Here is a 57012-nt window from a genome sequence, read left to right as displayed (position 1 = left end):
AAAGCCGAAGGCGCATTCGCGCACGACAGCCGCATAGGGCGACTCGTCGCCGTCCAGTTGCGGCGGCGCGATCTGGTCGACCGCCGACCAGGCGCATGGCTGTTCGAAGTGCAGGCAGGTGCGCGCCTGCAAGACCTCGCCGAACCAAACGAGCTCGCGATCGAGCGTCGCCGCATTGGCCGCCATGTGCGCCGCTTGCGCTTCAGCGCCATTGCACATGGATCATCCTTTCCATCCACGGGTACTTGATCATGGAAAAGCCCCAGGGCAGCTGGTCCAGCAGCATGTCGTACGGGCCTGCCTCGACCAGAAGGTGCCAGTGCTCTTCCTGGCGCACGAGCCGGCCCTGGCGCTGCAGGAAGGTTTCGCGCAGGCCCTCCGGCGTCGTGCCGCCCAGCGCTTTCCAGTGCGCCAGCATGCCTTTGAGCATTCCGTCCACAGTCGCCTTGTCCGACTCCTCGAGCAGGGATTCGCAATCCACCGACTCAGCGAGCGGAAGGCCGCACAACAGCTTGTTCAACACCAGCTGATGCTCGCTGGACTCCTCCACGCCCGTCGCGATGAACTGCAGCAGGTTCACCGCCTTGCTCGCGCAGGCAGGATCGCGGAATGCGGCGCCCTCGGTCAGGCCCAGCATCGTGAACAGGCGCGGCAGGTAGGGTTCGCACAGCACCAGGCCGGCGTTGGCGACATAGATCGGCTCGCCTTGCGCGGGATCGGAGGTTGCCGACGCGCGCGAAACCGGTGGCGTGCGCCTCACCGGCTTGGGCGGGGTCGGGACTGCGGCCGGCCGCGCGGCGACCAGCGCAGCCGCCACCGCTTGGCCCACGGCCTGCCCCGCGCTGCGTTTGTCGCGCGCGGCTTGCGCGGCCACACTCGCCCGCCACTGCGCCGGCTGCGGCACGCGCAGCTGGCCCGCCAGCCATTCGGTGAAGCGGCGCGCGAAGTCGGCCAGCGTGAAGGATCGGCCTTCGACGAACAGGTAGCGAAGGATGAACTGCCATTTCAATGACTGGACACGCGCCCGCGGGGCCTGCGTGCCCACCGCAGCAGCGGCGTCGGCGATCAGGTCGGCGACGCGCTGCAACGCGTGGTGGTGTTCCCGCCGCAACAGCCATATCACGCGGGTCAGCAACCGCACAGGCAGCAGCGCGGCCAGGCGCGCGGCGCACTCGGGCGAGCGCAGCGCCTCTTCCAGCGCGCCCCGTACGCCGGAGTCTCCATGCGCAAGCAGCGCCTGCACGTCTTGCCCGAGCTGTTCGGCGTGCGCTGGCGACAGGGTGTTTGTGCTTCGCAGCGCTTGCATGAAACGCGCGGCCTGCGGCCCCAACGCCGATCGGCTCGCTCCGGCGGGACTGATCTGACCCAACAGCTCGGCGGTCAACCGCAGCATCTGGCGCTGCAACTCGCCTGCGGTGCCCATGGCGCGCAGGGTGGTGGCGAACGCGTCCAGCAGCTCGGCCAGGTCCATGCCCTCTTGCGCGGCCATCTGGCGCAGCAGGCTGCCGATGTACGAGCGCCGGTTGAAATCGCTGCCCCGCTCCACCACCAGGAACGTGAGCGTGAATTCCCAAAGCTGGATGCGGATGTCGCGGGCCATGCCGGCCGGCGCGACGCTGTCACGATGAAGCTGCATCGACTGGGAGAGCGCGGCCTCGATGAAACCGCGCTCGCCGGGGACCATCAGCGCCACCAGCGCCATCAACGCTTCCTCAGGCAGATCGCGCGCCATCCGGCGGCGAAGCGGCTCGCTCTGCGCGCGCACCAGGGTTTCCCGCAGCAGCCAGTTCGCGTCGTGGCGGACGAGATGGCTCCAGGCCAAGTGGGCGGCCGCCCCGCGCAGTTCACCGGTGGCCAACGCGGCCTGCCAACGGAAGCGAATGGCGGGCAGTTCGCGCTGCATCCAGATGGCCGAGCCGGGCACCGGGCCGCGCGCGGGCGCGGCTTCCTCGTCCTCGCGCACCAGCCCCTCGAGCAGTAGCAGCATCTGCCGTTGCAAACCCGTCGGCGCTGCTGCATCCCGCAGGACGTTCGTCATCGACCGCAGCAGTTCGCCATAGTTCAGGCCGCCGTGCCGGGCCATCTGGCGCAACATGCTGCCCAGGTAGGAGCGGCGGTTGAACTCGCTGCCGCGCTCGACCAAGAGGTACGCGAGCGTGAATTCCCACAGGCGCGGACGCAACTCGCCCGGCGGCGCGGCCTGCTCTTTCGCCTCGGCTTGGGCGCGCGCGAACAGGGTGGGCTGGCCCAACACCTCCTGCACGAAGCCGCGCTCGCCGGGCGCCAGCAGGCCGGTCAATTCCAGCAGCATCTCCTGCGCGAAACCGTGTGCCATGCGCCGGCGCACCTGGGCGTCCTGCCCGTGGAGGGTGGCCTGCTCGACCAGCCATGCCGCGTCCCACCGGACCAGCTCCGTCCAGGCGTGGTGCAAGGCGCCGCTCGGCGGCGTGTCCGCGAGCAGAGCGCCCTGCAGCAGCGCCCGAAACTGCTCGAGCTTTCGCTGTGCGGCCTCGTCGTCGGCTTGCCCGTATCGGTCGTACTGCGCGATGAGCTGAAGGCTTGCCGCCTCTTCGCGGTCCCGCACCGGCGCATGGCGGCCTTCGTCCTGCGCCAGTTCATCCAGCAACTGCAGCATTTGCCGCTGCAGGGCGGTGGGCGCGGCCACCCCGCGCAGCGCGCGGCTCATCGCATGCAGCAAGTGTTCGTAGTCCAGGCCTTCATGCCGCGCGGCCTGCCGCAAGAGGCTGCCCATGTACGAACGTCGATTGAAGTCGCTGCCCCGCTCCACCAGCAGGTAGGCGAGCGTGAATTCCCACAGCCGCGGACGCAGGTCACTCGGCGGCGCCGCGGGCGCGTGGGCCTGCTCAAAAACCGCGTGCTGGTCCATGACGTCCGCGATGAATTCACGCTCGGTCGGCACGAACAGGTCCACCAGGTCCAGCAGCATCTCGTGGGTAAAAGCGTGGGCCATCCGCCGGCGCATGTTCGCGGCCTGCCCCCGCAGGCGCAAGCGCTCCGCCAGCCACTGTGCGTCCCAGCGCATCAGCAGCGTCCAGGCCTGGGGCATGCGCGCGTCGAGCGCCCCTTGCGACATCATCGCGGACTCCAGGCCCGACCTCGCCTGCGCGAGTTCGCCCGCCAACAGGCGCAACAAGCGCTGCGACGTCTGCGGCGCTGCGCTGTCCAGCCATCGATCCAACGCGGGGCCCGAATCGCGCACGGTACGCCGGGCCAGCTCGTCCAGCCGGCTGGCGATGCCCGCACCCGCGCTCCAGGGCAGGTAGCCGCGCGCAAGGTAGTGCCTGAGCGTTTCCGCCTCGCTCACATCGGTCGTCAGCGGCGCAGGCGCGTCCACCGCGCCGGCACGCCGGGCACCCAGCTCGTTCAGCAGCGCATCCCGCAGACAGGCGCGCAAGCGCTCGGCCAATTGCGCCTCGAAATCGTTGGCGGCCAAGCGACCCAGATCGAGGGTCAGGCTGTCCAGCACCAGCACTTCGCCGGCGGCGTTGAGCTCGTCGAACACGGATGCGATGGTGTCCACGGCCGGCCCGCGAACCGCCTGAACCAGGCGCGGCTGCCACTCAAACGCTTCCTCTTCCGAGGAGAACGCGACGTTCCACTCCAGCGTCTCGATGACGTGTTCGCGGCTCACTGGACCACCCCCTGCGAGCCCGGATCGGCATGGTGCGCGCTCAGGTTCTGCACCAGTTCGGCGGCCGCGTGATTCAACCGGACGCGAGCCTTGTCGTCGTCCAGCGCGCCGCGACACCACGCCATGCGCGCGGCAAGCCATGCTTCGTACAGCCGCTCGAATTCGCCCATGCGGCGGAAGTCAAGCCACAGGCAGCGCGCGTCGACATGGGCCGGGCAATTGAGCTGCACCGTTTCACCCGCGAGCTTTCGAAAGTTCAGCTCCTGGCTGCGCGCGGGCCACAGCGGGAACACCGCGGTAACCCGCTGCGGCCAGAACTCGGCGTCCACGTCCGCCATCTGGTGCGACGCGCTCGCGCCGACCGGCCGCAGCAGCAGGTGCTCCACCACGTGCATGCCCTCGCTTTCGCGGTTGATCCGCAGCATCAGGTTGCGCACGGAGCCCGCGGCGCGGCGCGCGGCAACGGCGTCGTCGTGATCGCCCAGGCTCCAGTAGGCGCCGTTCTCGTCGGGGCCGAGCACCAGGTGATGCCGCCCGGGAATGGCCGCGTCCAGCCAGTAGCGGTCCGGGTGCGCGGCGCAGCGCAGCAGGGCCTCGTCGAGGTGTGCACCATCGACTGCGGCCATCCGGCCGAGGTCTTCTTTCGCCTGCGGCAGTTCCAGGTCCGCACGGTCCAGCGGCAGGCGCTGCAGCCTTTCGTGCGCCCCGTGCCAATGCGACCGAGCCTGCGGCCCCCGGCTCACCAAGCCAAATTCTCGGCCATCTCCCAGGCCGTGCATGGGCCCGGCCAACGGCCGCTCGTGGCCATGCCGGAACCCCAGCAGCAGGCTCGCGCGCTGCTGCAGCCCGCTGGCGTTGTCCTCGTGCTTCCAGCAGGGCTGGCTGTCGTCGAAGGCCGCCGCGCGGTCACGCCCGAGCACGATGATGTGCCTGGCAAACTGCGCCTTGTTTTCGTGCAGCACAGCCTGCAGCTCGTGCGCGGTGTAGTAGCCGCCGAACTGGCGCAACGAGTTTTGCGAGTAGGTTTCACCGTGAAGCGCCAGCAGGTAGTCCAGCACGCGGCCCTTGCGCTCGTAGAAGTTGTCCATGCGCCCATAGACGCCGTGCTCGATATCGTGGGCCGGGGCGGTGTACAGCTTGCCGGTGATCCCGGGCACGCTCTCGTCGTCCAGCATCTGCCACCAATACGTCTGGCGCGGCGCGCTGTCCACGGCGTAGAGGTCGCGCAGGTGCGCCAGTTGCGCCGCGCTGTGCGCGATCACCTGGTCGAACAGCGCCAGGTAGCCCTTCAGCTGCCAGGCCCAGGCTTTCTCCTGCGGCGTGGCCTGCAACCCGAGCCCGTGGCGGCCGATCCCGTAGGCCGCCGGAAACTGCTCCTGCGTCGCGCTGTAGGGCGTGGCCTCGTGATGGCGCCCGCGCGGGTGGGCCGGTGCAAAGCCGCTGTGGTCACCGCCGCGAAACTGCGCTCGCCGGCTCGCCTGCAGGTCTTCGTACTTGGCATGCACTTCGCCGGCCGGCAACCGGGCGGTGCTGCCGCGGCGCGTCACCACGACACCCGCGCGGCCGCCCTCGCTGCTGGGCACACGCAGCCGGAGCGCCCAGCCCGGGCCGCGGCGCAGCACCGACTGCATGTTGGCCACGTCCTGGCCCTCCGGGTACAGCGCGACCCGATTCACATCGGCAACGCCGTCGATCGCGCGCAGCGAAGCGATCAACTCGCTCATGAACAAGTGGTCGCCTCGCTGCACCGGCGACGCTTCGCGCGGCAGTCCGTGCCGCACCGGCGGTCCCTCGAAAATTTCCTCCAGCGAAAGCCCGCCGGCGAGCGCCTCGTCAAGCGACACGAAACTGCTGCCCCGCGCCAAATGACCGGCACAGGCGTAGTAGACGTCCGCCACGACGTCGACCGGGTCGCGCGCGCCGGCGACCTCGATCTCGGCGAACAGGTCGCACGGGTACTCCCGCACCACCCACAGATCGTCGATGTCCTCGCACAGGTTGCGGTTCGCGCGGAGCAGCGCGCGAGCATCGTGCTTCGCATGGTCCGCGTGCTCGCCGGCGCCGTCCCGCAGGCGCAGCTCGATTCGCCACAAGCCGCTCGCCGCCTGTCCGGCCACGGGGGTGCAGGCAGCATCTTCGACATCGGCAAGCCGATCCAGAAGGACCCGGCGCAGGTCTTCGCCGGTGACGGGCCGGCAGGGGAACACCACTTCGGGCGGATGCAGCGCCAGGCCAACGAAATCGATGTGGCCTTCGGGGCCGGTCAGGTGGTCCGCCACCGAGCGATCGGCGCGGAACACGAGATCGGTGAGCGCGTAGCACACCTGTTCGAGGATGGTGACCCCGGGGTCGTGCAGGTTGTAGTCGGTCCAGACCTGCCCGCTCAGGTCTTGCGTCGCGGCGATGCCCTGGGCCCGCAGGCCCCAGAAGCTGTCGGGCTCGGCTTCCTTGGGCCGGCGCGCGATGAACGGCGCTTCCTTCATGACGCAGCGCCCTGCGTTGAATCGAACCACAGCTGCGTCAAGTGGCAGCGGATCGGCGTGGGCTTGCCGTTGGCCTGCTCGGGATAGGCGCAGTTGGTGCGAATCTGCAAGCAATACTCCGCGTGCTTGCCGAACTTGCCGTTCAGGTTGAACCAGCGCAGCTTCAGCTTGTCGCAGCGCTTTCCGTAGTAGGCGTCGGTCGAGCGGACCGACCGTTTGCCGTCCAGGAACCCGAAGGGCCAGGGGCGGGGGTTGAACGCGTTCATCGCCACCGCATGCAGCATCCCGTAGCGGCCGCTGTTCTCGTTGCCCGCACCCGCCATGACTTCGAACGCATGGCAGCCACGCAGCGGCCCGGTGATGTCGTGCCACTCACCGTCGGCGACGACCAGGCCGTCGGCGTCGACGCCCGCCTCGGTCTTCTTTCCCTGCGCGTCCAGCAAGTTCCTGGGCACGTAGCCACCCAGGCGCCCCCTCATGTGCACGACACCAGCCACGTCGAGTTCGTGCTGGGGATTGGCGGTGTTGATGCCCACGCGCGCGGCGCCCAGCGCGAGCACCGGCTCATTGCTGCCCGACGCCGGCCCCGGGCGGAACACCAGGCGCTGGCTCGCATCCGCGGCGACCGACCACACGGCCGAATTCGCATCGGGCGTGCCGTAGAAGCTGATGAAGGCGGCCTTATCCTTGAGTTTGGAAATCTCGACGCCGTTCTCGGGCGAGCGCCGGAAGCCCTCGTCCTGCATGTTCAGCATGGACTCGATCAGGTCCTCGAAATGCTTTTGCGTCGGCAGCGAGCCGGCGGCAAAGTATTTCTTGAGCGTCTCGCGGTTGTTCATCGCGCCGCCCCCACCACGAAGGTGTTGCCGATTTCCAGCCGGTCGATGCCGGTGGGCACCGGCCCTGTCGGCTCGGCCGCCTCGATGGATCCGATCAGGTGCCGCCGCATCGGCACCGCGATACTCCACGGCCACCGAAAGCGTACCGGCCCGTTCGTGAAGCGGGCTTGCGGCATGCCGGGCCGTGCCGTGTCACCGAGCGAATAGACGTTGTCGTCGCTGGAAGCCACGTGCAGCAGGGACACCTGGCTCACCCCGCGCACGAAGTCCAGTTCGCGGATGCGCGCTTCCAGGTCTTCGGGGCGGATGGTCCACTCGAAATTGGCGCGGTAGCCGTTGTCGTTCCAGGGCGAGAGGTAGTCGAACAGGGCTTGGTTCAGGCGCCGGATGCCGTAGCCCGCGTGCGCACCGGTCGCCCACTCGATGGCGCATCGAACCTGGATCAGTTCGTAGCTGGCGTTGCGCACCTCGATGCGGGCTTGGGGCGGCGCCAGGGCACGCAGGTAGTCCGCGATGCGAAGCAGCTCCACCGCGTTCAGCCGGGGGCCGCGCACGTTCTTGAGCTGGTCGACCGAGCCCAGCTGCGGCACCACCACGACGAGCACGTCGCCGGGACTGCGAATCGCATCGGGTGAGCGAAGGTTGGGAAAGCAGCGCACCTTGAACACCGCGGGAAAGCGCTCGAGCACCAGGCGCTCGTAGTCCCACGGCAGCAGCGCGCGGTTCTTGTGTTTGAGCCTTTCCCCGGTGCGCACCCGCAACTGCTGCAGGTTCTCCTCGGGCCGCATGCCGAACGAGTTGCCGACCTGCGTGACCCGTGCCAGGCCGGGAATCGAGGCGGCTGGCCCCGTCACGCTGCCGGCGGGCAGCACCGTGTACTCCAGCGGCATCGGGGAAGCGGCCGAGCGAACTGCCGACAGCGCCTGCGCGCGCACGCTGTACAGGCCCGCGAAGGCGTCGAAGTCCGCGTCCGCCGAAAGGCGCAGCCAGTAGAGATGCGCGGGCATCACGGTGTTGTTGCGGTCGATGGCGCCCGGAATGTCCAGCCTGACGATTCCGGAGGTGAGGAAACCGTCGGTACTGTCGCCCAGCACCTGGGCGGCCGCGAGTTCGCACCACCGGTTGGACGCGAGATAGGCCCAATGGAGCTTGGCGCTGCGGCGCGCCCGCGGAACAGCCGACTCGCTGCGCAATTCGAACAGCAGGCTCAAGCCCCCCTGGACCGCTTCGCCCGACAGGCCGATGTAGAGGTTGCCGTCCTGCGGCCAGGCGGGCAGCAAGGTGATGGGCGTGGCCCGGCCCGCGGACCGCAGCTGCTCCACGCCGAACGGATGAAGGTGGAACACGGGCGCTGCCGCATCCTGCTGGTGCAAGTGAATGCGGGCCCGCGCTTCGTAGTCGAGTGTCGCGCGCTCGATGGTGGGCGTGTACGGGGGGCGCGGCAACGCCAGCGGCTTCTTGCGCCTGGCATTCGCCGAGACGACGCGCGTGAGCACTTGCGAATACTCCGCGTGGCCGAAGGCCGCATCGGGCTTGCGCAGTTCCAGCCGGAAGAAACCGTTGCGGCTGGTAAGGTCATAAGCGAAACCGTCCGTACCCATCGCCGCCGGCTTGAAATGGGCGCGCAGTGCCGAGGGGCTGACCTCGATCACGCTGCAGCTCTCCAGGCGGCCGCCCGGCCGCTGCGTGAAGAGCGACTGGCCGGTGGCGCCGTCCGGTGCGGTCCGCCACTCGCCGTCCTGAAGCACCGATACCGCGCCGCGAAAACCCGCGTTCGTGAATTCGGAGTCGTAGCCGTCGTAGTACTCGGGAAAACCACCCAGCTCCTGCGGCAAGCCGCTCCAGTCCACATGCAGGCGCAGGCCCGTCAGCGGTTTGCGCGCGGCTTCGGCCGAGCCGAACACCAGGTAGGAGCCTTTGGCGGGCAGGGGGCCGAAGGGCATGAAGGGCTTGGACGGATCGAGCCGGCCGGCGTTGTTGCCCAGCGTGATGTCCCTCGCACCCCGGACACGCACGTCGACCTCCACCTCGAGCAGCTCCTTGTTCTCGAGCAGCGAATAGGCGCACAGCGCGGCCTGCTGGCGCACGCGGATGCACATCAGGGGCTGGCCAGTGTTCCACTGGGCACCGTGCAACGCCGCGGCGCAGCCGGTGATGGCCGGAGCGTCGGGGCCGAGCCTCACCGTGATCTCCAGGCAATCCAGCGCCGCGCCGACCGGCTCGCCCGGGCGGCTGACGAAGGCCTCGGTCGCCTCGTACCAGCCGGTTGCCGTGGTGAGGCTGATGGCGAACAGCTCGGGCAGCGCGCGTTCGAGCTGCCAGCGCACGCGGTCGTCCGCGTCGCCCATGCGCGACCAAAGCTCGCTGGCCTCGTGGCCCGGCGTTTGCAGGGCACGAAAAACGAGGCGGACCGCGATGTCACGCTGCCCTTCCTTCAACCAAAGTAGCGGGCTCGCCACCGCGAGGCCCAGCTCGCCGTCAACGACTGTCTCCGTGCCATGCGCCTGCGCGCCGCCGAACAGCGGCCAGTAGCGCTGCGCCGAGCCCGCGGGCGCATCCGCCGCCGGCATGGGCGCGTCGACGCGCACGCGCTTGACCGGGTAGGCGGTGCGGTCGTCACCCAGCACCATGTTGGCGGTTGCCAGACGCACGGTGCGCAGCGCGGCGACCTTGATGTCGGTGACGGCCAGATCCGATTCGGCGAGGAACTCGATCGGCTGCCGGTTCGCGTCGAAGCCTGCCGCAAAAGCGGTGCCCCGCGCGAGCAGCACATCCAGCGAGGCGCCGGCCACGGGTTCGCAGACGACGTGGATACGGTCGGGCCGCGCGCGGCGCGGGCGCATGTCCAACACATCGTGATAGTAAAAATCGGTGTGGCGCGCGGTGAACCGGTTGACCCGCTCCTGCACCGTGCCGAACAGCTCCAGGAAAGCGATGAACAGCCCGGCCGCCGGGTCATGCCGCTGGCTGGTGCGGGTGGCGGCCAGCTGCTCGCGCACGAGGCCCTGGATGCGCGCGACGCCGTCCTTGAAAGCAAAAAACCGCGAACGCAGGCCGTCGCGCCCCGTGCGCCCGCGCTCGGGCGGCGCCGACGCCCGGGCGTCGAACCACGAAGCATCGAGGCGCTGCAGCTCGTAACCCTTGATGTCGCCGCGCCAGCCGGGCGCCAGCGCATGGCGCGCCACCCACTGCAGCTCGCCGGCCAGCTGCTTTTCGATCAGCGCGGAAATGGCGCCGGCCAGCGTGTGCGCGCCCGGCGCGTCGATGGCGCGCAGCGTTTGCAGCCAGCGGTCGATCACCGAAGCCAGGCGGACGGTCTCGGCCGCAAGGCGGATGGACGACGTGGCGCCGAAATCGCCGAACAACGTGTCCTGCGCCGGCTGGGGATCGTAGTCCAGCATCATGGCCATGACGAGGAGCTCGTCCGCACGGAAGAAGTCGGCCCAGGTGGCATGCGCGCTGCTGCCCTGCTCGTCCACCTCGTGCAAGCGCAGGTGCGCGGCAAGCCGCGCGCTGGCGGCGGCCAATTGCTCGAACCGGGTTTCGTCCACGCGGAAGTAGCCGCCGTCCAGCGCAGAGGGCAGGCGTTCGCGCTGTTCGGTTCCACCGCTCATGCTGCCCCCGGCCCCACGCCCGTGCCTTCGCGCAGGTACAGCGGAAAGACGATGTTGGTGCGGCTGTTGGTGGTGCGCACCGTGTAGTCGATGTGGATCGGCAGAACCCCTTCCAGCAGCTCGGAAGTGTCCAGCACGACCGCGTTGACGGTGATGCGCGGCTCGAAGAACAGGATGGCCTGTTCGACCAGGTGGCGGATCTCGGTGAGCTTGCTCTCGTTGAGTTGCTCGAAGACCATGCGCTTGATGCCGCAGCCATAGGCCGGCTGCATCACGCGTTCGCCAGGGTTGGTGGCCAGCAGGATGCGCAGGCTCTGTTCGATGTCCCGCTCGGCCGAGACCAGCGCCGCGCGAAACTCATGCCCTTCCTGCGCCGCAGCCCCGCGGCGCAGGCGCTCGAAGGCGGGCGGGAAACTCCAGCCCGTGCCGAGAAAGCTGCGGTCTTCCTCTCCGACCCTGGCGAGCTGCACGTCCTGCACGGTCATCGCATCATCCGCCGATCAGGACGGTGGGCAGGCCCATCACGATGGAGCCGCCGTGCGCCGTGCTGTCGCCCATCCGCGCCGCCGGCTTGCCGCCGATCAGCACCGTCGTCGACCCCATGATGATGCTGTCCGGCGGGCCGACGCACACACAGTTGTCGCCGATCACCGCCGCGGGCAGCATGCCGATCAACACCGTGGGCACGCATGGGCCTATCACCGGCCCGCCCACGTGCGGAACGGGCGGCAGGCCGGGTGTGACCATCGGGCACACGTGCATGTCGGTGATGCGGGCGGCGGGCGGCATGGTTCGTCCTCGCGTTCAATTGATCATGACCAGGGCGCCCTTGACAGTGGTCTGGCCGGTGGCGGAGAGTTCGGCGGTGGCGGCGCCCTTGGCGGAGAAGCCAACCTGGGCTACACAGTCCACGTTCAGGCCCGAGGTCTTGACGTTCGACTTGGAGGTGACGGTCACCGCGCCCACGGCGTCGAGCGTGATCGTTCCCTTGGCGGTGACCAGGATATCCTTGGGGCTGTCCAGCGTGATGCCCGAGGGATTGAGCTCCACCTTGTTGTTGTTCTGGTCCTTCATGAGGATGGACTTGTCCTTGTCGCTCAGCACGATGGTGTTGCCGGCGGGCGTGAGCACGGTGATGATCTTGTCCTCTTCGTTGAACTCGATCTTCGACTTGCAGCGCGTGACGACGGCCTTGATGTTGTTCTGCGCCGTGAGCTCGTAGGGCGGCTTGCGCTTGCTGCTGTAGACGCTGCCCAGGATGACGGGATAGGACGGGTCGTTGTTCAGGTAGCCGAGCAGCACCTCGTCGCCGATCTCGGGCACGAAGAAGGTGCCGAAGCCGTCCGAGGCATGCAGTTGCGCGAGCCGGGCCCACACGCCGTCGGTCTCGGCCTGCATGACGGGAACGGACACCTGCACGCGCTGCTCGCCCTCCGGGTCGGCGTCGAGCTTCATCACGACGCCGATCTGCAGGCCTTCCACGCCCGGCAGCAGCCCGGCGGCCGAGGGCCCTTGCACGTCGGCGCGCTGGGTGAACCACATCGGCGACATGCCGAACTCGACTTGCGTCCACCAGTTTCCGTCGGTCAGTTCATGATCGACGGCGGTGACGAAGACCGAGCCCGAGAAGCGTGTGCCCACGCCCGCGAGGTCGATCAGCCCGCCCACCTGGGCCAGCGCACTGCCCTGGAATTTCATCCGCCCCCGCACGCGCGCCAGCCCCGCCTTCAACTGCTGCGCGTCGGCCCAGGTCTTCAGGCTGGCGGACTCCAGGGGCGCGGGCGTCTGCAGCCGGTACGTTTCCACGCCCAGCACCTTGGCCAGATCACTGCCCTTCAGGTCGCCCTGTTTGTTGAGCGATGGAGGAGTGGCCGCCGTCCCTTGAATCGTGGCCTGCGTCTTCGGATCCCAGGCAAAGCCCTGCGCGGAAGCGAGCTGCGAACGCGCGTCGATGTCGGCGTCGAACTCGATGAGGTCGATGCCGTAGGTGACACTGAGTGCCGAGGCGGCGCTCATGTCGGGCACCTTGACCACGGCCTTGCCGTCGGTCACCACCACCAGCATGCCGTTGGCTTCTGCCCGGGCAATCGCGAAGTCCCAATCGGTGCAGTAGTACTGCACCAGCTCCTTGTGCTGCAGGGCCGTGGCGCCGATGTCGGTGGCGAGGCCGGCGTCGGAGAACAGCGTCGAAAGGATGTCGCTGTCCTTCTGGTCGACGTAGTTGGCGTTCTTGCGCCCCACCGTCATCACGGCGGCCTTGTCGCGGCATTCGATGACCAGGCGCGAAAAGTTCTGCCCGGTGATCTTCAGGCCCTGGCGCACCACGATGCCTTCGAAGATGGTGGACTCCTCGTCCTGGTAGCCGGCCTTGATGGTGATCGCGCTGCCGGGTTTGAACAGTTCGCCGTCGCCCACCGGAAACAGCTGCGCCGCCATGTCGCCGTCGGCCACGACCAGGCGTGCGAAGGGGATCGCATTGGCCGCCCGGCTGACGGTGACCGACACCAGGCCCACGGTTTCGGGCAGCTTGGTGCCATTGCTGGACACCGTGATCCGCATCACGCCTTCGGCGGAGACGTTCGGCGAAGGAGCCATGGCCTACCCCAACGGCGGAAAGTGCAGGCGCATCCCCGGCGTGAGCCGCCGGAAGTCGCTCAGGTTGTTGAAGCGGGCGACCTCGGGGTAGTAGGACGAATCGCTGTAGATGCGATGGCACAGCAGCGGCAGCGTATCGCCCTCCACCACCAGCACGGAATGGCTCAGGTCCGGCGACGAGCGGTTGGACACCAGCTCGTTCTCCTTCTTGCTCATCGTGCCGACCACTTGCATGTCCACCTTGGCGCGCAGCGGCTCGCCGCTCGGCTTGAACAGGGTGTACTTCGTGGTCATCGAAGCCATGCGGCCGAAGAAGATCAACGAACCCCACAGCACGCGCACGTGGCTGGGCTCGTGCTTGTCGCTCACATAGGTGTAGACGACCTGGTTGAGCTCCAGCAGGGAGGTCTTGACGTCCTTGGGCGCGCCCGTCGGCGTCGCGGGTGGCACGACACCGGTGCCGTCCAGCACGATCGAGAAGCGCAACCTGTCCGGGTTGATCGCGCTGAACTTCGCGTCGGAGCCCAGCTGCCCCAGGATGGGCCGCATGTTGTAGCTGATGGAGTGCTCGTGCGTCACTTCGGCCGGATTGACCATCGCCGTGAACGTGACCGCGCTGTTGATCGCGATCGACCCGCCCGGGCTGACGGTGTAGCGCGTCAGCGTCATCTGGGTCTTCTGGCCGGCGGTTGCGGAGGTAGCCATGGAGGACTTGCGCTATCGCTCGGCCATGTCGCGCAGCTTGGACTCCAGCAGCGCTTCGCACTCGGCCAACAGCTCCTCGCGGAACTGCCGCAGGTCCGGCGCGCGCGGCGCGTCGGCCGGGGCCGGGGCGTGCTCGTCCCCGACGGACGACTTGATCACCATCTGGCGTACTTCTATGGTCATCTTCTAGACTTCCCGAACGGAATACGCGTAGCTCAATTCGATCTTTTCCATCGCGACTTCGTTGCGCGTCGCCTGGAACGGCCCCACCTCCCAGCGCACCGGCCACGCGTTCTGGAACGACCAGGCGCGCAGCGCCTCGCCCTTCTCGTCCAGCAGGAACACGTGCAGCATCTTGGGATAGATCGGCTTGACCAGCCCGCCCTCCAGCGCCGCCTTGCACCACGACACCAGCCTCGACTCCAACGGCGCGATGCCGCGCTTGAGCGTGAGCTTGGGATAGCGCACGGCCTTGGGCACCTGCAGGGTGTAGCGGTTCTCCCCGCCTTCGGGCAAGGCCTCGGTCTCGAACTCGGGACCGATGCCGCCCACCTCATTGAACGCCGCGTCGCCGTCCGCCGGCTGCGTGCCGAACGTCACGCAGAAGGAGAAAGCAACGGGCGGATAGACGCTGGCGGCAATGGGCATGGACGGCTCGTCAGGCGTTGGCGATGGTCAGCCCTTCGTGTGCGATCTCGATGGTTTCCACCGCGACCTCGTTCCCCTCGGCCTTGAGGTCGGTGCCGGTCACCTTGGTCGGCCAGGCGTTGGTGAGCGTCCAGACCATCGTGGGCTTGCCGTCCTGGTCGAGCAGGCTGATGGTCACCGGTTTTCGCTTGATCGTGTTCATCTTGATCTCGTTGAACCAGTCCCAGAACTTGTTGTCCGACTTGAACACGCCCTTCTTCATGGTGACGTTGCTGTACTTCTTGATGCCCGGCATCTTGACCACCGAGAAGGCCTTGCTGTCGCCGCTGCGGTACTCGATGGGCTGGGCTTCCACGTCGAGGCCCGAGACTTCCTGGAACGACATCACCGCCGAATCCCACTTCACCTCGAAGCGGAACTTCGGGATGGGCCAGACCGATGTCGATTGTGCTGATCCGTCATCTGCCATTTTTCACCTCCGCAAGTTGATTGAGTCCTGATGTTTTGCCGGTCACGACTTCTGCATCTGCTGCTGGAAGGTGATCTCGATGAATTCCGCCGGGCGGCTGATGGCCACCAGCACCGTGACGCGCAAGATGCCTTCGAGGATGTCCTCGGGCGTCATGGTCTCGCCCAGGCCGACGTGCACGCTGAACGCGTCCTCCGGCACCGCGCCGGCGAGCCCGCCGCGCTTCCAGATGCCGGTGAGGAAGTTGGAGATCATGCTTTTCATCGTGACCCAGGTGTTGGCCACATTGGGCTCGAACACCATGGCCTTGGCGGCCAGGCGCACCGACTCCTCCAGCATGATCATCGTGCGGCGCACGTTGATGTAGCGCCAGTCGAGGCTGTTGCCGTCCAGCGTGCGCGCGCCCCACACCAGCGTGCCTTCGCCCTTGAAGCTGCGTATCGCGTTGATCGACTTGCCCTGCGGCGTGACGTTCAGGTCTTCCTGCTGTTCGCTGGAGATCGGCACCGTCGGCGAGACGACGCTGTTCAGGCTGACGTTGGCCGGCGCCTTCCAGACGCCGCGCGCGTTGTCGACCATCGTGTAGATGCCGGCCATCGCGGGGCTGGGCGGCATCACGTTCAGGCGCTTGGCCATCTCGCCCATGATGGCGTTGTAGAACGGGCTGAGGGTGGCCAGGCTGCGGGCCAGGAGCCCCATTTCCACGCCCTTCGCGGCGGGAACCGAGTCGATCTGCTTGGCGACCTGGTCGAAGCGGGACACCGCGGCCTGATCTTCCTTCGGGATCTGGTCCGGCCGCTTGAAGTCGGCCTTGCTGGAGTAATACGTCGCCGCCTTCGGGCCGAGCAGGCTGCGCGCCGACTCGCCCTTGAGCGCGGTAGTCAACACGGCGCGGTTGCCGTCGTCATCGTCGGGCGTGAGGTTGACGTAACTCAGGTCGCGGTCCTGCACGATCGCGGTGTTGACCCAAGGGTAGTAGGCCGCGCCGAAGGCAAGGTAGTTGCTGCCGAGCGCGTTGCGGAAGTTGTCGATGACGTTGGCCGGCGCGTTGCGCTCCTGGTAGCCCTCCCACACGTCGAGGATGGCCACGCGGTTCTTCATGACGTTGCCGCAGTGCATCAGCGCCGCGACCTGCACCTTGGCACACTCCGCGTCGCTGAGCAGGACGGCTTCGGGCATGACGATCATGGTGGGCTCGAGTTCCTTGGTGAGCTCGTCGAGCGCCGCCGTGAACTTCGAGCCGTCGATCTGGATGCCCGCATCGCGCGAATAGCCGCCGGTGGACACCACATAGCAGGGCCCGCCGCCGTTCTGGAAGAAGTGCAGCATGCTCAGGTACAGCAGGTAGAACCCGCCGTTCTGGGTGAGCGTGTACTTGTCGCCGCCGACATTCAGCGAGACGGTGTCGCGCTGGGCGAAGGGCTTGAACACCGGCTTGCCGTCGGCGGGCGCGGACGTCGGTGCGGGTGTGGCGCCCGGGGTCCCGTCGGCCGCCGGCGGCGCGATCTTTTCCAGCTTGAAGCTGGTGTAGGGCGCACCCTCCGACGGCTGCAAGGGGCCGTACCCGAAGTACTGGTGGTACTCCGCCATGGAGGTGATCCGCCACGGCTTGTTGGTGAGGTCCAGGCCGCTGTTCACGGCCCTCTCGGTGTAGCCGATGAAGGCGGGCACCGCGGTGGCCACTTCGACCACCGAGTTCGGGAAGGCATTCTTCTCCAGGATATAGACGCCTGGTGTCTTCATGTTACCCATCACTTCCTCCTGTCAAACGATTGAGCTGTCACACGTAGATTTCCGAAACGGGAACACCGCCTTCACTGCCGCCGAGACTTCCGGGCGAGGCAAAGGGCAGGCGATCGATCAGGACGGCCGCGTCCTGGCCTTCTTCGCGGCTTCGCAGCTGAAAGCGCTGCGTCGGCCGCTGCTGCAGCACGATGGGGCCCGAGGACCTCACCGTCACCGCCGCACGGCCATCGGGAAGGCTCTCGGGCCCGGGGGCGCCGAAAGCGACTTGCCGCGCGAGATCCACCACTTCCACCCCGGAAGCGCTCCACGGCCCGAACAGAAAATATTTCCACAGCGTCGCGCGCGCGGCGAAGCGGATGCGAAACCGTTTGCCCTGCTGCTGCGCGGGGGCCGGCTCCTGGCCCGGCGCGTCGCCGGGGCCGAACGCCAGTTGCACCACAGGCGCAGGGCGCATCAGTCTTTCATGCGGCGCCAGCACGGCGGCGACGCGTTCGTCCGTGCGCGGCAGGTATTGCGCAGAACCCACTTCGGGATCGGGATGCAGGCGCCAGGTAACGGCGTCATCACCAGTGTCGTCGGCCACGGCTGCGGCGCTGGTGAGGAGCAGGACGCGGTCCGGCTCGGACGGGGCACCGCCGGTATAGCTTTCGAACTGGCTGTCGTGCGAGAGCAGCCGGTACGTGAGGCGAAACGGGTCCCGCTCGTCGCGCAGGAAAGCCCGCAGCGCAGGCAACCGGGCCTCGTCCGCATACACGGCAAGGCCGCCTCGCGACCGGGCGGTCCGGCATCCGGCCCGCTCCAGCAAGCTCGCAGTGGCCGGCGTGGGCTGCCACTGGAGCACCGGGCAATGGCCGTCGGCAAAGTAGCCGTGTTCGACCGCCACGCTGAAGAAGGGAAGGAAACCGGCCGCCGTGCTCATGGCATGACGGCGGCTTGCGGCCGCAGAATCGGCGTGTCCTGGCCCGTGACCCGGCCTTCGTCGATGGTCACCATGCGCATGCGGTAGAGGATCGACGGCAGGTACTTGCCGCCGAGGATGCCCCACAGGTTGCTCAGGTCCGCTGTGTTGAGGTTCTCGATCTCCAGCGTCAGCTTGTCGATGCGCGGATCGAGCCCCGGGCTGCTCTGGGGGTCGAAAGCCGGCCGGGCCTGGAAAAACCCGATGGTGCCCGAAAGGAATTTCAGCGCTTCGGCATAGTTGCGCCCACCGAAGTTGGCGGCGAACATCACCAGCAGGTTCAGGTAGACCGGCGCGTTGGTGACGACCGAACGCGCCGGCCCGCCGTGAGGCGCGCCCACGCGATAGGGCATGGTCTCACGCTCCACGTTCACCAGGAAAGCGACCACCTTGTTGGCCACTTCGGGAACGACGCTGCCGTCCTGCTCCAGCAAGCTGGAAATGGCGACCAGATCCTCCGCCACGCCGAACCGGCTGCGCAGCGACTGGTTCAACTGCGCGGCAACGTGGCTGATGGCGACATCGATCATGGGGCCGACGATAGCCAGCCTCATCCGTCCGGTTAATCGGCAAATTGCTGAGATTGGGCTTCCAAACATCCTAGATCGCACTTCCGCGAACGGCGGCCAGCAGCACCGGAAGAGGCTCGCTCTTGAGAACATGGGCACAGGCACCCGCCTCGCGCATGGCGTCGCACAGGCGCGGGTCGTCGTGCATGGAAAGCGCGATGATGCGCAGGCCCACGTGTTCGCGGGCGATCCTTCGGGTGGCGGCGATGCCGCCGCCGCGCGGCATGTCGACGTCCATCAGCACCACGTCGGGAAGCCCGCCGGGCGGCAGCGCGTTCAGCGCATGGGCCGCGGCCACGCCGTCCGCCGCTTGCATCACGACCGAGAGGCCGGGTTGCCGCGACAGAACGTCGGCCAGGTAGTTGCGGAACTGCGTGTGGTCGTCGACCAAAGCGATTCGAATGCTCACCTGCGCAGCATGCGCGGGCAGCCCCGCAGCCGCCATCGGTCAAAGGCTGAGATTGGCGGTAACGAATGCCGAAGTTCGCCTCAGGCCGCGGGCAGCGCCGAGGCTCCGCCGCTGTCAAGCGAGCTCAGTCCCTCGCGCAGCGCATAGCGCGTGAGTTCGGCCATGCTGCCGATGCGCAGCTTCTGCAGGATGTGTTGCCGGTGGGTCGCGACCGTCTTGGCACTGACATACAGGCGCTCGGCGATCGCGTTGGTGGAATACCCTTCCGAGAAAAGCTGCACCAGCTCGCGCTCGCGCGGCGTCAGCACCGAAGCGCTGTCCTGCGGCGCGCCGCCGGTCACGCGGGCTCGATACTCCTGCACCACGACGCCCACCAACTGTGCGCTCAGATAGACCTGCCCCGCAACCACCTGGCGGATGGCCTGGACCAGCTCCTCGAACGAGCATTCCTTGAGCACATAGCCCGAGGCGCCCGCGTCCAGCACGGCCAGTACGAGCCGGCTTTCCGCGTGCACCGAGAGGCAGAGCAGCTTGACCCCCGGTTCGTCGGCGCGAATGCGGCGTATGGCCTCCAGCCCGTTCAGGCCGGCCATCGACAGATCGGTCACCGCGATGTCGGGCTTCAGCTTTCGCGTCAGCCGGGCAAGTTCGGCGCCGTCGGGGGCTTCACCCACCACTTCGAAATCGGGTTGGCCGCGCAGCAGGGCCACCAGCCCGTCGCGCATGATGCGGTGATCGTCGGCGATCACGATTCGGATGGTCATTCGTGTTTCTCCCCATTCGCCAGTGGCAGCAGGATGGTCGCGCGCGTGCCGCGGCCGGGCGCCGATTCGATGTCCAGGCGGCCGCCGATCGCCTGGACCTGCGCCTCGGCGCTGAACAAGCCGTAGCCGCCTTCCGGCCCGAAGCCGATTCGCGATCGTGCCGTGTCGAAGCCGGCGCCGTCATCGGCCACGGCCACGCTCAGCCTGTCTGCCGTGGCATACAGCTGTACCCGCGCCGTGCCGGCCCGCGCGTGCCGCCCGACGTTGGCAACCAGCTCGCGCACCACGCGAAAGACGACCGCCAGCACCTGGTCGGGCAGGTTGAGAGGCGGCAGCGAGCCGCTGACCACCAGGTCGAGGTTGTTGGCCGCCTTGGCCCGCGGGGCCAGACTTTCGATGGCGGCCTGCAGCCCCAGCTGGTGCAGCACAGGACAACTGAGCTCGAAGGTGGCGGTGCGCGTCGCGCGGGACGCCTGTTGCACCAGGCCGCGCAATTCGCCGACCAGCTCGGCACGCGCTGCGGGGTCGGCCGATTCGCCCAGTTCCCCCAGCTTCAGGCCGACGATCGCCAGGACCTGGCCGATGTCGTCATGCAGCCCTGTGGCGATGCGCTCCCGCTCGCGCGCCTCGGCCAGCGTCACCTCGTACGCGAGCGTGCGCAGCTGCTCGTCGGAATGGTGCCCCTGCGGCCGCAAGCCTGCGGCGGGGCGCCCCGCCGGGAGGCGTTCGGGGACATGCAAGCGCGCGGGCGTCGAAGCGGCCGCTGCCGGATTGAGACATGACAAAGCTGATTCCTCCGCTGTGCCCGGTGGGTCAAGGCCCCCGGATCTTGCATTCGACGCGTAGCGTAGCAAAAAGCCATCAGCTTGTCGCCCCCCTGGTTGCCCGCCTCCCCAGCCGCCTTCCCGCGCCCGCATATCATCCAGCCATGCTTGCCAAGCTCATGAGCCTGTTCCTCCTCGGGTTGATCCGGACGCTGACCGGTGCCCAGGCCCGCTGGTACGGCTGCCCGCCGAAAGCGGAACAACGGATCTACTTCGCCAACCACCAGAGCCATGCCGACCTGGTGATGATGTGGGCCGCGCTGCCGGAAGAACTGCGCAGCATCACCCGGCCGATCGCGGCCAAAGACTACTGGACGAAGACCCCGTTTCGCCAATGGATCACGACGGCGGTGTTCAACGCGGTCTATGTGGACCGGGAACGCAAGGGCGACGAAGACCCGCTGCAGCCGCTGGCCGATGCACTGGAACGGGGCGACTCGATCATCATCTTTCCCGAAGGCACCCGCGGCAACGCCGAGGAACCGCAGTCCTTCAAGTCCGGCCTGTACAGCCTGGCGCAGAAGTTTCCCCATGTCGTGCTGGTGCCGGCGTGGATCGACAACATCCAGCGCGTGATGCCCAAGGGCGAAGTGGTGCCGGTGCCGATCCTGTGCTCCGTCACCTTCGGCACGCCGATCCAGGTGGAGCCCGGGGAAGAGCGCCGGCCTTTTCTCGACCGCGCGCGGCAGGCCGTGATCGCGCTGCGGGAAGTCTGATCGCATGAACCATTTCCTTCGCAGCCTCACGCCCAGCCAGCAGGTGGCTGCGCTCTTCATCATCGTCTTCGGCATCCTTATCGCCGTGAGCGTGACGGCGTTCCTGCTCACGTTCCGCGAGAATGCCGACGCGCACGATGAGGCCTGGCACGCCGAGCTGAAGAATTTCAGAAAGCTGCTGGGCACGTCGTGGTTCATGGTGGTCGTGTTCTGGATGGCCTGGGCCCTGGGCGACACGGTGGCGACGCTGCTGTTCGCGCTGATCGCCTTCTTCGCGCTGCGCGAGTTCATCACCCTGTCGCCGACGCGGCGCGGCGACCACCGCAGCCTGGTGCTCGCGTTCTTCGTCGTGCTGCCGATCCAGTTCTGGCTGGTCCGCGCCGAGCATTTCGACCTGTTCACCGTGTTCATCCCGGTCTACGTCTTCCTGGCGATTCCCGTGGTGAGCGCGCTCGCCGGCGACTCGCAGCGCTTCCTGGAGCGCAATGCCAAGCTGCAGTGGGGCATCATGGTGTGCATCTACGGCATGAGCCACGTGCCCGCGGTGCTGCTGCTGGACTTCCGGAACTACGAGGGCAAGGGCGCCTTCATGGTGTTCTTCCTGGTCATGGTGGTGCAGACCTGCATGCTGGTGCAGCACCTGGTCACGCGGCGGCTGAAGCGTCCACCGAGCGCACCCGAGGTCAGCAAGAGCTTCAACTGGTACAGCTGGATGGTGGGGATGGTCGTCGGCAGCTTCGCCGGCGGCGTGCTCTCGTTCATCACGCCGTTCAAGCCCGGGCAGGCGCTGGTGATGGCATTCATCGCCTGCGCCGCCGGCTCGTTGGGACACCTGGTCATGAAGGCGCTCAAGCGCGATCGCGGCGTCACGGCCTGGGGCCAGCGTGGGATGTCGGTCACCGGCGCGAACGGGTTGCTGGATCGTGTGGACGCCCTGTGCTTTGCCGCACCGATCTTCTTTCATTCGGCACGCTGGTATTTCGGGGCCTGACGATCATGCGCATTCTCGGCATCGACCCTGGCCTCCAGACCACCGGTTTTGGCGTGGTCGACATGGCCGGCCATGCACTGACCTACGTGGCCAGCGGAACCATCACCACCACGCACCTGGATCGGGGCAACTTGCCTGCGCGGCTCAAAGTGCTGTTCGACGGCATCGCCGAGGTGAAGGCGCGCTACCAACCCGATTGCGCCGCCGTGGAAATCGTCTTCGTCAACGTCAACCCGCAGGCCACGCTGTTACTAGGGCAGGCGCGGGGTGCCTGCGTGACAGCGCTGGTGGCTTGCGACCTCGCTGTCGCGGAATACACGGCGCTGCAGATGAAGAAGGCCATCGCAGGCCATGGCAAGGCGGCCAAGGGGCAGGTTCAGGAGATGGTGAAGCGCCTGTTGAAACTGCCCGGCCTGCCTGGCAAGGACGCCGCCGACGCATTGGGACTGGCCATCACGCACGCGCATGCGGGTGCGGCCATGGCGCGGATCGCTGAGGCCACAGGTACGGCACGCAAGACCAGCGGGATGTTCAAGGGCGGGCGGACTTACTGACCGTTGCGCCCGGCTGTCGCGCCGGCATCGATGCCGCGTCGAAGTACAGGCGAACGGGATGCGTCATAGTTGGGACTCCAGTGCCGCATGCGGCTTGCGATACATCAGCGACATGGGAATGGCGCCGCCGTGGCCTTCAGGCGTACCAGCTCACGATCGAGTACCTGTCGCCCCAGGCCACCGGCATCACTTCGTGGGTCGTGTCCGCCGTGAACGCGACCAGCATCCCGGCTTCCGCGGAAAGGCTGTAGCGCCCGGACTTGTGGCCTGGGCGCCATTCGGTGAAGACGAGCGCACCGCCGCCATGGGTTCCGGGCCGCGGCGTTTCGGATTGGTGGCTGAGAAAAATCACCACCGAAATCTTGCGCGACTGCTCGGTGTCAGACAACAGCATGCCGGTGTTGCCGTCCTGGTGGGCGACGAAGAAGTCGCCTTCGCGGTAGCGCAGGAACTGCGGATCTTCGCAAGTGGTGAGGGCCACGCCGAAGTGGGCCGCGACCGCGTCGCGCGCATCGTGGAGGCGTTGCGTGACGCGGGCCACGGTTTCGGGCGAGGGGGCGAGGCGTGCGACCTTGCGCACCCGCTCGTCGACTGCCCCTGCCTGGCCGCGGCCGTAGACGGTCGCTGCGGCAGCGGGCGCGACGCGAAGTTCAGCGAGCAGCGCACCGCACTGCCGTTCATCGAAAAACGCCCCGTCCCGGTAGAGGTCGAATGCGGCTGCGTCCGGGCTCATCGCACGCCGGTGCCTAGGCCAGGCGCTCGAGGATCAGCACCGCGAAGAAGGCGAACGCGGCGATCAACGTCCACTTCAAGGTGATGAGGCCGTAGCGTTTGAAGCGCGCCTGCCCTGTCCCCGCATAGAACGCGAAACACACGGCCGATGCCAGCAGCAGCATCAGCATCGCCCAGCGAAACAGCAGCATTGCGGCTACCAGGCCCGCGCCACCTGGGCAAAGCCGGCAGGCGCGAGTTTTTCGTTTTCGAAAGTGACGATCTCGTACGAGCCCGGCTGCGCCAGCAGTTCACGCAACAGCTTGTTGTTGAGCGCGTGGCCGGAACGAAAGGCGCTGTACGCCGCCAGCAGCGGACGGCCGATGAGGTAGAGATCACCCATCGCGTCGAGCATCTTGTGCTTCACGAACTCGTCGTCGTAGCGCAAGCCCTCGGTATTGAGCACGCGGTAGTCGTCCATCACCACCGCGTTGTCCAGGCCCCCGCCGAGGGAGAGGCCGTTGGCGCGCATCATCTCCACGTCCTTGGTGAAGCCGAACGTGCGGGCCCGCGCGATGTCGCGCGCGTAAGAGCCGGTGCCGAGGTCGAATTCCACCGACTGGCCCGTGGAACTGACCACACGGTGATTGAACTCGATCTCGAAACGCAGTTTGTAGCCGTGGTACGGATCCAGCCGCACCCATTTGAGGTTGTCGCCTTCCCCTTCGCGCACTTCCACCGGTTTCAGCACGCGGATGAAGCGGCGCGGCGCGTTCTGCGTCACGATGCCCGCGCTTTGCAGCAGAAACACGAAGGACGCCGAGGAACCGTCGAGGATGGGTGTTTCTTCGGCGGTGATGTCGACGTACAGGTTGTCGATGCCCAGGCCCGCGCACGCCGACATCAAATGTTCGACCGTCATCACCTTCGCGCCACCATTCGAAATGGTCGACGCCATGCGCGTGTCCGTCACGACCTGGGCCGACACCGGGATGTCGACCGGGATCGGCAAGTCCACGCGCCGGAAAACGATGCCCGTGTCCGGCGGGGCCGGACGCAGCGTCAGCTCGACCCGCTGGCCGCTGTGCAGGCCCACGCCGACCGCCTTGGTCAGGGTCTTGAGGGTGCGTTGCTGGAGCATGTGGCAATTTTAAGGGGGCAGGGCTGAAGGCACCATGAAGGGCTGGTAAACCCCTTGTGTTGCGTTCTTGGACCTCGCGGCAACGCCGCACACGGCTGGGCCGCGGCGCGATGGCTACGACGTCCGGCAGCGGTGCTTCGCACCTATGGCCGGATTCCCCACGCTGAACGGTCTTGCGGCCCGCGCGGCGCAACTCACCGAGCTTCGCTCGGTTCAAACAGGCGCCGCGAGCATGAGACTGTCGCGTCGCAAGCGACGCTGGGCCGCAAGACCGTCCACCGCGGGCGTCTGGGCTTTACTCGCGCCGCGGCCCAGCCGTGTGCGGCGTTGCAGTGAGAGCGTGGCGTGCCGGCGTGGCGCGCCGAAAATCTGGGCAGAAGACGCAGGGGTGGCACCTCACCGGTGGCGCGCCGAAATGGTGGTTGCAAAGCTGTGCGTGGGCGGGCTGCGGCGCGAATAGAGCCCAGGCGCCTGCGGCGGGTGACCCCGCGGCCCAGCATGGCTACGAGGAGCGCGCACAGCGCGCGGATCGAGCCATGCGACCGTCTCATGCTCGCGGCACCTGTCTGAACGGCGCTTGCGCCGTGAGTTGTGCCGCGCTGGGCCGCGGGGTCGCCCGGCGCAGGGGATTCGGCTGGAGGGGCGCAGCACCGAAGCCGAACGCCGTAGCCGCGCCGCAGCCCGCTTACGCACAGCTTTGCCGCGAGGTCCAGGAACGCAAGAACACGAAACGCACGCCCGCGCCGGAACAGAACAAAAAAATGGGGGTGGGCCACTTGCAAGACCCACCCCGAAGCACTCCCTCTTGGAGAACACTCTTCTAGAACGTTGTCAGGCCATCCCTTCGCGGGCCACCGCGGAACCGGCTTTGCCGGGCCGCTGGTGGCGCCCCTTGAGGGGAGGCGGCCGCAGGCCGCTTCGGGGTGGGCACTTAATCCGCCTGCTTGCGCAGGAAAGCCGGGATCTCGAAGTCGTCCATGCCGCCGTTGGACAGCGCGTCGACCTTGGCCGCGGCCTGCGTGCGGTTGGTGCGCCACACGCTGGGCACGGCCATGCCGCCGTAGTCCGGCTGGTTGGCTTGCTGCGCTTCGCGCGTGATGATGGCGCCGGGGCCGGCCACGGCGTTGTGGACCGTCGGCACGTTGAACGGCACGTTGTCGGTGCCGGTGCGCAGCACCTGCAGCGGCGGGGCCGTGCGGCGCTGGCCCTGGCGGGACAGGCCGGTGGCGACGACCGTGACGCGGACTTCGTCGCCCAGGTTGTCGTCGTAGGCTGTGCCGTAGATCACGTGCGCGTCGGGAGACGCGTAGGCGCGAATGGTGTTCATCGCCAGCTTCGACTCCGACAGCTTCAGGCTGCCCTTGGCCGCGGTGATCAACACCAGCACGCCCTTGGCGCCCGACAGGTCGATGCCTTCCAGCAGCGGGCAGGCCACGGCCTGCTCGGCGGCGATGCGCGCGCGGTCCGGGCCGTTGGCCACCGCCGTGCCCATCATGGCCTTGCCGGGTTCGCCCATCACCGTGCGCACGTCCTCGAAGTCGACGTTCACATGGCCGGGCACGTTGATGATTTCCGCGATGCCGCCGACGGCGTTCTTCAGCACGTCATTGGCGTGCGCAAAGGCTTCGTCCTGGGTGATGTCGTCGCCCAGCACTTCGAGCAGCTTCTCGTTCAGCACCACGATCAGCGAGTCGACGTTGGCTTCCAGCTCCATCAGGCCCTGGTCGGCGTTGGTCATGCGGCGCCCGCCCTCCCAGTCGAAGGGCTTGGTCACCACGCCCACGGTGAGGATGCCCATCTCCTTGGCGATGCGCGCGATCACCGGCGCGGCGCCGGTGCCCGTGCCACCACCCATGCCGGCTGTGATGAAGAGCATGTGCGCGCCGGCGATGGCTTCGCGAATGTTCTCCACCGCCGCTTCGGCGCATTCGCGGCCCTTCTCCGGCTTGCTGCCCGCGCCCAGGCCGCTGCCGCCCAGCTGGATGGTCTTGTGCGCCGACGTGCGGGCCAGGGCTTGCGCGTCGGTGTTGGCGCAGATGAATTCCACGCCCTGCACCGAGCGGCCGATCATGTGGTCGACCGCGTTGCCGCCGCCGCCACCCACGCCGATCACCTTGATCTGCGTGCCCAGGTGGAACTCTTCCACTTCAATCATTTCGATGCTCATGTGAATCTCCTATATCCGTTGCAGTTGCCTATTTCGTACATCGTTGTCTTGTGAGTCATGAACGTTTGACTGGCGGATCGGTGCACCGCCATCGCTCCTTTCTCTTTGGATGGGGACTTCCTCTTGCGAGCCAGAGCTTGCTGGTCATGGTCAAAAGTTCCCCACGATGAAATCCTTGAAGCGGCCAAAGGCCGTCTTCATCGATCCGTTCTGCTGTGCCACCTTGAAGCCGCGGATGCGCGCGATGCGCGCTTCTTCCAGCAATCCCATCACGGTGGCGGCGCGCGGCTGCGTGACCATGTCGGCCAGCGCTCCCGAATACCTCGGCAGGCCGCGGCGCACCTGCTTCAGGAACACGTCCTCGCCCAGTTCCACCATGCCCGGCATCAGCGAACTGCCGCCGGTAATGACGATGCCCGACGACAGCACTTCCTCGTAGCCGGTGTCGCGGATCACGTTGCGCACGCACAGGTAGATCTCTTCCACCCGCTTCTCGATCACGTACGACAGCGCCTGGCGCGCCATCTGGCGCGGCTCGCGGTCGCCGAGGCCCGGAACCTCGACCTGCTCGTCGGGGTTGACCAGCAGTTCCTTGGCGTAGCCGTTCTCGACCTTGATGTTCTCTGCGTCCTTGGTCGGTGTGCGCAGCGCCATGGCGATGTCGCTGGTGATCAGGTCGCCGGCGATGGGGATCACCTCGGTATGCCGAATCGCGCCATTGGTGAAGATCGCCACGTCGGTCGTGCCGGCGCCGATGTCCACCATCGCCACGCCCAGTTCTTTCTCGTCGTCGGTCAGCACGGACTGGCTGGAGGCCAACGCGTTGAGCAGCAGGTGCTCCACTTCCAGGCCGCAGCGGCGCACGCACTTGATGATGTTTTCCGCCGCGCTCTGGGCGCCGGTGACGATGTGCACCTTGGCTTCCAGCCGGATGCCGCTCATCCCGATCGGTTCCTTCACGTCCTGGCCGTCGATCACGAATTCCTGCGGCTCGACCAGCAGCAGGCGCTGGTCGGTGGAGATGTTGATGGCGCGCGCGGTTTCGATCACGCGGCCCACGTCGGCCTGCGTCACTTCCTTGTCCTTCACCGCCACCATGCCGCTGGAATTGATACCGCGGATATGGTTGCCGGTGATGCCGGTGTAGACGCGCGTGATCTTGCAGTCGGCCATCAGCTCCGCTTCTTTCAAGGCCTGCTGGATGCTCTGCACCGTGGCGTCGATGTTGACCACCACGCCGCGCTTGAGGCCGTTGGACGCGGACACGCCCAAGCCGGCCAGCTTGAGCTCGCCGCCGGGCATGACTTCGGCCACCACCACCATGATCTTGGCGGTGCCGATGTCGAGGCCGACGACCAGGTCCTTGTATTCTTTTGCCATCTTCTCCGCCTTCTTTATCTTTTCGGTGCGTCCGCACTCGTGGTGCCGACGCCCTTCAACCGCACTGCATAACCGTCGCCGTGGCGCAAATCGGCCGACACCAGCGCATCGGGCCGACGGCTGTAGCGCGACGCCGCCTGCGTCAACGTCTGCACGAACCGCTGCGTGCGCGCCACGATCTCCTCCGGCGTTCCCCGCCCCAGTTCCACCTGTGCGCCGTTGTCGAGCTGTGCCTGCCAGCTGCCCCGCGAGGTCAGCGTCAAGTCGTTGATGCCCAGGTCCACCGTCCCGAACATCGGCTTGAGCGCCTGGTACATCGTCAGCACCAGCGCCGACATTTCCTTGGGTCCGGCCAGCCGCGGCAGTTCGTCGGCTTCCACCTCGCCCGCGTTCGCTTCGAACACCTCACCGAAGTTGTTGACCAGCCGGCCTTCGCCTTCCGCCCCCCACAGCGCCACGGCCTTGTGTTCCTCCAGCGACACGCGCAGCCGGTTCGGAAACTCCCGGCGCACCACGGCGCTGCGGACCCAGGGCACAGCCTCGAACGCTTCGCGCGCCTCCACCAGGTTCACGGTGAAGAAGTTGCCGGCCAGGCGCGGCGCCACATTGGCGCGCAGCGTGACCGCATTGTTGTGGGCCACTTCGCCCTGCACCGTGATGCCGGCGATCGCGAACAGCGGATGCCGCACCGCCCACCAGGTGCCTGCCGCCAGCAGCATGACGATGCAAAGCGCGAACAGCGCCGTGGCGGCGAAGTTCATCAGCTTGACGTCGACCGGTGCCGGCACGGCTTTCATTTGCGTTCCGCCCCCTTTTGTTGGTCCAGCGTCGCCGAAGCCAGCAACTGCACACACAGGTCCTCGTAGCTGATGCCGGCAGCGCGTGCCGACATCGGCACCAGGGAATGCCCCGTCATGCCGGGCGAGGTGTTGATCTCCAGCAGGTACGGCTTGCGCGTGGTGCCATCGATCATCACGTCCAGGCGGCCCCAGCCGCGGCACCCCAGCACGCGGTAGGCCTTGAGCACGATCTCCTGGATCGCCTGCTCCTCGCCCTCGGGCAGGCCGCACGGCACCAGGTACTTGGTGTCGTCGGTGAAGTACTTGTTCTGGTAGTCGTAGTTGCCTTCGGGGGCAACGATGCGAATCACAGGCAGTGCGCGGGCTTCATCGCCGGTGCCCAGCACCGGGCAGGTGACTTCGTCGCCGCTGATGAACTGCTCGCACAGCACGTCGGCATCCAGCGCGGCGGCCTGGTTCACCGCTTCGGCCATTTCCGAATAGCCCTTCACCTTGGCCACGCCGATGGACGAGCCTTCGCGTGCGGGCTTGACGATGAGCGGCAGGTTCAAGTCGTCCGGCACGGTGCGCACCTGTTCGCGAGTGAAGGAACCGCGGCGCAGCAGCACGTACTTCGGCGTCGGCAAGCCCTCTGCCAGCCAGACTCGCTTGGTCATGACCTTGTCGATCGAGATGCTGGACGCCATCACGCCCGAGCCGGTGTAGGGAATGCCCAGCAGCTCCAGCGCGCCCTGCACGGTGCCGTCCTCGCCGAAGCGGCCATGCAAGGCGATGAAGCAGCGCTTGAAGCCCTTGCGCTTGAGTTCCGAAACGTCCCGCTCGGCCGGGTCGAACGCGTGCGCGTCCACGCCTTTGGATTGCAGCGCCTTGAGCACGCCGCTGCCGGACATCAGCGAGACTTCGCGCTCGGCGGAACTGCCGCCCATGAGGACGGCGACTTTGCCAAATTCGTTGGTCGACTTGTTCGCGCTCATGCCCCGCCTCCTGTTTCCACCAGCTTGGCCGGCACGCCCCCGATGGAGCCTGCGCCCATGCACATCACCACGTCGCCGTCGCGCGCCATTTCCAGGATGGCGGCGGGCATGTCGGCGATGCTGTCCACGAACAGTGGCTCGACCTTGCCGGCGATGCGCACGGCGCGCGCCAGCGAGCGTCCGTCGGCCGCGACGATGGGCGTCTCGCCGGCGGCGTAGACCTCGCCCAGCAGCACTGCGTCGGCCTGGCCCAGCACTTTGACGAAGTCCTCGAAGCAATCGCGAGTGCGCGTGTAGCGGTGCGGCTGGAACGCCAGCACCAGGCGGCGGCCGGGGAAGGCGCCGCGCGCTGCTGCCAGCGTGGCCGCGAGTTCGACCGGGTGATGGCCGTAGTCCTCGATGACCGTGAAGCGCCCGCCGCCGTTCTCGGCCTTCACCGCAATGTCACCGTAGCTCTGGAACCGGCGGCCCACGCCCGTGAACTCAGCCAACGCCTTCTTCACCGCTTCGTCCGGGATGTTCAACTCCACCGCGACAGCGATGGCCGACAGCGCGTTCAACACGTTGTGCATGCCCGCGAGGTTGAGCACCACGTCCATGTCAGGCAGGGTCACGCCGTTGCGCCGTTGCACCGTGAAGTGCATCTGCGGGCCGGCAGCGCGCACGTTGACGGCGCGCACTTGCGCGTCTTCGCCGAAGCCGTAACTGGTGATCGGGCACTGCACGTCTGGCACGATGTCTCGCACGGCCGCATCGTCCGTGCACAGGATGGCCGTGCCGTAGAACGGCATGCGATGCAGGAACTCGACGAACGCGGCCTTGAGCTTGTTGAAATCCTGCCCGTAGGTTTCCATGTGGTCCGCATCGATGTTCGTCACCACCGCCATCACCGGCATCAGGTTCAGGAACGAGGCGTCCGACTCGTCGGCTTCCACCACGATGTAGTCGCCACCGCCGAGCTTGGCGTTGGCACCGGCGCTGTTCAGGCGGCCACCGATCACGAAGGTCGGGTCCAGGCCGCCTTCGGCCAGCACGCTGGCCACCAGGCTGGTGGTCGTCGTCTTGCCGTGCGTGCCGGCGATGGCGATGCCCTGCTTCAAGCGCATCAGCTCGGCCAGCATCATCGCGCGCGGCACCACCGGGATCTTGCGCTTGCGCGCGGCCAGGACTTCCGGGTTGTCGCTTTGCACTGCCGTGGAGGTGACCACGGCGTCGGCACCGATCACGTTGCCCGCCGCGTGGCCGATGTAGGTCTTGATGCCCAGGCCTTCGAGGCGCTTGAGCGTCGGGCTGTCGGAGAGGTCCGAGCCCGAGATCAGGTAACCCAGGTTGCGCAGCACTTCGGCGATGCCGGACATGCCGGCGCCGCCCACGCCCACAAAGTGAATATGCTTGATAGCGTGCTTCACGTCCTGCTTTCCAAGCTTTCGGGAGCCACCGTGGAACCGGCTTTGCCGGGCCGCTGGTGGCGCCCCCTTGAGGGGGAGGCGCCGAAGGCGCTTCGGGGGGGAGCTTTGCTCACGTGTTTCATGATCTCTTCTTTCGCACCAGCTCTTCGCAGGCTCTGACGACCTCGGCCGTCGCATTTGTCTTCTGCATGGACTTCGCGGCCATCGCGCGCTGGATCAACTCGCCGCGCTCCACCACTTGCAGCAGGTGAGCCAGCCATTCCGGCGTCAGGTCGCTCTGCTGCACCAGCCAGCCGCCGCCCTTTTTGACGAGAAACTCCGCATTCGTCGTCTGGTGATCGTCCACCGCCGCCGGGAACGGAACGAACACCGCGGCGGCGCCGACGGCGGCGATCTCGGTGACCGTGCTGGCCCCGGCGCGGCACACGATCAGGTCGGCATCGGCGAACGCCTGGGCTGTGTCTTCGATGAAGGGTGTGAGTTCTGCCAGAACGCCCGCGGCGGCGTAGTTGGCCCGCAATTCGCCGATCTGTTTGGCGCCGCTCTGGTGCAGCACCAGCGGCCTCAACCCTTCGGGAATGAGCGCCAGCGCTTTAGGCACGGCTTCGTTCAACGCCCTTGCTCCCAAGCTGCCGCCCACCACCAGCAGGCGCAACCGCCCTGCCCGTGCACCGAGCCGTTCGACGGGCCCGGGCTGCTGCAGGAACGCCACGCGCAGCGGATTGCCAACCCATGCCGCCTTCTTGAACACCTTGGGGAAGGCCGTGAACACGCGATCCGCGACGCCCGCGAGGATGCGATTGGCCATCCCCGCGACCGAGTTCTGCTCGTGCAGCACCAGGGGTTTTCCCAGCGCCACGCTCATCATCCCTGCGGGGAACGTGATGTAGCCGCCCAGGCCGATCACCACGTCGGGCTTGACGCGGTGCACGACGCTGATGCTCTGCGCGAAGGCCCGGAGCAGGCGAAACGGCAGCAGGAACAAAGTGGTGAAGCCTTTGCCGCGCACGCCGGAGAAATCGATGGTCTCGTACGCGAAACCGCGTGGCGGAACCAGCTGCGCTTCCATGCTCGACGGGCCGCCGCCCAGCCAATGCACGCGCCACGAGCGTTCACGCAGCGCTTCGGCCACCGCAAGCCCCGGGAAGATGTGACCGCCGGTGCCGCCGGCCATGACGAGTGCGCAACGACTGCTCATGCTCTTCCTCCGCGCATCATCCAAGCCGCGTTCCGCGTCTTGCAGCGCTTCGCGCTGACCTTGTTGTGGCGAAACAATGTCTTCATGCGCGGCCTCCGCGCATCATGACCTTGTTTTCGTAGTCCACTCTGAGAACGACTGCAATGGCGATGAGATTCATCAGGATCGCCGACCCGCCATAGCTCATGAGCGGCAGGGTCAGGCCCTTGGTCGGCAGCGCGCCGAGGTTCACACCCATGTTGATGAACGCCTGGAAGCCGATCCAGATGCCGACGCCCTGCGCGACGAGGCCGGCGAAGACGCGGTCGAGCGCGATGGCCTGGCGGCCGATGTGCATGATGCGGCGGGTCATCCAGAGGAACAGCCCCAGCACCAGGATCACGCCGACCAGCCCGAATTCCTCACCGATCACGGCCAGCAGGAAATCGGTGTGCGCCTCGGGCAGCCAGTGCAGCTTTTCCACGCTGCCGCCCAGGCCGACGCCGAACACTTCGCCCCGGCCGATGGCGATGAGCGAATGCGACAACTGGTAGCCCTTGCCGAGCGCGTGCTTCTCGCTCCATGGGTCGAGGTACGCGAAGATGCGCTCGCGCCGCCAGTCGGAGAGCGCGATCATCAGCACGAAGGCGACGAGCATCACCGACGCGATCAGGAAGAACATGCGGGCGTTGACGCCGCCCAGGAACAGGATGCCCATGGCGATCACGGCGATCACCATGAAGGCGCCCATGTCGGGCTCGGCCAGCAGCAAGAGCCCGACCACGGCCACTGCCGCGGCCATCGGCAGCACGGCGCGGAAGAAGCGCTCTTTCACGTCCATCTTGCGGACCATGTAATCCGCCGCATAGAGAAGCACCGCGAACTTGGCCAGCTCCGAGGGCTGGAAGCTCATGAACCCGAGCGTGAGCCAGCGGCGCGCGCCGTTGACGCCCTTGCCCAGCTGCGGAATCAGCACCAGCATCAGCAGCACCAGCGAGAGCACGAACAGCCACGGTGCGACCTTCTCCCAGGTCGCGACCGGCACCTGGAACGCCAGCAGCGCTGTGACCAACGCCAGCACGATGAAGATGGCGTGCCGCACCAGGAAGTGCGTGTGGGCATAGCGTGCGAATTTCGGGTTGTCGGGCAAGGCGACGGAAGCGGAATAGACCATCACCAGGCCGAGCGCCAGCAGCGCCACCGTCACCCACAGCAGCGCCTGGTCGAATCCCGCGACGGACGCCGATGGCATCGAGCGGGCATAGCCCGCGCCATGGCCGCGCCCGGTCATGTCGTCGATGGGCGCGAGCCCGCCGAACCAGCCCGAGATGCGCTGCAGGGCCGCGTTCATGCGGAACCCTCCATCTGCACGCCCGCGTCGTCGGCGATGGCGCGCACCGCCGCGCGGAAGACCTCGGCGCGGTGCGGGTAGTTTCTGAACATGTCGAAGCTGGCGCAGGCCGGCGACATCAGCACCGCATCGCCTGCGTGCGCGCGTTGCGTGGCGAGCGTCACGGCTTCTTCCATCGACGCCGCGTCCATCAGCGTAACGCCGGCGGGCTCCAGCACGGCGCGGATCAGCGGTGCGTCGCGGCCGATCAACACGGCGGCACGCGCATAGCGAGAGACCGGCGCCGCCAACGGCGAGAAGTCCTGGCCTTTGCCGTCACCGCCCAGGATCACCACCACCTTGCGTTCCGCACCCAGCCCCTGCAAGGCCGCCACCGTGGCACCTACGTTCGTGCCCTTGCTGTCGTCGAAATATTCGACGTCGTGAATCACGCCGATGGGTTCCACGCGGTGCGGCTCGCCACGATACTCGCGCAGCCCGTAAAGCATCGGCCCGAGCGGGCAGCCCGCGGCCGTCGCCAGCGCCAGCGCCGACAGCGCGTTGACGGCGTTGTGCCGGCCGCGGATGCGCAGCGCATCGGCCGGCATCAGGCGCTGGAAGTGCAGTTCTTCGTCGTTGTCTTTGCGCTTCTTGAGCGTCTCGTCGGCCTCCAGCGCGCGCACCAGCCACGCCATGCCGTTGACCACCTCGATGCCGAAGTCGCCCGGGCGTTGCGGCATGTCACCGCCGAAGGTGACGTACGCGCGCTGATCCATTTTTCCACCCTTGAGCCTCACCGGCTCGGGCAGCATCTTCATGACCAGCGGATCTTCGCGATTCAAGATCATCAGACCGTTCTTGCCGAAGATGCGGGCCTTGGCCTGGCCGTAGGCACCCATCGTGCCGTGCCAGTCCAGGTGGTCTTGCGTGAGATTGAGGACCGCAGCCGCGGTCGGCTCGAAATCACCCGCCGCCTCCAGTTGGAAGCTGGAGAGTTCAAGCACCCACGCTTCGGGCAGCGCACCCTCGTCGAGATTTTCCGCCAACGTGTCCAGCAGCGTCGGGCCGATGTTCCCCGCAACAGCGACCGTCTTTCCGGCGCGCTCGATCAGCTGGCCGGTGAGCGCGGTGACGGTGGTTTTCCCGTTCGTGCCGGTCACGGCCAGAACTGCGGGAGCGTAGCCCTGCTCCGCGCGCAGCGATGCCAGGGCCGCCGCGAACAGGCTCAATTCGCCGCCGATGTGCAAGCCGCGCTGCGCGGCGGGCTGGACCACGGGTGCCACCTGCTCAGGCGACAGCCCGGGGCTGCGGAACACCGCCTCCACGCCTTCGAGCAGCGCCTCGTTGAACTCACCCGGGATGAACTTCGCGGCAGCCACGTGCTCACGCAGCGCCTCCAATTGCGGCGGCGCCTCGCGGGTGTCGGCCACCGTCACCTGCGCGCCGGAGCGCGCGCACCAGCGCGCCATCGCCAGCCCGGACAAGCCGAGGCCGAGGATGAGGACGGGCCGGTCTTTCAGAAATTCCACAAAGCCTCCGACGGGCCGCCCCTAGGCGGCTTTGGCCCCCTTGGGGGGCAGTGCAGCGGCGTAGCCGCAAACGTGGGGGCAAACATTTTCACCTCAGTTTCAATGTCGACAGGCCGAGCAGACACAGCAGCATGGTGATGATCCAGAAACGGACCACGACCTGCGTCTCTTTCCAGCCGCTCTTCTCGAAGTGATGGTGCAGCGGCGCCATCTTGAGGATGCGCCGGCCCTCGCCGTATTTCTTCTTCGTGTACTTGAAGTACATGACCTGGGCCATCACCGACAGCGCCTCGACCACGAAGATGCCGCCCATGATCGCAAGCACGATCTCCTGGCGCACGATCACCGCGATGGTCCCGAGCGCGCCGCCCAGCGCCAGCGCACCGACGTCGCCCATGAACACCTGGGCCGGATGCGTGTTGAACCACAGGAATGCGAGGCCCGCGCCCGCCATCGCGGCGCAGAAGATCATCAACTCGCCCGAGCCCGGGATGTGCGGGAAGAACAGGTACTTCGAATACACCGCGCTGCCGGTGACGTAGGCGAACACGCCCAGCGCCGAGCCCACCATCACCACCGGCATGATGGCGAGGCCGTCCAAGCCATCAGTGAGGTTGACGGCGTTGCTGGAGCCCACGATCACCAGGTACGTCAGGATCACGAAGCCGAACACCCCCAGCGGGTAGCTCACCTCCTTGAAGAAGGGCAGCAGCAAGCCGGCCTTGGGCGGCAGGTTCACGTCGAAGCCCGACGCCACCCAGGTGTAGAACAGCTGCAGCACGCGCCAGTTGGAGCTTTCCGAAATGCTGAACACGAGGTACAACGCGGCCACCAGACCGATCAGCGACTGCCAGAAGTACTTCTCGCGCGAGCGCATGCCTTCCGGATCCTTGTTCACCACCTTGCGCCAGTCGTCGGCCCAGCCAATGGCGCCGAAGCCCAGCGTCACCACCAGCACGATCCAGACGAAGCGGTTGGTCAGGTCGAACCACAGGAGGGTGGACACCGCGATCGACAGCAGGATCAGCACGCCGCCCATGGTCGGCGTGCCAGTCTTGGTCAGATGCGTCTCCATGCCGTAGCCGCGCACCGGCTGCCCGATCTTCAGGTGCGTCAGGCGCCTGATCACCCAGGGTCCGGCGATCAGGCCGATGAGCAGCGCCGTCATCGCGGCCATCACCGCGCGGAAGGTGATGTACTGGAACACCCGCAGGAAGCCGAATTCCGGCGACAGGGTCTGCAGCCATTGCGAAAGGCTAAGCAGCATGGCCGGCCTCCTTTTCTTGTTGTTGTGGCTGTGCCTGGATCGCCTCGACGACGCGCTCCATCTTCATGAAGCGCGAGCCTTTCACCAGCACGCTGGCCACCTGCGGCAATTGCGCCAGCACGGCGGTGTTGAGCGCGTCGATGCCGTCGAAGTGCCGGCCCTTCATCGCGACGGACTGGTCACCCAGCGTGAAGAACTGCTCGATCGCGCAAGCGCGCGCATGCTCGCCGACTTCGGCGTGGAACTGCGGACCCTGGTCGCCCACCTCGCCCATGTCGCCCAGCACAAGGAGGCGCGGGCCGGGCAGCTCGGCCAGCACGTCGATGGCGGCACGCACCGAGTCCGGATTGGCGTTGTAGGTGTCGTCGACCAGCGTGATCGTGCGCCCGCCCACCTGCACGGCCAGCGCGCGCGAGCGGCCCTTCACGGGTTCAAAAGCCTCGAGGCCCTGCGCGATGTGAGCGAGCGGCACGCCCGCGGCGAGCGCGCAGCCCACCGCTGCCAGCGCGTTGCGCACGTTGTGGCGGCCGGCGATATGGAGGCGGAAAGTCACCGGGCCGGCGGGCGTTTTCACGCTCACCTGCCAGAGTCCGCCTTGCCATTCAGTCCCGGCCAAAACGATATCGGCATCGGCCGGGGCCCAGGCTTCTTCGCCCTCGCCCTCGCCTCCGCCGAATGTGATCCAGGCACGCGAGCCCGCCAATTCTTTCCAGAGCGGCGTGAATTCCTCGCCGGCGGGGAACAGGGCGATGCCGGTAGGGCCCAACGCCTGCAGCACCGAACCGTTCTCGCGCGCCACCGCTTCGACAGTGGCCATGAATTCCTGGTGCTCGCGCTGCGCGTTGTTGACGAGCGCCACCGTCGGCCTGGTGATGCCGGCGAGATAGCCGATCTCGCCGGGGTGGTTCATGCCCAGCTCGAGCACCGCCACACGATGTTCGGCGCGCAGGCGCAGGAGTTGCAGCGGAAGGCCGATGTCGTTGTTGAAATTGCCTTGCGTGGCCAGCATCGCGTCAGGCTGCCACGCACGCAGGATAGCCGCGATCATCTGCGTAACGGTGGTCTTGCCGTTGCTGCCCGTGACAGCGATCAGCGGAAGGTTGAACTGCGCGCGCCAGTTGGCGCCCAGCGCGCCGAGTGCCAGCTTGCTGTCATCGACTTCGATACCAGGGAAGCCGACCGGCAGCTTGCGGTGATGCGCGATGGCCGCAATGGCGCCTTTGGCCTGCGCCTCGGCAAGGAAGTCGTTGGCGTCGAACCGCTCGCCTTTCAGCGCCACGAACAAGTCGCCGGGCTGAAGGGTGCGCGTGTCGGTGTGCACACGCCGCACGGGCGTCGCGCCATCGCCAACGAGCTTGCCGCCCGGAATCCAGGCCAGCGCTTGCGCGAGTGTGAACATGGCGCTCATTGCGTCCCTCCACCCTCACCCCGGCCCTCTCCCGCAAGCGGGAGAGGGAGGGAACTGCGCTGCGCGTAATTCAGGAGGGCCGCTTGCGCATGGACCTGGTCGGAGAAGGCGTGCTTGACGCCGCCGATCTCCTGGTAATCCTCATGGCCCTTGCCGGCCACCAGCACCACGTCCTGCGGCCCCGCGGCGGCGATGGTCTCGGCGATCGCCAGCGCACGGTCGGCCTGCACGTGCACGCATTCGTGGTGCGACAGGCCCAGCAGGATCTGGCTGATGATGTTCTCGGGCTTCTCGCCTCGCGGGTTGTCGCTGGTCACCACCACGCGGTCGGCATTCTTCTCGGCCACGGCCGCCATCACCGGGCGCTTGGTCGCGTCCCGGTCGCCACCGCAGCCGAACACGCACCAGAGCTTGCCACCGCGCTGGGCCGCCAGCGGCCTCAAGGCCGACAGCGCCTTGTCGAGCGCGTCGGGCGTGTGCGCGTAGTCGACAGCGATGACGGGCTTGCCCGCCTGCTGCAGCCTTTCCATGCGCCCGGGCACGGGCAGCAGGCTGCCGCATGCTGCCACGGCTTCAGCCAGCGGCACGCCCACCGACCGCATCGCGGCGATCACGCCCAGCAGGTTGGAGACGTTGTACTGGCCGATCAATTTCGTGCCGAGCAGGTGCCGCTCGCCGCCCTCGACGACGGTGAAGCGCAGGCCCTGTTCGTCGTAGCCGACCTCCTGCGCCATGACCCGCGCCGGCCGCTGGCAGGACACTGTCCAAAGGTCCAGGCCCCGGTCCTGGAGATGCTGCGCGAGTGCGCCGCCCTTTTCATCATCGGTATTGATCACGGCCGCCTCGAGGCCCGGCCACGCAAAGAGCTCCATCTTGGCGTCCCAATAGGCCTGCATCGTGCCGTGGTAGTCCAGGTGGTCCTGCGTGAAGTTGGTGAAGATCGCGACGCGGATGTGCGTGCCGTCCAGGCGACGCTCCACGATGCCAACCGACGAAGCCTCGATGGCGCAGGCCTTCAGGCCCTCGTCCAGGAAGGCGCGGAACTGCCGCTGGAGCAACACCGGGTCGGGCGTGGTGAGCCCGTTGAATTCCACGTTCGGCGGACGGCCGGTGCCCAGCGTGCCAACGACGCCGCACGGCATCGCGTGGGCACCCCGCACGTTCGACAGCGCCTGCGCCAGCCACCAGGCCGTGGACGTCTTGCCGTTGGTGCCCGTCACCGCCAGCAGCTGCAGCTCTTCGCTGGGCTGGCCGAAGTAGGCCGCGGCGATGGGGCCGGTTGCTGCCTTCAGGCGCGCATAGGCAGCCGTCGCCTCGCCCGCGAAGCCGAACGCTTCGACGCCCGCCCGCTCCACAAGGCAGGCGGCCGCGCCGCGCGACAACGCGGACGACACATGCATGCGCCCGTCGGTTGCCGCGCCGGGCCAGGCGATGAAGCCGTCGCCCGGGGAAATCTTGCGGCTGTCGCAATGCAAGGTGCCGGTGACGCGGCTCTGCAGCCACCGGGCTGCTTCCTGTGGATCGTGGAGTTCGCGCATCAGAACGACTCCTCCACGGCCTGCACCACGATCTGCGGCTTGACGTTCATGTCGGGCTGCACGCCCATCATGCGCAGCGTCTGCTGCACCGTCGTGCTGAAAATGGGAGCGGCGACGTCGCCACCGTAGTACTTGCCGGCGGACGGCTCGTCCACCATCACCGCCACGATGATGCGCGGCTTGTCGATGGGCGCGATGCCCACGAACCAGGAGCGGTATTTGTTGGAAACGTAGCTCTTGCCTACCTGTTTGTGGGCCGTGCCGGACTTGCCACCGACCGAATAGCCCTGCGTTTGCGCCTTCTGGCCGGTGCCGCCGGGGCCGGCCGCCATCTGCAGCATGGTGCGGATTTCGCCGGCGGTCTTCGGGGAGAACACCTTCACGCCCGCGGCAGGCTCGCCCGTCTTGAGCAGTGTGGCGGGGATGATGTTCCCATCGTGTGCGAACACCGTGTACGAACGCGCCATCTGGAACAGCGATGCCGACAGGCCGTAGCCATACGACATCGTCGCCTGCTCCACGGGCTTCCAGGTCTTGTAGGGGCGCAAGCGCCCGGTGACAGCGCCGGGGAAGGTGATCTGCGGCTTCTGGCCGAAGCCGGCCTGCGTGTACAGCTCCCACATGTCCTTCGCCGGCATTTGCAGCGCGAGCTTGAGCGTGCCGATGTTGCTGGACTTCTGGATCACCTGCTGCACCGAGAGGACACCGTGCGGATGCGCATCCGAGATCTTCCTGCCACCCATCATCACGTAGCCGGGCGCGGTCTGGACCGGCGTCTGCGGTGTCACGAGACCCGTTTCCAGTGCCAGGCCGATAGTGAAAGGCTTCATCGTGGAGCCGGGCTCGAACACGTCGGTCATCGCGCGGTTACGCAGTTGCTCGCCCGTCAGGTTCTGCCGCCGGCCCGGCGTGTAGCTCGGGTAGTTGGCCAACGCCAAGACCTCTCCGGTGGTCGCATCCAGCACCACGACGCTGCCGGCCTTGGCCTTGTTCTCGATCACCGCGTCGCGCAGCTTCTGGTACGCGAAGAACTGCACCTTGCTGTCGATCGACAACTGCAGGTCGCGGCCCGGCACCGGGAGCACCTGTTCGCCGACGTCCTCGACAACGCGGCCCATGCGGTCTTTGATGACGCGGCGCATGCCGGGGCGGCCGGCCAGGTCTTTCTGGAAGGCCAGTTCCATGCCTTCCTGCCCGCGGTCCTCGACATTGGTGAAACCCACCACATGCGCCGCCGCTTCGCCCTCGGGGTACTGGCGCTTGTATTCCTTGCGCTGGTAGACGCCCTTGATGTTGAGCGCGGCGATCTGCTTGGCCGCGTCTTCGTCGACCTGGCGCTTGAGCCAGACGAAGGTCTTGTCCTCGTCTTCCAGCTTCTTGTTCAACTCGGCCAGCGGCATCTCCAGCAGCTTGGCCAGTTGGCCGAGCTTCGCGCGGTCGCGTTCCACGTCTTCGGGAATGGCCCAGATGCTGGGCGTGGGCACACTCGATGCCAGCAGCAGGCCGTTGCGATCCAGGATGCGGCCGCGATTCGCGGGCAGTTCCAGCGTGCGGGCAAAGCGAACCTCACCCTGCTTCTGGAAGAAGTCGTTGGCAAACACCTGCACCCACGCTGCACGCCCGGCCAGCACGACAAAGCCCAGCGCAATCATCGCCACGATGAACTTGCTGCGCCAGACCGGCGTCTTGCTCGCGAGCAGCGGGCTGGAGGTGTAGGCGACGCTTCGGGTCATTGCGGCGCGGCCGGCGCGGAGGCCGGTCCCTTCTGGGTGACGTACTGCGTGATGGCCGGTGAAGCCGTGCGCATCTGCAGTTGCTCTTTCGCGAGCTTCTCCACGCGCAGCGGCGTGGCCTGCGCGCGCTTTTCGACCTGCAGGCGCTCCTGCTCCAGCGCGTGCTTGCGTGCCTCGCCCTCGGCCCTGTCGATCTCGGCATAGAGACGGCGCGACTCGTACTGCATGCGCACCAGCAGCAGCGCACTCGCCAGTACGGCGACGAGCAGGACGAGGTTGAGCCTTGTCATACTGCCGTCCTCCGCGCCACGCGCATGATGGCGCTACGCGAACGCGGGTTGCGCGCAATCTCCTCGGCCGTCGGCTTCACCCGCTCCAGCGCTTCCAGCTTCATGGCTTTCGGCGCGGCGAACGGCGCGCGGCGATCGAAGACTTCCTTCGAATGCTTCGCGATGAACTGCTTGACGATCCGGTCTTCCAGCGAATGGAAGCTGATCACCACAAGCCTGCCGTTCGTGTCGAGGATGTCCAAGCTGGCCTCTAGCGCCTGTTGCAGCTCTTCAAGCTCGGCGTTGATGAAAATCCGAAGAGCCTGAAATGTGCGCGTTGCAGGATCCTGGCCCGGCTCGCGGGTTTTGACCGTGCCAGCCACGAGTTGGGCCAACTCGGCGGTGGATGCAAGAGGGCCCCGCTCTTGTCGGCGAGCCACAATCGCCTTTGCAATCTGAACAGCAAACCGTTCTTCGCCGTATTCACGTATCACCTCCGCGATTTGCCCGGCTTCCGCCGTGGCGAGCCACTCGGCCACGCTCTCTCCCCGCGTGGTGTCCATGCGCATGTCCAGCGGACCGTCGCCTCGAAAAGAAAAGCCGCGCGCCGGGTTGTCGATCTGCGGCGAGCTCACGCCCAGGTCCATCAGGATGCCGGTGGCACTGCCCGCTTCCATGTCGCGCAAGCCGGAAAAGCCCTCGTGCCGGATGGAAAAGCGCTGGTCCTCGATGGCATTGGCCACGGCCACTGCTTCGGTGTCCTTGTCGAAAGCAATCAGCCGGCCTGTCGGGTCGAGCTGCGAGAGGATCAGCCGTGAGTGGCCGCCGCGGCCGAAGGTCGCATCGATGTAAGTGCCATCCGGCTTGGTGAAAAGAGCGTCTACTGCTTCGTTCAACAAGACGGTGGTGTGTTGCCATGTGCTTTCCACCGCTTGCTCTCAGAAAGAGAAATCCTTGAAGACACCGGGCATATCGCCGCGTAGCGCCTCCGCTTCCTTGGCCTCGTACATCGCCTTGTCCCAGAGCTCGAAGTGGTTGCCCATGCCCAGCAGCATCGTTTCCTTCTCGATGCCGGCTGCGGCACGCAGTTCGGGCGAGACCAGCACACGGCCCGTGCCGTCGAGTTCTACGTCCATTGCGTTGCCCAGGAAGATTCTCTTCCACCACTGCGCTTCCATGGGTAACGCGGCGATACGGTCGCGGAATTTTTCCCATTCCGGCCGGGGAAAGATCATCAGGCAGCCATGCGGATGGCGCGTGATGGTGAGCTGGTTCTCGGCGGTGGCGGCCAGCACGTCACGATGCCGGGTCGGCACTGAGAGCCGGCCCTTTCCATCGAGACTGAGTGACGACGCGCCTTGAAACACCTGTGTGAGCCCTTGCTACAAATGCAGCGCAACCGTGGAGTGCGAACGCACCATTCACCACTTAATTGCACTTTTTTGCACTGTATCAGGAAAACTCTGCAGCGCAAGCTGGGTTCTGCTGAAAATTCGCAATGAAATCAAAGACTTAGAACGATATTTTAAGCTCGACCGTCACTGAAAATCGTTCTAAATTAAGCACTTAGCTGTGGCTCTGCAAGTGATACGTGAGGCCCCGACACAGTGTTAGCGAATGTGAGCGCTGCCTTGCCGAGCCTTTGCAATCCACGGCGTTGCACCCCCTGCTTCGGTGCTCTCTTCCTGTTTTCTATTCTATTTGCTATTCTCCAGGAGGCAGGTTGCCTTTCGGTATCTATTCACAAATCGATTCAGGGGAGATTTCTTGGACGCTGCGCTGGTTGATCGGGTGCGCCAGGCCATGAAGGCGGCGGGGGCGGCGCGCAGTGCGCAGCTGCAGGACATCTGCCAGGCCAGCCAGGCGTCGGTCTCGCGCGCACTGGCGCCGCTCCTCGCGGCGGGCGAGGTACTCAAGGTGGGCCGCGCGCGCTCCCAGGCCTATGTGATGCCGCGCGGCGTCGAAGGCGCCAGCGCCACTGCGATCGTTCCCATCATGAAGGTCGACGAGCGGGGCGATGTCTCGCCGTTTGGCACCCTCATCCCCGTGACCGAGGGCCGGTTCTGGGTGGACGAGGACGATGGCCCTTCGGCTTTGCACGCCGGCCTGCCCTGGTTCCTGGCCGACATGCGCCCCCAGGGTTTCATGGGCCGCACCTTTGCCCATATGCATCCCGAACTCCGGGTGGCGGCCAACCCCGACCACTGGAGCGACGACGGCGTGCTCAAGGCGCTTTGCCTGGCGGGTGACGACCTGCCCGGCAACCTCATCATTGGCGCCGAATCCTTCGAGCGCTACCTGAAGCTCGGGCCGCCACCGCGCACCGCCGACCGCGACTACCCGGCGCTCGCCGATGCGGCGATGCAAGGCGCCCTGCCCGGCTCATCGGCTGGCGGCGAGCAGCCGAAGTTTTGTACTGTGCGCGAGCGCGACGGCGCGCACGTGATCGTCAAGTTCTCGCCTGCGGGTGCATCGCCCGTCGAGCAGCGCTGGCGTGACTTGCTGGTGGCCGAACACGTGGCGCTGCAGACGCTCGCAACGGCGGGATTTGCGGCCGCGCCGTCGCAAGTGATGGTCGCTTCCGGACGCGTCTTTCTCGAAGTGCGGCGCTTCGATCGCACGGAGGAAGGACGCATCGGCATGGTGTCGCTGCTCGCCTACGACAGCGAATACGTCGGCCAGATCGACAACTGGGCGGCTACCGCCACCCGCATGGCTGCTCGCAGCCTGCTGAGTGACGGCGACGCCGACCGCCTGCGCTTCCTGGAAGCCTTCGGCCGGCTGATCGGCAACACGGACAGGCACTACGGCAACATATCGCTGCTGATCGAACGCGGCGACTGGATCATGGCACCGGCCTACGACACGCTGCCCATGATCTATGCACCGGTGAACGGCGAACTGGTGGAACGCGACTTCGATCCCGGCGCGCTCGCGCCCACGGCCGAGACGCTGCGCCCGTGGAAGCAGGCCGGCGAGCTGGCCCGCACGTATTGGCAGGCCGTCGCGCAAGACGAACGCGTCTCCGGCGAGTTTCGCGCGCTCGCCGAACGTCACGCCGGCCAGCTTGCGCGCGGGCGGCGCGTGGCCCGCGCCACGTCCGCCGAACCGCCTTTCCAGCGGCCTGGCTAAAGGATGTACCGCGACAGGTCGTCGTCGCGGCTCAGGTCCTTCAAGCGGCTGTCGACGTAGTCGGCGGTGATCAAAGTGTGGCCGGCGTGCTTGAGCGCGTTGAAGCTGATGTCGTCGAGCAAGCGCTCCATCACCGTGGAGAGGCGCCGCGCGCCGATGTTCTCGGTACGCTCGTTGACGTCATAGGCGATCTGCGCGAGGCGGGTGATGGCGGCCGGCTCGAACTCCAATTCCACGCCTTCCGTGGCCAGCAGCGCCTGATACTGCTTGACCAGCGACGCATGCGTCTGCGTGAGGATGGCCTCGAAGTCCTGCACCGACAGCGACTGCAGTTCGACGCGGATCGGCAGCCGCCCCTGCAGCTCGGGGATCAGGTCGCTGGGCTTGGAGAGGTGGAACGCGCCGCTCGCGATGAAGAGGATGTGGTCGGTCTTGATCGGGCCGTACTTGGTGGACACGGTCGTGCCTTCCACCAGAGGCAGCAAGTCGCGCTGCACGCCCTGGCGCGAGACGTCGGTACCGCCGCTCTCGCTGCGCGAGGCCACCTTGTCGATCTCGTCGATGAAGACGATGCCGTTCTGCTCGGCGTTGTGGATCGCGGCCGTGCGGATCTCGTCCTCGTTGACCAGCTTGGCGGCCTCTTCTTCCGTCAGCAGCTTCATCGCCTCCGGAACCTTGAGCTTTCGCGTCTTGCGCTTGGTGCCGCCCAGCTGGCTGAACATGCCGCGCAACTGCTCGGTCATTTCGTCCATGCCGGCCGGGCCCATGATTTCCAGCTGCTGGCGCGGCTCGGCCACGTCGATCTCGATCTCCGCAGCGGCGAGCAGACCTTCGCGCAGTTTCTTGCGGAACGATTGGCGCGCGGTGCTCTCGCCGGACGGCTCGCCCATGCGAGGCGGCGGCACGAGCACGTCGAGGACGCGCTCTTCCGCGGCGTCTTCGGCGCGCGAGCGGACCTTGCGCATCTCGGATTCGCGGGTCTGCTTCACGGCCATCTCGGCCAGGTCGCGAATGATGGAGTCGACGTCCTTGCCGACGTAGCCGACCTCGGTGAACTTGGTCGCCTCCACCTTGATGAAAGGCGCATCGGCCAGCCGCGCAAGGCGCCTGGCGATCTCGGTCTTGCCCACGCCCGTCGGGCCGATCATCAGGATGTTCTTCGGCGTGATCTCGCCACGGAGCTTCTCATCCACTTGCTGGCGGCGCCAGCGGTTGCGCAGTGCGATGGCGACAGCGCGCTTGGCGTCCGCCTGGCCGACGATGTGCCGGTCGAGTTCGGAAACGATTTCCTGCGGGGTCATGCTGGACATTAGAGCGTTTCGATGGTGTGGTGCATGTTGGTGTAAATGCACAGCTCGCCGGCGATCTCGAGCGACTTCTTGACGATGTCCTTCGCGCTGAGCTCGGTGTTGTCCAGCAGCGCCTTGGCCGCGGCCTGCGCATAGGCGCCGCCGGAGCCGATGGCGATGATGCCGTGCTCGGGCTCCAGGACGTCGCCGTTGCCGGTGATGATGAGCGACGCCTCGGTGTCGGCGACCGCCAGCATCGCTTCCAACCGCCGCAGCACGCGATCGGTGCGCCAGTCTTTCGTGAGCTCGATGGCCGAGCGCACCAGGTGGCCCTGATGCTTTTCCAGCTTGGCCTCGAAGCGCTCGAACAAGGTGAAGGCGTCGGCCGTGGCGCCGGCAAAGCCTGCCACCACTTTGTCGTGGTAGAGCTTTCGCACCTTGCGCGCCGTGCCCTTGACCACCACGTTGCCCAGCGTCACCTGGCCGTCGCCGCCTATCGCCACCTGCCAGCGGCCGGACGCGTCCTTGCGCCGCACGCTGACGATGGTCGTGCCGTGAAATTGTTCCATCTTGTCCAGTTTGGGATAGGCCCCGCGAATTGCAAGGCTGTGCCTCGCGCGAAGCGTTTCAGTCCGTGCGCGCCAACACCCGCGCGTGTTCGCTGATGCCGATGACGTTGAAGAACGCGGCCACGAGGCGATGCACCTCGACGAACTGTACCTGCCGCCCTTCAGCCTGCCGCGCGGTCACCCAGTTGAGCAGCGTGCCCGCCGCGGAGAAATCGATGCGGATCAGCCGGGCGCAAGAGATGATCATGACATCGGCGCCCATCAGCTTGTTCTCGAGCATGCCCAGCGCCTCGGTCGCGTCGCCCAGGATCTGCCCCGCCAACTCGACGGTGGCGATGTTGGACATCTGCGAGTTGAGGGCAGCCGCGTGCGTGTCGCTGTAACCCATGCTCATGCCGGAGGACAGCGAGTCGCGGAAGGCTTCTCCGATGACCGTGTGGCCCGCGACGTAACTGCCGTCTTCGCTGAGCGGCTTGTATTCGCAGCGCGCACTGTCCCACGAGGGTGGGGACACTTCGTAGGTGACACAGTAATCCAGCGCCACCAGTTCGAACTCGTCGGGCCGGTGCATGACGCGCAGCACTTCCATGCGCAGCTTCCACCACGAAGGGTTGACGCCCTTGTCACCCGAAGGCGTGGCGTTCTTCAGCACCCTCTCGAAATTATCGGCGCCGATGAACCGCAGTTGGACCGGCTGCCCTGCCCACTGGGTGAACAGCTTGGTGAGCGGCTCGACCGCGGCCTCGTCGATGGCGTTGAGCTTGACCCACGACAGGCGCCACGGCGGCGGGGCCTTGCCGAGCGCCACGGTCATCGCGACCACGGTCTGTGTGCCCATGGTGGCCGGGCAAATCCAGTTGGGGGGTGGTTGCTTGGCGTCAGAAGGCGCAGCGGGCGCAGCGTGCATGCGCCCGACGGCCTCGGGAATCGAGAACCACTGGGGGGCCGAGCGGCCAAAGCGGCCCGCGAAATCGATGGCCGCGGTCTCGAAGCGGTCCTGCTGCCCGGTGGCACGGTACAGGTCGAACAGCGTGAGCCAGGTCTCGTCGTGGTCGATGCGCGCGCCTTGCGGGCTCAGCACTTCCATCAGCCCCGCCTCGGCGCCGTTATCGTCGCCATTGGCAAAGCGGATCGAGGCTTCCTCGAGTTCGGGGTCGTGCGCGAATTCGTCCACGTCGATCGCGAACAGCTTCGATGCGGAAAACCCTGTGCTGGCGTTGCTGCCGGGCTCCGACACCGGGCCTTGCGCGGGCGTCGCGGCCGAGACCGCAGGGGCTGCCGGCGGGCGCGCCACCGGTGCCGGCGCGACGGGTGCGGGAGGCTCGGGGACCGGGGGCGCGGCCCGAACCCGCGGCGCCGGCTCCGGCGGCGACAGGCTGCTGGCCCCAAACTGCGCCGAGAGCGAATTCGAGGCGACGGAGTCAAGCATTTGCTCGAGCTCGATCGGGGTCGTCTTTTCCTCGCCCTTGCCCGTATCCAGCGGTGCCGGCTCCGTCCGCGTGTAGGCCGTCGACCGCATCGGCGGCGCGCCGGCCGGGCGGCTCGCCGCATCGGGCGGCAAGTGCGACGACATCGGGAAATTGGTGCTGCTGCCGCTGCGGCTGGTGGGGTCCCCATGCTTGGTCTTCCACCACTGCATGGACATCTGCGCCTCGATCTCGTCGATCTTCTTGAGGGTGGTGGCGCGGTCGTCCGGCTTGGACGGCATCGAGCTCTGGAAGAAGGACGGGCGCGCCGCCGGGTCCTGCCCCGCCATCACTTCGCTGCGGCGCATCTTGCGCAGCATGTCGAACTCGCGCTTGCGGACGAAATCGTTGCGCCGCTTGCGCTCGATCATCTCCTTGAGCATCTGCTTGGAGTAGCTGCTCTCGCGATCGGACTCCTGCTGGTCCAGGTCAGCCCAGTTCGTCGTCGGGTTCTTGACGAACTTCACTACCTTCGACAGCAAGCCGGTGTTCTCTTCCTTCGGCGGCATGGCGGGTAGTGTGGGCTGGGGTACTGCGGGTAGGAAGAAGGTGGGGCCTTGTTCAGTCCCCGAACATCTTCTGCTTCAATTCGCGGCGCTGCTGCGCTTCCAGGGACAGCGTGGCCGTGGGCCGCGCCAGCAGGCGCCCGACGCCGATGGGCTCGCCGGTTTCGTCGCAGTAGCCGTAGTCGCCGGCATCGATGCGGCCGATCGACTGCTCGATCTTCTTGAGCAGCTTGCGCTCGCGGTCGCGGGTGCGCAGTTCCAGCGCATGCTCTTCCTCGATGGTGGCCCGGTCGGCCGGGTCCGGCACGATGACGGTGTCTTCGCGCAGGTGTTCGGTCGTCTCGCCGGCGCTGTTGAGGATGTCCTGCTTCAGCTGGGTCAGCTTCAGGCGGAAGAACGCCATCTGCTTGTCATTCATGTATTCGCCATCGGGCATGGCGAGGACCTCGGCGTCCGACAGCTCTTCGACCGGCTTGGTCTTCCAGTTGTTGGCGAGCTTGGGATCTTTCTTGATGGCCACGAGGGGGGGAGGAGTGAGTACGGAGGGTGCCATTGTCTGGGTATAGCTTGCTTTGGCGGCTGTGGAGGCCACGGATTGCGCCATGGAAGGCACCGTGATCTGCGCCAGGCGCGCCGATGGTTTGGTGGCCCGTGCCGGTTCGGCGCCCAGAGTGGCGGCGTCAGGACGGGGGGGCATCGCTCTAGGCAGTGCCGGGCCGGCGGGTGCGGCGGCGGGAGTCTTCACAGGGGTTGCCTTGGGCTGTGTGGCAACGGCGGCTTTGGCTGCTGGTTTGGCGGCTTTGGCCGGCGCGGCCGGTTTCTTCACTGCGGGCTTGGTGGCCTTGGCAGGCGTTTTGGTGGCGGTAACCTTCTTGGCAGGCGCCGCTTTCACGGCGGCTTTCTTGGCCGGTGCGGCTTTCTTCGCCGCTGGCTTGGCCGCTTTGGCCGCGGGTTTGGCCTTGACGGTTGGCTTGGCGGCCTTGGATTGAGGCTTCACATCCGGTCTCCTCGCGGCCGTGGCGCCCGCATGTTCCTGACGCGCATCGGTCGACTGTCGTTTTTTTGGTGATCTGTCGCCTTCATGAGAGCGAGTTATACCCTGATTGTCGCCCTCCGCGCGCCTGCCGTTGGGGTTTTCACCCCCGCCACCGGACGCTCTGGTGCCAAAGGGGAATCCCATAAGTTGCAGAATCGAGACAATCATCTGCCAGCCCCGCCTTATTTTTGGAAGGCGCTAGCCTACCCGATAAATCCCCCAAAAATCGCGGCGCCGATCACAAAGACAGGGCTACTGGACAAGGCACTGTTCAAGGCCCTGCAGGAATATGTCTTTCGGCAGCTCGATGCCGATGAACACCATCTTGCTGTTGCGCTTTTCGCCTTCGGCCCACAGCGGGCCCAGGTCGCTCCCCATCAGCTGGTGCACGCCCTGGAAGATCACCTTGCGATCGGTGCCCTGCATGTGCAGCACACCCTTGTAGCGCAGCATGCGCGGGCCGTAGATGTTGACGATCGCGCCCAGGAAGTCCTCCAGCCGGGCCGCGTCGAACGCCCGCTCGGACTTGAACACGAAGCTCTTGACGTCGTCGTCGTGGTGATGGTGGTGGCCATGGCTTTCACCTGCGTGCGACGGGTGGTCGCAGTGTTCGCCGTGCTCATGGTCGTCATCATGGCCATGGGCGTGATCGTGCCCATCGTCCTCTTTCAGGAAATCCGGGTCGATGTCCAGCTTGGCGTTGAGGTTGAAGCCCCGCAGGTCGAACACCTCGGAAAGCTTCACTTCGCCGAAATGCACCGCCTTCTGCGGCGCGCGCGGGTTCATGTGCTTCAAACGGTGAATCAGGGCGTCGGTCTCGTCTTTGGCCACGAGATCCGTCTTGCTGATGAAGATCTGGTCGGCAAAGCCCACCTGGCGTCGCGCTTCCTGCCGGTCGTTGAGCTGCTGGGCCGCATGCTTGGCGTCCACCAGCGTCAGGATGGAATCGAGCAAGTAGGTCTCGGCGATCTCGTCGTCCATGAAGAAAGTCTGGGCCACCGGGCCGGGGTCGGCGAGGCCCGTGGTCTCGATCACCACGCGTTCGAAGTCCAATTCGCCCCTGCGCTTCTTGGCCGCCAGGTCCTGCAAGGTGGTTCGCAGGTCTTCGCGGATGGTGCAACAGATGCAGCCGTTGCTCATCTGGATGATCTGCTCCGTGGTGTCCGTCACCAGGATGTCGCTGTCGATGTTCTCTTCGCCGAACTCGTTCTCGATCACGGCGATCTTCTGGCCATGCGCTTCCTGCAGCACGCGCTTGAGCAGCGTGGTCTTGCCGGAGCCGAGGAAGCCGGTGAGGATGGTGGCGGGGATGAGGGCCATGACGGGTACTTCGAGAGGGAAAGGGGAGGCAGTTTAGCCGGTGCGGAGCGTGGGTGCCCTATGCCTTCTTCACTACCACGAGGCCCTTGAGGTATTCCCCTTCCGGGAAGGCCAGCGTCATCGGGTGATCCGGCGCGCCGCCCAGCCTTTCGCCGATGTAGCCGTCCACGCCCGCATCCGCACCCGCCGAGGCGACGATCTTGTGGAACAGGTCCGCACTGATCCCGCCCGAGCAGGAGTAGGTGAACAGCACGCCGCCGGGCTCGAGCAGCTTGAGGGCCAGCCGGTTGATGTCCTTGTAAGCCCGCGCGGCGCGATCCGCATGGGCAGCCGTGGGGGCGAGTTTGGGCGGATCGAGCACGATGGCGTCGAAAGTGCGGCCTTCTTCGATGAAGCGGCGCAGGGACGCATTGACATCGGCGTCCAGGAAGTCCGTCCGGTTCGCGTCGAAACCGTTCAGCGCGACGTGCGCACGCGCCCGCTCCAGCGCCGGAGCCGACGAATCGATCGAGGTCACGTGCCCCGCCCCGCCCGCCAGCGCCGCCACGGTGAAGCCGCCGGTGTAGCAGTAGCAGTTGAGCACGCGCTGGAAACCCAGGCGCCGGGTGTAGTCCGCGAATTTGCGCCGGCTGTCGCGCTGGTCCAGGTAGAAGCCGGTCTTGTGGCCGGTGGCGATGTCCAGGGTCAGGCGCCAGTTGTTTTCCTGGATCGCGAGTTCCGTCGACCCATCGCCCTGGAGCCAGCCTGACAGCGGGGGCAGCCCTTCCAGGGAGCGGGAATTCGTGTCCGATCGTTCATACAGCCGCGCGAGCCCGGTCTCCTTCAAGAGCGCGTCGGCCAGCACCGATTTCCAGCGCTCCACGCCCGCCGACAGGAATTGGGCCACCAGGGTGTCGCCGTAGCAGTCGACGATGAGGCCCGGCAGGCCGTCGGATTCGCCGTGGACGAGGCGCACGCCGTCGCTCGGAATGTCGAAGCGCGCCCGCGCCCGGATCGCCAGCTGGCAGGTCGTGGCCAGGAAGCCGGCGTCAATGCGTTGGCCTTCGTCGAAGCTCCACGCCCGGGCCCGGATCTTGGACGCGGGGCTGAAGGCCGCCCAGGCGAGGAACTGCCCCGAAGAAGACTCCACGCGCACCGTCTCGCCCGGGTCGCCACCGCCCTTGGCGATGGCCGAATCGAATATCCACGGGTGCCGGCGCAGCAGCGACCGCTCCTTGCCTTCCTTCAGTCGGATCATTTTCATGGCCGCTATTGTCCGGCCTTGTCGCCCGTGCGAAGGGCGCACGCGGGGGGCCAGCGCACAATAACGCCATAGGAGTACAACGAACGATGTGGTTGATGGACGCGGGCCGCCGCTTGCTGTGCGCCGTGCTGCTGCTGGTGCTGGCCGCGTTGGCCACGCCCGGATGGGCGCGCACGGTGCTGGAGCTGGACTCGGCGCGGCAACCCGTCCAGCTGGGCGACTGGGGCGACGCATGGACCGACGCCACCGGCGAGTCACTCGTCGACAACGTGGCCACCGACGCCCGCATCGACTGGCTGCCCACGCGCCAAGGCGCCATTTACCCCCTCACCACCGGCAAGGCGCTGTGGATCCGCTTCACCGTCCCGCCCGCGCCGGACGCCGAACGCTGGTACCTGGAAGTCCCCTACCCCTCCGTCAACCGCGTCACGCTGTACACCCCGGACTCGACCGGCCAATGGACGCCGCAATCCGCCGGGGACACCATTGCCGTGGCGGAATGGCCGGTGCCGCACCGCCACCCGCTCCTGCCCGTGGTGGTTTCCGCCGAGGAACCACGCAAATACCTTTTGCGCATTGAGAACCCGCACAGCTTCAGCGCGCCGCTGACATTCGTCAGCGAAAGCTACCTGAGCCGCCACGAGCAGCAGACATCGCTGATCCTCGGCATCTACTTCGGGCTGGCGGGCCTGGCGGCGACGGTGGGCCTGCTCAGTGCCCTGTCGTTGCGCGACAACGCGTACGGCTTCTATGCCCTGAGTGTGACGCTCATGGGCGTCGCACAGGCCGCGATGACCGGCATCGGCGGCCTGCACCTGTGGCCGCACTGGGCGCGCTGGAACGATGTGTCGTCCATGGTGATGCCGGTGCTGGCCGTGGGCTCGCTGATGTGGTTCTTCTCGGCCACCGTGTCCATGCCGGAGCGCTCGCGCAAGCTCGACGCCGTCCTCACCGGCATGGCGCTGCTGTCCATCGGCGTGGCGCTTGCCATCGCCTTTGTCGAACCTTCGTTGCGTCTGCGCTTGATGATCCCCTACATCGCGGTGGCGACCACCGCGGGGCTGGCCGGCGTGATCTGGGCAGCCCGGCGGGGCGACCGCTACGCGGGGTGGCTCCTGGCAGGCAACATCCCGGTCATCCTGGGCGCGCTGTTCCCGACGGCCCGGCTCGCGGGACTGATCCCGGTGAGCTTCTGGACGATGCACGGCATGCAGGTGGGCATCGCGGTGGAATTGCCGATCCTGCTCGTGATCCTGATGGTGCGCAGCCAGCAACGGCGCGAGAACAACCGCCGCATCCAGGGCCTGGAGCGCATCGACCCCGCCACCGGTTTGATCAATGCGCAGGTATTCGCGGAGCGGCTGGGCCGGATGATGGCGCGCTCGCAGCGGCTGAAGTACCAGAGTGCCGTGCTGCTGATCGACATCGTCAACGCCGACCAGGTGCGCCGCGACTTCGGCGCGCGTTCTGCCGAGGAACTGCCGCTGCGCGTAGCCGGCCGCTTGCTCACCGCGGCGCGCGACATCGACGCGGTGGCACGCCTCTCGGAGCTGCGCTTCGGCATGCTGGTGGAAGGGCCACTGTCGCCGGAAGATGTTGCATCGGAAGGCCCACGCATCGTCGCGCGCTGCCTGATGCCCTTCAAGAACAAACCCATCGAATGGGTGGCGCAAGTGCGCGTCGCGCAGTCCATGGTGCCGACGGAGCGCGCCGATGCGCAGCAGGTGGTGGAGCGGTTGTCCGGCCTTTTGAACAACGTCGCACCCGACAGCAAGCGGGCGGTGTTCACCTTGACAAGCTGACCCCGTCATCCCCGCGGAGGCGGGGATGACTTCATTTGGCCTTCCGGTGCGCCCGCGGATGCGCCGCGTCGTATGCCTTCGCGAGGTGCTGGAAATCCAGCCGCGTGTAAACCTGCGTCGTGGTGATGTTGGCGTGGCCCAGCAGTTCCTGCACGGCACGGAGATCGCCGCTGGATTGCAGAACGTGGCTCGCGAAAGAGTGGCGCAGCATGTGCGGGTGGACGGGCGTGGCCAGGCCGGCAAGCTGGCTGCGGCGTTTCAGGCGCTGCCAGACGGCCTGCGCCGTGAGCCGGGTGCCGTGCCGCCCGGTGAACAGCGCCGGTTGCGCCGGATGGCCGCCTTGGCCGCGCAACGCGATCCAGTGGGTCAATGCTTCCAGGGCCTTGCTGCCGACCGGCACCGTCCGGCGCTTGCTGCCTTTGCCCAGCACATGCGCCTCGGCCGCTTGCAGATCGACCCAGCCGCGCGCAGCCTTGCTGGCAACGGCGTCCAGGCCCACCAGCTCGCCCACCCGCAAGCCGCAGCCGTAGAGCAACTCGACGATCGCGGCGTCGCGCGCTTCGAGCCACGGATCGGCATCTTCGTTCGCATAGGTGGCCAGCTGCACCGAGTCGTCAACGCTCAAGGCCTTGGGCAAGGGCTTTCCTGCCTTGGGCGCGCGAACGTCCTGCACGGGATTGCTATCGATCAGCCCCTGCTTGCCCAGCCACGTGTAGAAGCCGCGCCAGCCCGAGAGCACCAACGCGATGCCGCGCCCGCTGCGCCCACCGCTGTGCATCTGCGCCACCCAGCGGCGGACATGCGCGTTCTGCACCCGCGTCAACTCGACGCCCGCCTTATCGGCGAACTCGCAAAGTTTCTGCAGGTCCAGCGAATAGAGCTCCACCGTGCGCGCCGCAAGCCGCTTCTCGACCCGCACGTGCTCCAGGTAGCGCTCGACCATATCCATCCGCTACCTCTTGCGCAGCCTCGACAGCGCCGCGCTGGCCAGTTCGGCGATGCGCTCGAGAAAGTCCGTGCCCATGCCGCTCTGGAAGCGCTGCGGATCGGGTGATGAGAGCACCAGCATGCCGAATGCCGGGCCGGTGCCGTTGGCACTGCCTTCGCGCAGCGGGATGAGCGCCACCGACATCGCCATCGCCGTGTCGTTGAGCCAATTCACCGCCTCGAAGCCGGAGTTGACGCCGCAATACGGCTGCGTCAGTGAAGAGGCGAACGTCTTGGCGTCTTCGCTCACGCCCTCGGCGAAGACCTCGCTGCCGTAGCGGCTCTCCACGTCCCAGACCTTGATCGCGACCTGCGGCACCATGAACTGGTTCTGGATCTCGACCGCAATGGTCACCGGCAGCGCCCGCCCCGATTGCACCTGAAACAGGTTGCGCGCCCAGCGGTGCAACCGGTCCGCGATGATCACGTTCTCGTTGCCATGCCGCACCATGTCCATGATGCGGTGTTCCAGCGCCTTGATCTTCTCGCGCAGCATCTCGGCCTGGCGCTCCTGCAGGCTCACGGCGCGCGTGCCGTGCGGGCTGGTGAGCTGCACCGCGGCCAGCAACTGCGCATGGCGCGTGAAGAAGTCGGGCGTATTGGCCAGGTAGTTGGCGATATCGTCTTCGGTGATCGGGTTCATGCCGTCGGTTTTCATGGTGATTCAGGTACCTCGATTTCGCCTTCGAACACAGTGACGGCGGGGCCGGTCATGAGCACAGGAGAATTTCCACCGGCCCACTCGATCGTCAACAGCCCGCCGCGCGTTTCCACGTCGACCGTTGGGTCCAGCCGCCGCAGGCGGATGCCGGAAACCACGGCGGCGCAGGCCCCGGTCCCGCAAGCCAGAGTCTCGCCGGCGCCGCGCTCCCACACCCTCAGGCGGACATGCGACCGGTCGACCACCTGCATGAATCCGGCATTGACCCGGTTCGGAAAGCGCGGATGGGTCTCGATCAACGGCCCTTGCGTGCGCACCGGTGCCTGGTCGACGTCGCCCACCTCTTGCACTGCATGCGGGTTACCCATCGACACGATCGCAACGGAAATGATGGCGGATGCGGAATCGGTGCCCAGCGCCAGGTTCCACTTTTCCCAGGCGCCGTCGATCTGGGGCGATAGGCCCGCGATGTCGAACGGAATTTTTGCGGATTCGAACACCGGGGCGCCCATGTCCACCGTGACGCGGCCGTCGGCGTTCAGGCGCGGCTCGATGAGGCCGGACAGCGTCTTCACCTTCACGCTGTCGCGATCGGTGAGGCCCTTGTCGCGTACGTAGCGCGCGAAGCAGCGCGCGCCATTGCCGCACTGCTCGACCTCGCCGCCGTCGGCGTTGTGGATCACGTACTCGAAGTCGATGCCCGGCTCCGGCGCGGGCCGGACCGACAGCACCTGGTCGGCGCCCACGCCGAAGTGCCGGTCCGCGAGGAACCGGTACTGCCCAGGCGAAAGACCGAGCGGGCCGCGCGTTTCGTCCAGCACGACAAAGTCGTTGCCGGCCCCCTGCATCTTGGTGAAGCGGATTCGCATGGGGTGGATTATCGGCGCAGTGCCCGCCCGCGGTTTATGCTGCCATCTTGTTTTCTTCACGGCACCCATCATGCGCATCCCCGACTGGACCCCCGATCGCAAGCCCCAACCCGAAGACCTGGTGAAAGCCGTCCTGGAACGCCGCGGCGGCGCGCTGCTCAACCTCGACCGTGCGCTGCTCTGGAGCGAGCCGCTCGCCCGTGGTTGGAACACGTACCTCAAGAACGTGCGCACCGGCTTTGCAGGCAGCGGCAAGCTGCGCGAATTCGGCATTTGCACGGTAGCTCTGCTCACCGGCGCGCACTACGAATACCACCACCACGCACCCGAGTTCCTGGCCGCCGGCGGCACCCAAGCGGAGCTGGACATCCTCACCGCATACGCCGCCACGCCCACGGGCCCGGTTCCGACTGGGCTGGGGGAGTCCGAGGCGCTCGTGGCGCAGTACGCGGCGCGGATGACGCTCGACGTGAAGGTGGACGATGCGCTGTTCTCGCAGTTGCGCGAGCGTTTCGAGACAACCGAATTGGTTGAACTGACCGCCACGATCGCCACTTACAACATGGTGGCGCGATTTCTTGTGGCGCTCGGTGTGACGCCCGAAGACTGAATCTCCCGTTTGTCATGCCGGTCTCTATCCCATAAGCGCTAACTTAAACACTGACTTCTGAGATATCCTTCTGCTGTTGCATCAGCTGAGTCGGAGGTGTCCCATGGAGCAGTTGGCAGAGCAGGCCCAGGACGAGGCGATCGGCCTGGGTGA

The 57012-nt window shown here is 66.7% G+C and carries 51 protein-coding genes (1 of these 51 only partly in view); 6 read left to right on the top strand and 45 right to left on the bottom strand.

The window, feature by feature from the left end; genetic code table 11:
* From EEB15_RS18280 to EEB15_RS18200, 18 genes are all read right to left on the bottom strand, one after another.
* Positions 1-219, bottom strand: the beginning of a protein-coding gene (locus EEB15_RS18280; RefSeq protein WP_141511311.1) for an ATP-binding protein. Its footprint begins 1152 nt before the window's first position; the window shows 219 of its 1371 coding nt (coding positions 1-219); it begins with the start codon at positions 217-219; its stop codon lies off the left edge, out of view.
* Positions 203-3652, bottom strand: a complete 3450-nt coding sequence (locus EEB15_RS18275) for a contractile injection system tape measure protein (protein ID WP_141511310.1) — start codon at positions 3650-3652, stop codon at positions 203-205. The genes EEB15_RS18280 and EEB15_RS18275 overlap by 17 nt, the downstream gene beginning before the upstream one ends.
* Positions 3649-6135, bottom strand: a complete 2487-nt coding sequence (locus EEB15_RS18270; protein WP_141511309.1) for a hypothetical protein — start codon at positions 6133-6135, stop codon at positions 3649-3651. Before EEB15_RS18270 ends, EEB15_RS18275 begins: the two co-directional genes overlap by 4 nt.
* A complete protein-coding gene (locus EEB15_RS18265) occupies positions 6132-6974 on the bottom strand; it encodes a hypothetical protein (RefSeq protein WP_141511308.1) in 843 nt (280 codons plus the stop codon). Before EEB15_RS18265 ends, EEB15_RS18270 begins: the two co-directional genes overlap by 4 nt.
* A complete protein-coding gene (locus EEB15_RS18260; RefSeq protein WP_141511307.1) occupies positions 6971-10588 on the bottom strand; it encodes a hypothetical protein in 3618 nt (1205 codons plus the stop codon). Before EEB15_RS18260 ends, EEB15_RS18265 begins: the two co-directional genes overlap by 4 nt.
* Entirely contained in the window at positions 10585-11073 is a 489-nt protein-coding gene (locus EEB15_RS18255; protein ID WP_141511306.1) for a GPW/gp25 family protein, read from the bottom strand. Before EEB15_RS18255 ends, EEB15_RS18260 begins: the two co-directional genes overlap by 4 nt.
* 4 nt (positions 11074-11077) lie before the next feature.
* Entirely contained in the window at positions 11078-11377 is a 300-nt protein-coding gene (locus EEB15_RS18250) for a PAAR domain-containing protein (protein WP_141511305.1), read from the bottom strand.
* A gap of 15 nt (positions 11378-11392) precedes the next feature.
* Positions 11393-13183, bottom strand: a complete 1791-nt coding sequence (gene vgrG, locus EEB15_RS18245) for a type VI secretion system tip protein VgrG (protein ID WP_141511304.1) — start codon at positions 13181-13183, stop codon at positions 11393-11395.
* A gap of 3 nt (positions 13184-13186) precedes the next feature.
* Complete coding sequence (locus EEB15_RS18240; protein WP_141511303.1) at positions 13187-13888, bottom strand: peptidoglycan-binding protein; 702 nt, start codon at positions 13886-13888, stop codon at positions 13187-13189.
* A gap of 12 nt (positions 13889-13900) precedes the next feature.
* Positions 13901-14071, bottom strand: coding sequence for a DUF5908 family protein (locus tag EEB15_RS33725; RefSeq protein WP_158290165.1), 171 nt, complete (start codon positions 14069-14071; stop codon positions 13901-13903).
* 3 nt (positions 14072-14074) lie between these two features.
* Positions 14075-14536: a phage tail protein gene (locus tag EEB15_RS18235; RefSeq protein ID WP_141511302.1), complete on the bottom strand. Its 462-nt coding sequence runs from the start codon at positions 14534-14536 to the stop codon at positions 14075-14077.
* A 10-nt stretch (positions 14537-14546) separates the two neighbouring features.
* Entirely contained in the window at positions 14547-15005 is a 459-nt protein-coding gene (locus EEB15_RS18230) for a phage tail protein (RefSeq protein ID WP_141511301.1), read from the bottom strand.
* A gap of 42 nt (positions 15006-15047) precedes the next feature.
* Entirely contained in the window at positions 15048-16757 is a 1710-nt protein-coding gene (locus EEB15_RS18225; protein ID WP_141511300.1) for a phage tail sheath C-terminal domain-containing protein, read from the bottom strand.
* A gap of 28 nt (positions 16758-16785) precedes the next feature.
* The gene (locus EEB15_RS18220; RefSeq protein ID WP_141511299.1) at positions 16786-17670 is read right to left on the bottom strand and encodes a hypothetical protein; all 885 of its coding nucleotides are present in this window, start codon (positions 17668-17670) and stop codon (positions 16786-16788) included.
* The gene (locus EEB15_RS18215; protein WP_158290164.1) at positions 17667-18239 is read right to left on the bottom strand and encodes a DUF4255 domain-containing protein; all 573 of its coding nucleotides are present in this window, start codon (positions 18237-18239) and stop codon (positions 17667-17669) included. The genes EEB15_RS18220 and EEB15_RS18215 overlap by 4 nt, the downstream gene beginning before the upstream one ends.
* Positions 18240-18309: 70 nt before the next feature.
* Complete coding sequence (locus EEB15_RS18210) at positions 18310-18687, bottom strand: response regulator transcription factor (RefSeq protein ID WP_158290163.1); 378 nt, start codon at positions 18685-18687, stop codon at positions 18310-18312.
* A gap of 80 nt (positions 18688-18767) precedes the next feature.
* On the bottom strand, positions 18768-19451 hold the full coding sequence (locus EEB15_RS18205) for a response regulator transcription factor (RefSeq protein ID WP_141511296.1): 684 nt from the start codon (positions 19449-19451) through the stop codon (positions 18768-18770).
* On the bottom strand, positions 19448-20236 hold the full coding sequence (locus EEB15_RS18200; protein WP_158290162.1) for a sensor histidine kinase: 789 nt from the start codon (positions 20234-20236) through the stop codon (positions 19448-19450). Before EEB15_RS18200 ends, EEB15_RS18205 begins: the two co-directional genes overlap by 4 nt.
* A gap of 143 nt (positions 20237-20379) precedes the next feature.
* Here EEB15_RS18200 and EEB15_RS18195 point away from each other — a divergent pair, with 143 nt between their 5' ends.
* From EEB15_RS18195 to ruvC, 3 genes are read left to right on the top strand one after another with little or no spacing between them, the layout of a single operon-like run.
* Positions 20380-20991 (top strand): 1-acyl-sn-glycerol-3-phosphate acyltransferase, encoded by a 612-nt coding sequence (locus EEB15_RS18195; protein WP_141511294.1) that lies wholly within the window; start codon positions 20380-20382, stop codon positions 20989-20991.
* A gap of 4 nt (positions 20992-20995) precedes the next feature.
* Positions 20996-21982, top strand: a complete 987-nt coding sequence (locus EEB15_RS18190; RefSeq protein ID WP_141511293.1) for a phosphatidate cytidylyltransferase — start codon at positions 20996-20998, stop codon at positions 21980-21982.
* Between the two features lie 5 nt (positions 21983-21987).
* A complete protein-coding gene (ruvC, locus tag EEB15_RS18185) occupies positions 21988-22536 on the top strand; it encodes a crossover junction endodeoxyribonuclease RuvC (RefSeq protein WP_141511292.1) in 549 nt (182 codons plus the stop codon).
* A gap of 136 nt (positions 22537-22672) precedes the next feature.
* On the opposite strand, the gene EEB15_RS18180 is transcribed toward ruvC, so the two are convergent.
* The 18 genes from EEB15_RS18180 to mraZ form a co-directional block, all read right to left on the bottom strand.
* Positions 22673-23269, bottom strand: a complete 597-nt coding sequence (locus EEB15_RS18180) for a 2OG-Fe(II) oxygenase (protein WP_141511291.1) — start codon at positions 23267-23269, stop codon at positions 22673-22675.
* A gap of 13 nt (positions 23270-23282) precedes the next feature.
* Positions 23283-23459: a hypothetical protein gene (locus EEB15_RS33995; protein ID WP_199236565.1), complete on the bottom strand. Its 177-nt coding sequence runs from the start codon at positions 23457-23459 to the stop codon at positions 23283-23285.
* A 5-nt stretch (positions 23460-23464) separates the two neighbouring features.
* Complete coding sequence (gene lpxC, locus EEB15_RS18175; RefSeq protein ID WP_141511290.1) at positions 23465-24388, bottom strand: UDP-3-O-acyl-N-acetylglucosamine deacetylase; 924 nt, start codon at positions 24386-24388, stop codon at positions 23465-23467.
* A gap of 931 nt (positions 24389-25319) precedes the next feature.
* Entirely contained in the window at positions 25320-26555 is a 1236-nt protein-coding gene (ftsZ, locus tag EEB15_RS18170; RefSeq protein WP_141511289.1) for a cell division protein FtsZ, read from the bottom strand.
* Positions 26556-26705: 150 nt separating this feature from the next.
* On the bottom strand, positions 26706-27935 hold the full coding sequence (gene ftsA / locus EEB15_RS18165) for a cell division protein FtsA (RefSeq protein WP_141511288.1): 1230 nt from the start codon (positions 27933-27935) through the stop codon (positions 26706-26708).
* Between the two features lie 14 nt (positions 27936-27949).
* The gene (locus tag EEB15_RS18160) at positions 27950-28732 is read right to left on the bottom strand and encodes a cell division protein FtsQ/DivIB (protein ID WP_141511287.1); all 783 of its coding nucleotides are present in this window, start codon (positions 28730-28732) and stop codon (positions 27950-27952) included.
* Positions 28729-29709: a D-alanine--D-alanine ligase gene (locus EEB15_RS18155; protein WP_141511286.1), complete on the bottom strand. Its 981-nt coding sequence runs from the start codon at positions 29707-29709 to the stop codon at positions 28729-28731. The genes EEB15_RS18160 and EEB15_RS18155 overlap by 4 nt, the downstream gene beginning before the upstream one ends.
* Positions 29706-31118, bottom strand: coding sequence for a UDP-N-acetylmuramate--L-alanine ligase (gene murC, locus EEB15_RS18150; RefSeq protein WP_141511285.1), 1413 nt, complete (start codon positions 31116-31118; stop codon positions 29706-29708). Before murC ends, EEB15_RS18155 begins: the two co-directional genes overlap by 4 nt.
* Before the next feature lie 118 nt (positions 31119-31236).
* Positions 31237-32316: an undecaprenyldiphospho-muramoylpentapeptide beta-N-acetylglucosaminyltransferase gene (murG, locus tag EEB15_RS18145; protein ID WP_141511284.1), complete on the bottom strand. Its 1080-nt coding sequence runs from the start codon at positions 32314-32316 to the stop codon at positions 31237-31239.
* A gap of 82 nt (positions 32317-32398) precedes the next feature.
* Positions 32399-33646, bottom strand: a complete 1248-nt coding sequence (gene ftsW, locus EEB15_RS18140) for a putative lipid II flippase FtsW (protein ID WP_141511283.1) — start codon at positions 33644-33646, stop codon at positions 32399-32401.
* Positions 33643-35154 (bottom strand): UDP-N-acetylmuramoyl-L-alanine--D-glutamate ligase, encoded by a 1512-nt coding sequence (murD, locus tag EEB15_RS18135; RefSeq protein ID WP_141511282.1) that lies wholly within the window; start codon positions 35152-35154, stop codon positions 33643-33645. Before murD ends, ftsW begins: the two co-directional genes overlap by 4 nt.
* 88 nt (positions 35155-35242) lie before the next feature.
* Positions 35243-36421 carry a phospho-N-acetylmuramoyl-pentapeptide-transferase gene (gene mraY, locus EEB15_RS18130; protein ID WP_141511281.1) on the bottom strand — a complete coding sequence of 393 codons (1179 nt, stop codon included), beginning with the start codon at positions 36419-36421 and terminating at the stop codon, positions 35243-35245.
* On the bottom strand, positions 36411-37820 hold the full coding sequence (gene murF, locus EEB15_RS18125) for a UDP-N-acetylmuramoyl-tripeptide--D-alanyl-D-alanine ligase (protein ID WP_141511425.1): 1410 nt from the start codon (positions 37818-37820) through the stop codon (positions 36411-36413). Before murF ends, mraY begins: the two co-directional genes overlap by 11 nt.
* 5 nt (positions 37821-37825) lie before the next feature.
* Positions 37826-39367, bottom strand: coding sequence for a UDP-N-acetylmuramoyl-L-alanyl-D-glutamate--2,6-diaminopimelate ligase (locus tag EEB15_RS18120; RefSeq protein ID WP_141511280.1), 1542 nt, complete (start codon positions 39365-39367; stop codon positions 37826-37828).
* Positions 39367-41100 (bottom strand): penicillin-binding protein 2, encoded by a 1734-nt coding sequence (locus EEB15_RS18115; protein ID WP_141511279.1) that lies wholly within the window; start codon positions 41098-41100, stop codon positions 39367-39369. Before EEB15_RS18115 ends, EEB15_RS18120 begins: the two co-directional genes overlap by 1 nt.
* Positions 41097-41390, bottom strand: a complete 294-nt coding sequence (ftsL, locus tag EEB15_RS18110; RefSeq protein ID WP_141511278.1) for a cell division protein FtsL — start codon at positions 41388-41390, stop codon at positions 41097-41099. The genes EEB15_RS18115 and ftsL overlap by 4 nt, the downstream gene beginning before the upstream one ends.
* Positions 41387-42298, bottom strand: coding sequence for a 16S rRNA (cytosine(1402)-N(4))-methyltransferase RsmH (rsmH, locus tag EEB15_RS18105; protein WP_141511277.1), 912 nt, complete (start codon positions 42296-42298; stop codon positions 41387-41389). The genes ftsL and rsmH overlap by 4 nt, the downstream gene beginning before the upstream one ends.
* A gap of 9 nt (positions 42299-42307) precedes the next feature.
* Positions 42308-42736 (bottom strand): division/cell wall cluster transcriptional repressor MraZ, encoded by a 429-nt coding sequence (gene mraZ, locus EEB15_RS18100; RefSeq protein ID WP_141511276.1) that lies wholly within the window; start codon positions 42734-42736, stop codon positions 42308-42310.
* A 400-nt stretch (positions 42737-43136) separates the two neighbouring features.
* On the opposite strand from mraZ, the gene yjjJ reads away from it, so the two are divergent.
* The gene (gene yjjJ, locus EEB15_RS18095) at positions 43137-44501 is read left to right on the top strand and encodes a type II toxin-antitoxin system HipA family toxin YjjJ (RefSeq protein ID WP_370283691.1); all 1365 of its coding nucleotides are present in this window, start codon (positions 43137-43139) and stop codon (positions 44499-44501) included.
* Here the strand turns inward: yjjJ and hslU are convergent.
* From hslU to EEB15_RS18065, 6 genes are all read right to left on the bottom strand, one after another.
* Entirely contained in the window at positions 44498-45811 is a 1314-nt protein-coding gene (hslU, locus tag EEB15_RS18090) for an ATP-dependent protease ATPase subunit HslU (protein WP_141511275.1), read from the bottom strand. The genes yjjJ and hslU overlap by 4 nt on opposite strands.
* Positions 45811-46359, bottom strand: coding sequence for an ATP-dependent protease subunit HslV (gene hslV, locus EEB15_RS18085; RefSeq protein ID WP_141511274.1), 549 nt, complete (start codon positions 46357-46359; stop codon positions 45811-45813). The genes hslU and hslV overlap by 1 nt, the downstream gene beginning before the upstream one ends.
* A gap of 58 nt (positions 46360-46417) precedes the next feature.
* Positions 46418-48334, bottom strand: coding sequence for an STAS domain-containing protein (locus EEB15_RS18080; RefSeq protein ID WP_141511273.1), 1917 nt, complete (start codon positions 48332-48334; stop codon positions 46418-46420).
* Positions 48335-48386: 52 nt separating this feature from the next.
* Entirely contained in the window at positions 48387-49328 is a 942-nt protein-coding gene (gene dksA / locus EEB15_RS18075; protein ID WP_233259538.1) for an RNA polymerase-binding protein DksA, read from the bottom strand.
* 291 nt (positions 49329-49619) lie between these two features.
* Positions 49620-50687 (bottom strand): GTP-binding protein, encoded by a 1068-nt coding sequence (locus EEB15_RS18070; RefSeq protein ID WP_141511272.1) that lies wholly within the window; start codon positions 50685-50687, stop codon positions 49620-49622.
* 58 nt (positions 50688-50745) lie between these two features.
* Positions 50746-51930 carry a class I SAM-dependent rRNA methyltransferase gene (locus EEB15_RS18065; RefSeq protein WP_141511271.1) on the bottom strand — a complete coding sequence of 395 codons (1185 nt, stop codon included), beginning with the start codon at positions 51928-51930 and terminating at the stop codon, positions 50746-50748.
* Between the two features lie 86 nt (positions 51931-52016).
* On the opposite strand from EEB15_RS18065, the gene EEB15_RS18060 reads away from it, so the two are divergent.
* Complete coding sequence (locus EEB15_RS18060) at positions 52017-53732, top strand: 7TM diverse intracellular signaling domain-containing protein (RefSeq protein WP_141511270.1); 1716 nt, start codon at positions 52017-52019, stop codon at positions 53730-53732.
* A gap of 31 nt (positions 53733-53763) precedes the next feature.
* On the opposite strand, the gene EEB15_RS18055 is transcribed toward EEB15_RS18060, so the two are convergent.
* Genes EEB15_RS18055 through dapF form a run of 3 tightly spaced genes read right to left on the bottom strand, consistent with a single transcriptional unit; the run spans position 53764 to position 56249 of the window.
* A complete protein-coding gene (locus EEB15_RS18055) occupies positions 53764-54681 on the bottom strand; it encodes a tyrosine recombinase XerC (RefSeq protein ID WP_141511269.1) in 918 nt (305 codons plus the stop codon).
* 3 nt (positions 54682-54684) lie between these two features.
* Positions 54685-55377 (bottom strand): DUF484 family protein, encoded by a 693-nt coding sequence (locus EEB15_RS18050; protein ID WP_233259537.1) that lies wholly within the window; start codon positions 55375-55377, stop codon positions 54685-54687.
* Positions 55374-56249, bottom strand: a complete 876-nt coding sequence (gene dapF / locus EEB15_RS18045) for a diaminopimelate epimerase (RefSeq protein WP_141511268.1) — start codon at positions 56247-56249, stop codon at positions 55374-55376. Before dapF ends, EEB15_RS18050 begins: the two co-directional genes overlap by 4 nt.
* Positions 56250-56319: 70 nt before the next feature.
* On the opposite strand from dapF, the gene EEB15_RS18040 reads away from it, so the two are divergent.
* Positions 56320-56859, top strand: a complete 540-nt coding sequence (locus tag EEB15_RS18040; RefSeq protein WP_141511267.1) for a carboxymuconolactone decarboxylase family protein — start codon at positions 56320-56322, stop codon at positions 56857-56859.
* The last annotated feature ends 153 nt before the right edge of the window (positions 56860-57012 follow it).

Source organism: Ramlibacter sp. WS9, assembly GCF_003797765.1.
Taxonomy (GTDB): domain Bacteria; phylum Pseudomonadota; class Gammaproteobacteria; order Burkholderiales; family Burkholderiaceae_C; genus Ramlibacter.
This window is presented reverse-complemented; position numbering and strand designations above follow the sequence as displayed.

Coding starts and splice junctions, on each gene's coding strand:
- EEB15_RS18270 (WP_141511309.1), bottom strand. CDS start 6,135: ATGAAGGAAGCGCCGTTCATCGCGCGCCGGCCCAAGGAAGCCGAGCCC.
- EEB15_RS18265 (WP_141511308.1), bottom strand. CDS start 6,974: ATGAACAACCGCGAGACGCTCAAGAAATACTTTGCCGCCGGCTCGCTG.
- EEB15_RS18260 (WP_141511307.1), bottom strand. CDS start 10,588: ATGAGCGGTGGAACCGAACAGCGCGAACGCCTGCCCTCTGCGCTGGAC.
- EEB15_RS18255 (WP_141511306.1), bottom strand. CDS start 11,073: ATGACCGTGCAGGACGTGCAGCTCGCCAGGGTCGGAGAGGAAGACCGC.
- EEB15_RS18250 (WP_141511305.1), bottom strand. CDS start 11,377: ATGCCGCCCGCCGCCCGCATCACCGACATGCACGTGTGCCCGATGGTC.
- vgrG (WP_141511304.1), bottom strand. CDS start 13,183: ATGGCTCCTTCGCCGAACGTCTCCGCCGAAGGCGTGATGCGGATCACG.
- EEB15_RS18240 (WP_141511303.1), bottom strand. CDS start 13,888: ATGGCTACCTCCGCAACCGCCGGCCAGAAGACCCAGATGACGCTGACG.
- EEB15_RS33725 (WP_158290165.1), bottom strand. CDS start 14,071: ATGACCATAGAAGTACGCCAGATGGTGATCAAGTCGTCCGTCGGGGAC.
- EEB15_RS18235 (WP_141511302.1), bottom strand. CDS start 14,536: ATGCCCATTGCCGCCAGCGTCTATCCGCCCGTTGCTTTCTCCTTCTGC.
- EEB15_RS18230 (WP_141511301.1), bottom strand. CDS start 15,005: ATGGCAGATGACGGATCAGCACAATCGACATCGGTCTGGCCCATCCCG.
- EEB15_RS18225 (WP_141511300.1), bottom strand. CDS start 16,757: ATGGGTAACATGAAGACACCAGGCGTCTATATCCTGGAGAAGAATGCC.
- EEB15_RS18220 (WP_141511299.1), bottom strand. CDS start 17,670: ATGAGCACGGCGGCCGGTTTCCTTCCCTTCTTCAGCGTGGCGGTCGAA.
- EEB15_RS18215 (WP_158290164.1), bottom strand. CDS start 18,239: ATGATCGATGTCGCCATCAGCCACGTTGCCGCGCAGTTGAACCAGTCG.
- EEB15_RS18205 (WP_141511296.1), bottom strand. CDS start 19,451: ATGACCATCCGAATCGTGATCGCCGACGATCACCGCATCATGCGCGAC.
- EEB15_RS18195 (WP_141511294.1), top strand. CDS start 20,380: ATGCTTGCCAAGCTCATGAGCCTGTTCCTCCTCGGGTTGATCCGGACG.
- EEB15_RS18190 (WP_141511293.1), top strand. CDS start 20,996: ATGAACCATTTCCTTCGCAGCCTCACGCCCAGCCAGCAGGTGGCTGCG.
- ruvC (WP_141511292.1), top strand. CDS start 21,988: ATGCGCATTCTCGGCATCGACCCTGGCCTCCAGACCACCGGTTTTGGC.
- EEB15_RS18180 (WP_141511291.1), bottom strand. CDS start 23,269: ATGAGCCCGGACGCAGCCGCATTCGACCTCTACCGGGACGGGGCGTTT.
- EEB15_RS33995 (WP_199236565.1), bottom strand. CDS start 23,459: ATGCTGCTGTTTCGCTGGGCGATGCTGATGCTGCTGCTGGCATCGGCC.
- lpxC (WP_141511290.1), bottom strand. CDS start 24,388: ATGCTCCAGCAACGCACCCTCAAGACCCTGACCAAGGCGGTCGGCGTG.
- ftsZ (WP_141511289.1), bottom strand. CDS start 26,555: ATGAGCATCGAAATGATTGAAGTGGAAGAGTTCCACCTGGGCACGCAG.
- ftsA (WP_141511288.1), bottom strand. CDS start 27,935: ATGGCAAAAGAATACAAGGACCTGGTCGTCGGCCTCGACATCGGCACC.
- EEB15_RS18160 (WP_141511287.1), bottom strand. CDS start 28,732: ATGAAAGCCGTGCCGGCACCGGTCGACGTCAAGCTGATGAACTTCGCC.
- EEB15_RS18155 (WP_141511286.1), bottom strand. CDS start 29,709: ATGAGCGCGAACAAGTCGACCAACGAATTTGGCAAAGTCGCCGTCCTC.
- murG (WP_141511284.1), bottom strand. CDS start 32,316: ATGAGCAGTCGTTGCGCACTCGTCATGGCCGGCGGCACCGGCGGTCAC.
- ftsW (WP_141511283.1), bottom strand. CDS start 33,646: ATGAACGCGGCCCTGCAGCGCATCTCGGGCTGGTTCGGCGGGCTCGCG.
- mraY (WP_141511281.1), bottom strand. CDS start 36,421: ATGCTGCTTAGCCTTTCGCAATGGCTGCAGACCCTGTCGCCGGAATTC.
- murF (WP_141511425.1), bottom strand. CDS start 37,820: ATGTTCACACTCGCGCAAGCGCTGGCCTGGATTCCGGGCGGCAAGCTC.
- EEB15_RS18120 (WP_141511280.1), bottom strand. CDS start 39,367: ATGCGCGAACTCCACGATCCACAGGAAGCAGCCCGGTGGCTGCAGAGC.
- EEB15_RS18115 (WP_141511279.1), bottom strand. CDS start 41,100: ATGACCCGAAGCGTCGCCTACACCTCCAGCCCGCTGCTCGCGAGCAAG.
- ftsL (WP_141511278.1), bottom strand. CDS start 41,390: ATGACAAGGCTCAACCTCGTCCTGCTCGTCGCCGTACTGGCGAGTGCG.
- hslU (WP_141511275.1), bottom strand. CDS start 45,811: ATGTCCAGCATGACCCCGCAGGAAATCGTTTCCGAACTCGACCGGCAC.
- hslV (WP_141511274.1), bottom strand. CDS start 46,359: ATGGAACAATTTCACGGCACGACCATCGTCAGCGTGCGGCGCAAGGAC.
- EEB15_RS18080 (WP_141511273.1), bottom strand. CDS start 48,334: ATGCCGCCGAAGGAAGAGAACACCGGCTTGCTGTCGAAGGTAGTGAAG.
- EEB15_RS18070 (WP_141511272.1), bottom strand. CDS start 50,687: ATGGCCCTCATCCCCGCCACCATCCTCACCGGCTTCCTCGGCTCCGGC.
- EEB15_RS18065 (WP_141511271.1), bottom strand. CDS start 51,930: ATGAAAATGATCCGACTGAAGGAAGGCAAGGAGCGGTCGCTGCTGCGC.
- EEB15_RS18060 (WP_141511270.1), top strand. CDS start 52,017: ATGTGGTTGATGGACGCGGGCCGCCGCTTGCTGTGCGCCGTGCTGCTG.
- EEB15_RS18055 (WP_141511269.1), bottom strand. CDS start 54,681: ATGGATATGGTCGAGCGCTACCTGGAGCACGTGCGGGTCGAGAAGCGG.
- EEB15_RS18050 (WP_233259537.1), bottom strand. CDS start 55,377: ATGAAAACCGACGGCATGAACCCGATCACCGAAGACGATATCGCCAAC.
- dapF (WP_141511268.1), bottom strand. CDS start 56,249: ATGCGAATCCGCTTCACCAAGATGCAGGGGGCCGGCAACGACTTTGTC.
- EEB15_RS18040 (WP_141511267.1), top strand. CDS start 56,320: ATGCGCATCCCCGACTGGACCCCCGATCGCAAGCCCCAACCCGAAGAC.